Origin of the sequence: Microbacterium testaceum (assembly GCF_020781835.1) — a bacterium.
Classification (GTDB): Bacteria; Actinomycetota; Actinomycetes; order Actinomycetales; family Microbacteriaceae; genus Microbacterium; species Microbacterium testaceum_H.
In genome coordinates, this window is record NZ_JAJGNJ010000003.1 from 57,298 (window position 1) to 113,708 (window position 56,411).

The 56,411-nt window shown below is 71.0% G+C and carries 52 protein-coding genes and 1 riboswitch (1 of these 53 running past the window's edge); of the genes, 20 read left to right on the forward strand and 32 right to left on the reverse strand.

What is annotated here, in order from left to right:
- The first annotated feature begins 91 nt into the window (after window positions 1-91).
- Window positions 92-304 carry an AsnC family protein gene (locus LL239_RS05130; protein WP_228162384.1) on the forward strand — a complete coding sequence of 71 codons (213 nt, stop codon included), beginning with the start codon at window positions 92-94 and terminating at the stop codon, window positions 302-304.
- Between the two features lie 23 nt (window positions 305-327).
- Window positions 328-2,208: an ABC transporter ATP-binding protein gene (locus LL239_RS05135; protein WP_228162385.1), complete on the forward strand. Its 1,881-nt coding sequence runs from the start codon at window positions 328-330 to the stop codon at window positions 2,206-2,208.
- 495 nt (window positions 2,209-2,703) lie between these two features.
- Here LL239_RS05135 and LL239_RS05140 read toward each other — a convergent pair whose 3' ends face one another.
- Complete coding sequence (locus tag LL239_RS05140; RefSeq protein WP_228162386.1) at window positions 2,704-4,596, reverse strand: phosphoenolpyruvate carboxykinase (GTP); 1,893 nt, start codon at window positions 4,594-4,596, stop codon at window positions 2,704-2,706.
- Between the two features lie 117 nt (window positions 4,597-4,713).
- Here LL239_RS05140 and LL239_RS05145 point away from each other — a divergent pair, with 117 nt between their 5' ends.
- Window positions 4,714-6,153 carry an XRE family transcriptional regulator gene (locus tag LL239_RS05145; protein WP_228162387.1) on the forward strand — a complete coding sequence of 480 codons (1,440 nt, stop codon included), beginning with the start codon at window positions 4,714-4,716 and terminating at the stop codon, window positions 6,151-6,153.
- A 500-nt stretch (window positions 6,154-6,653) separates the two neighbouring features.
- On the opposite strand, the gene LL239_RS05150 is transcribed toward LL239_RS05145, so the two are convergent.
- Complete coding sequence (locus LL239_RS05150; protein WP_228162388.1) at window positions 6,654-8,126, reverse strand: NAD-dependent succinate-semialdehyde dehydrogenase; 1,473 nt, start codon at window positions 8,124-8,126, stop codon at window positions 6,654-6,656.
- 217 nt (window positions 8,127-8,343) lie between these two features.
- A complete protein-coding gene (locus LL239_RS05155) occupies window positions 8,344-10,272 on the reverse strand; it encodes an FAD-dependent monooxygenase (RefSeq protein ID WP_228162389.1) in 1,929 nt (642 codons plus the stop codon).
- A gap of 96 nt (window positions 10,273-10,368) precedes the next feature.
- Between LL239_RS05155 and LL239_RS05160 the strand changes: the two genes are divergently transcribed.
- Complete coding sequence (locus LL239_RS05160) at window positions 10,369-11,073, forward strand: IclR family transcriptional regulator (RefSeq protein WP_228162390.1); 705 nt, start codon at window positions 10,369-10,371, stop codon at window positions 11,071-11,073.
- Window positions 11,074-11,306: 233 nt separating this feature from the next.
- Window positions 11,307-12,974, forward strand: coding sequence for a thiamine pyrophosphate-binding protein (locus LL239_RS05165; protein WP_228162391.1), 1,668 nt, complete (start codon window positions 11,307-11,309; stop codon window positions 12,972-12,974).
- Between the two features lie 47 nt (window positions 12,975-13,021).
- Here the strand turns inward: LL239_RS05165 and LL239_RS05170 are convergent, their stop codons facing one another.
- The 6 genes from LL239_RS05170 to LL239_RS05195 all read right to left on the reverse strand — a co-directional run bounded on the left by LL239_RS05170 (window position 13,022) and on the right by LL239_RS05195 (window position 18,082).
- Window positions 13,022-13,351, reverse strand: a complete 330-nt coding sequence (locus LL239_RS05170) for an EthD family reductase (protein WP_228162392.1) — start codon at window positions 13,349-13,351, stop codon at window positions 13,022-13,024.
- A gap of 71 nt (window positions 13,352-13,422) precedes the next feature.
- A complete protein-coding gene (locus LL239_RS05175; protein ID WP_228162393.1) occupies window positions 13,423-14,568 on the reverse strand; it encodes a TRAP transporter substrate-binding protein in 1,146 nt (381 codons plus the stop codon).
- Window positions 14,569-14,689: 121 nt separating this feature from the next.
- Entirely contained in the window at window positions 14,690-16,150 is a 1,461-nt protein-coding gene (locus tag LL239_RS05180) for a TRAP transporter large permease (protein ID WP_228162394.1), read from the reverse strand.
- Between the two features lie 30 nt (window positions 16,151-16,180).
- Window positions 16,181-16,732, reverse strand: a complete 552-nt coding sequence (locus LL239_RS05185; protein ID WP_228162395.1) for a TRAP transporter small permease — start codon at window positions 16,730-16,732, stop codon at window positions 16,181-16,183.
- A gap of 1 nt (window position 16,733) precedes the next feature.
- Window positions 16,734-17,660 (reverse strand): NAD(P)-dependent oxidoreductase, encoded by a 927-nt coding sequence (locus LL239_RS05190; RefSeq protein WP_228162396.1) that lies wholly within the window; start codon window positions 17,658-17,660, stop codon window positions 16,734-16,736.
- The gene (locus LL239_RS05195; RefSeq protein WP_228162397.1) at window positions 17,657-18,082 is read right to left on the reverse strand and encodes a carboxymuconolactone decarboxylase family protein; all 426 of its coding nucleotides are present in this window, start codon (window positions 18,080-18,082) and stop codon (window positions 17,657-17,659) included. Before LL239_RS05195 ends, LL239_RS05190 begins: the two co-directional genes overlap by 4 nt.
- 211 nt (window positions 18,083-18,293) lie before the next feature.
- On the opposite strand from LL239_RS05195, the gene LL239_RS05200 reads away from it, so the two are divergent.
- Window positions 18,294-19,268, forward strand: coding sequence for an AraC-like ligand-binding domain-containing protein (locus LL239_RS05200; RefSeq protein ID WP_228162398.1), 975 nt, complete (start codon window positions 18,294-18,296; stop codon window positions 19,266-19,268).
- Window positions 19,269-19,379: 111 nt separating this feature from the next.
- Window positions 19,380-20,795 carry an aldehyde dehydrogenase family protein gene (locus LL239_RS05205; protein ID WP_228162399.1) on the forward strand — a complete coding sequence of 472 codons (1,416 nt, stop codon included), beginning with the start codon at window positions 19,380-19,382 and terminating at the stop codon, window positions 20,793-20,795.
- 95 nt (window positions 20,796-20,890) lie between these two features.
- On the opposite strand, the gene LL239_RS05210 is transcribed toward LL239_RS05205, so the two are convergent.
- Window positions 20,891-22,282, reverse strand: a complete 1,392-nt coding sequence (locus tag LL239_RS05210) for an MFS transporter (protein WP_228162400.1) — start codon at window positions 22,280-22,282, stop codon at window positions 20,891-20,893.
- Window positions 22,283-22,383: 101 nt separating this feature from the next.
- Between LL239_RS05210 and LL239_RS05215 the strand changes: the two genes are divergently transcribed.
- The 6 genes from LL239_RS05215 to LL239_RS05240 are packed head-to-tail and all read left to right on the forward strand — an operon-like array spanning window position 22,384 to window position 28,814.
- Window positions 22,384-23,868, forward strand: coding sequence for a fumarylacetoacetate hydrolase family protein (locus LL239_RS05215; protein ID WP_228162401.1), 1,485 nt, complete (start codon window positions 22,384-22,386; stop codon window positions 23,866-23,868).
- Window positions 23,865-24,551, forward strand: a complete 687-nt coding sequence (locus LL239_RS05220; protein ID WP_228162402.1) for a GntR family transcriptional regulator — start codon at window positions 23,865-23,867, stop codon at window positions 24,549-24,551. The genes LL239_RS05215 and LL239_RS05220 overlap by 4 nt, the downstream gene beginning before the upstream one ends.
- An 18-nt stretch (window positions 24,552-24,569) precedes the next feature.
- Window positions 24,570-26,084, forward strand: a complete 1,515-nt coding sequence (gene hpaE / locus LL239_RS05225; protein WP_228162403.1) for a 5-carboxymethyl-2-hydroxymuconate semialdehyde dehydrogenase — start codon at window positions 24,570-24,572, stop codon at window positions 26,082-26,084.
- Window position 26,085: 1 nt separating this feature from the next.
- Entirely contained in the window at window positions 26,086-27,228 is a 1,143-nt protein-coding gene (gene hpaD, locus LL239_RS05230; protein WP_228162404.1) for a 3,4-dihydroxyphenylacetate 2,3-dioxygenase, read from the forward strand.
- A gap of 12 nt (window positions 27,229-27,240) precedes the next feature.
- A complete protein-coding gene (locus LL239_RS05235; RefSeq protein WP_228162405.1) occupies window positions 27,241-28,026 on the forward strand; it encodes a 2-keto-4-pentenoate hydratase in 786 nt (261 codons plus the stop codon).
- Entirely contained in the window at window positions 28,011-28,814 is an 804-nt protein-coding gene (locus LL239_RS05240; RefSeq protein WP_228162406.1) for an HpcH/HpaI aldolase family protein, read from the forward strand. The genes LL239_RS05235 and LL239_RS05240 overlap by 16 nt, the downstream gene beginning before the upstream one ends.
- 25 nt (window positions 28,815-28,839) lie before the next feature.
- Here the strand turns inward: LL239_RS05240 and LL239_RS05245 are convergent, their stop codons facing one another.
- Together LL239_RS05245 and LL239_RS05250 are read right to left on the reverse strand one after the other, a co-directional pair.
- Entirely contained in the window at window positions 28,840-29,247 is a 408-nt protein-coding gene (locus LL239_RS05245; RefSeq protein ID WP_228162753.1) for a flavodoxin domain-containing protein, read from the reverse strand.
- Window positions 29,154-30,005 carry a hypothetical protein gene (locus LL239_RS05250; protein ID WP_228162760.1) on the reverse strand — a complete coding sequence of 284 codons (852 nt, stop codon included), beginning with the start codon at window positions 30,003-30,005 and terminating at the stop codon, window positions 29,154-29,156. The genes LL239_RS05245 and LL239_RS05250 overlap by 94 nt, the downstream gene beginning before the upstream one ends.
- A gap of 121 nt (window positions 30,006-30,126) precedes the next feature.
- On the opposite strand from LL239_RS05250, the gene LL239_RS05255 reads away from it, so the two are divergent.
- Window positions 30,127-31,041: a LysR substrate-binding domain-containing protein gene (locus tag LL239_RS05255; RefSeq protein WP_228162407.1), complete on the forward strand. Its 915-nt coding sequence runs from the start codon at window positions 30,127-30,129 to the stop codon at window positions 31,039-31,041.
- A complete protein-coding gene (locus LL239_RS05260) occupies window positions 31,038-31,436 on the forward strand; it encodes an HtaA domain-containing protein (RefSeq protein ID WP_228162408.1) in 399 nt (132 codons plus the stop codon). The genes LL239_RS05255 and LL239_RS05260 overlap by 4 nt, the downstream gene beginning before the upstream one ends.
- A 26-nt stretch (window positions 31,437-31,462) precedes the next feature.
- Here LL239_RS05260 and hpaB read toward each other — a convergent pair whose 3' ends face one another.
- Together hpaB and LL239_RS05270 are read right to left on the reverse strand one after the other, a co-directional pair.
- Complete coding sequence (hpaB, locus tag LL239_RS05265; protein WP_228162409.1) at window positions 31,463-32,917, reverse strand: 4-hydroxyphenylacetate 3-monooxygenase, oxygenase component; 1,455 nt, start codon at window positions 32,915-32,917, stop codon at window positions 31,463-31,465.
- A gap of 52 nt (window positions 32,918-32,969) precedes the next feature.
- Window positions 32,970-33,512, reverse strand: coding sequence for a flavin reductase family protein (locus tag LL239_RS05270; RefSeq protein ID WP_228162410.1), 543 nt, complete (start codon window positions 33,510-33,512; stop codon window positions 32,970-32,972).
- 199 nt (window positions 33,513-33,711) lie between these two features.
- On the opposite strand from LL239_RS05270, the gene LL239_RS05275 reads away from it, so the two are divergent.
- Window positions 33,712-34,674: an AraC-like ligand-binding domain-containing protein gene (locus LL239_RS05275; RefSeq protein ID WP_228162411.1), complete on the forward strand. Its 963-nt coding sequence runs from the start codon at window positions 33,712-33,714 to the stop codon at window positions 34,672-34,674.
- Window positions 34,675-34,742: 68 nt separating this feature from the next.
- Here LL239_RS05275 and LL239_RS05280 read toward each other — a convergent pair whose 3' ends face one another.
- The 5 genes from LL239_RS05280 to glyA form a co-directional block, all read right to left on the reverse strand.
- Complete coding sequence (locus LL239_RS05280) at window positions 34,743-35,060, reverse strand: EthD family reductase (RefSeq protein WP_228162412.1); 318 nt, start codon at window positions 35,058-35,060, stop codon at window positions 34,743-34,745.
- Entirely contained in the window at window positions 35,053-36,306 is a 1,254-nt protein-coding gene (locus LL239_RS05285) for a styrene monooxygenase/indole monooxygenase family protein (protein ID WP_228162413.1), read from the reverse strand. The genes LL239_RS05280 and LL239_RS05285 overlap by 8 nt, the downstream gene beginning before the upstream one ends.
- Before the next feature lie 250 nt (window positions 36,307-36,556).
- Window positions 36,557-37,045, reverse strand: a complete 489-nt coding sequence (locus tag LL239_RS05290; protein WP_228162414.1) for a cytochrome C5 — start codon at window positions 37,043-37,045, stop codon at window positions 36,557-36,559.
- A 98-nt stretch (window positions 37,046-37,143) separates the two neighbouring features.
- Complete coding sequence (locus LL239_RS05295) at window positions 37,144-38,028, reverse strand: bifunctional methylenetetrahydrofolate dehydrogenase/methenyltetrahydrofolate cyclohydrolase (protein WP_228162415.1); 885 nt, start codon at window positions 38,026-38,028, stop codon at window positions 37,144-37,146.
- A gap of 227 nt (window positions 38,029-38,255) precedes the next feature.
- Window positions 38,256-39,530, reverse strand: a complete 1,275-nt coding sequence (gene glyA / locus LL239_RS05300) for a serine hydroxymethyltransferase (RefSeq protein ID WP_228162416.1) — start codon at window positions 39,528-39,530, stop codon at window positions 38,256-38,258.
- A 57-nt stretch (window positions 39,531-39,587) separates the two neighbouring features.
- Window positions 39,588-39,673: riboswitch (ZMP/ZTP riboswitch) on the reverse strand.
- A 92-nt stretch (window positions 39,674-39,765) separates the two neighbouring features.
- On the opposite strand from glyA, the gene LL239_RS05305 reads away from it, so the two are divergent.
- From LL239_RS05305 to LL239_RS05315, 3 genes are all read left to right on the forward strand, one after another.
- On the forward strand, window positions 39,766-40,152 hold the full coding sequence (locus LL239_RS05305) for a YrdB family protein (protein ID WP_228162417.1): 387 nt from the start codon (window positions 39,766-39,768) through the stop codon (window positions 40,150-40,152).
- Complete coding sequence (locus tag LL239_RS05310) at window positions 40,149-41,513, forward strand: FAD-binding oxidoreductase (RefSeq protein WP_228162418.1); 1,365 nt, start codon at window positions 40,149-40,151, stop codon at window positions 41,511-41,513. The genes LL239_RS05305 and LL239_RS05310 overlap by 4 nt, the downstream gene beginning before the upstream one ends.
- A 99-nt stretch (window positions 41,514-41,612) precedes the next feature.
- The gene (locus LL239_RS05315; RefSeq protein ID WP_267188960.1) at window positions 41,613-43,013 is read left to right on the forward strand and encodes a L,D-transpeptidase family protein; all 1,401 of its coding nucleotides are present in this window, start codon (window positions 41,613-41,615) and stop codon (window positions 43,011-43,013) included.
- A 245-nt stretch (window positions 43,014-43,258) separates the two neighbouring features.
- Here the strand turns inward: LL239_RS05315 and LL239_RS05320 are convergent, their stop codons facing one another.
- Window positions 43,259-45,478: an NADP-dependent isocitrate dehydrogenase gene (locus LL239_RS05320; protein ID WP_228162419.1), complete on the reverse strand. Its 2,220-nt coding sequence runs from the start codon at window positions 45,476-45,478 to the stop codon at window positions 43,259-43,261.
- Window positions 45,479-45,689: 211 nt separating this feature from the next.
- Between LL239_RS05320 and LL239_RS05325 the strand changes: the two genes are divergently transcribed.
- A complete protein-coding gene (locus LL239_RS05325) occupies window positions 45,690-46,142 on the forward strand; it encodes a GNAT family N-acetyltransferase (RefSeq protein ID WP_228162420.1) in 453 nt (150 codons plus the stop codon).
- A 132-nt stretch (window positions 46,143-46,274) separates the two neighbouring features.
- On the opposite strand, the gene LL239_RS05330 is transcribed toward LL239_RS05325, so the two are convergent.
- From LL239_RS05330 to LL239_RS05375, 12 genes are all read right to left on the reverse strand, one after another.
- A complete protein-coding gene (locus tag LL239_RS05330; RefSeq protein ID WP_228162421.1) occupies window positions 46,275-47,036 on the reverse strand; it encodes a hypothetical protein in 762 nt (253 codons plus the stop codon).
- Complete coding sequence (locus LL239_RS05335) at window positions 47,033-47,761, reverse strand: ABC transporter permease (RefSeq protein WP_228162422.1); 729 nt, start codon at window positions 47,759-47,761, stop codon at window positions 47,033-47,035. Before LL239_RS05335 ends, LL239_RS05330 begins: the two co-directional genes overlap by 4 nt.
- Window positions 47,758-48,474 carry an ATP-binding cassette domain-containing protein gene (locus tag LL239_RS05340; protein WP_228162423.1) on the reverse strand — a complete coding sequence of 239 codons (717 nt, stop codon included), beginning with the start codon at window positions 48,472-48,474 and terminating at the stop codon, window positions 47,758-47,760. Before LL239_RS05340 ends, LL239_RS05335 begins: the two co-directional genes overlap by 4 nt.
- On the reverse strand, window positions 48,471-50,147 hold the full coding sequence (mpaP, locus tag LL239_RS05345; RefSeq protein ID WP_228162424.1) for a daptide biosynthesis intramembrane metalloprotease: 1,677 nt from the start codon (window positions 50,145-50,147) through the stop codon (window positions 48,471-48,473). Before mpaP ends, LL239_RS05340 begins: the two co-directional genes overlap by 4 nt.
- A complete protein-coding gene (gene mpaM / locus LL239_RS05350; RefSeq protein ID WP_228162425.1) occupies window positions 50,137-50,946 on the reverse strand; it encodes a daptide-type RiPP biosynthesis methyltransferase in 810 nt (269 codons plus the stop codon). Before mpaM ends, mpaP begins: the two co-directional genes overlap by 11 nt.
- A gap of 66 nt (window positions 50,947-51,012) precedes the next feature.
- Window positions 51,013-51,135: an MpaA3 family daptide-type RiPP gene (mpaA3, locus tag LL239_RS17760; RefSeq protein ID WP_267188961.1), complete on the reverse strand. Its 123-nt coding sequence runs from the start codon at window positions 51,133-51,135 to the stop codon at window positions 51,013-51,015.
- 62 nt (window positions 51,136-51,197) lie between these two features.
- The gene (gene mpaA2 / locus LL239_RS17765) at window positions 51,198-51,326 is read right to left on the reverse strand and encodes an MpaA2 family daptide-type RiPP (protein ID WP_267188962.1); all 129 of its coding nucleotides are present in this window, start codon (window positions 51,324-51,326) and stop codon (window positions 51,198-51,200) included.
- A gap of 50 nt (window positions 51,327-51,376) precedes the next feature.
- Window positions 51,377-51,514 carry an MpaA1 family daptide-type RiPP gene (gene mpaA1 / locus LL239_RS05355; RefSeq protein WP_228162426.1) on the reverse strand — a complete coding sequence of 46 codons (138 nt, stop codon included), beginning with the start codon at window positions 51,512-51,514 and terminating at the stop codon, window positions 51,377-51,379.
- The gene (locus tag LL239_RS05360) at window positions 51,511-52,728 is read right to left on the reverse strand and encodes an iron-containing alcohol dehydrogenase (protein WP_228162427.1); all 1,218 of its coding nucleotides are present in this window, start codon (window positions 52,726-52,728) and stop codon (window positions 51,511-51,513) included. Before LL239_RS05360 ends, mpaA1 begins: the two co-directional genes overlap by 4 nt.
- A complete protein-coding gene (gene mpaD, locus LL239_RS05365) occupies window positions 52,725-53,972 on the reverse strand; it encodes a daptide-type RiPP biosynthesis aminotransferase (protein WP_228162428.1) in 1,248 nt (415 codons plus the stop codon). The genes LL239_RS05360 and mpaD overlap by 4 nt, the downstream gene beginning before the upstream one ends.
- A complete protein-coding gene (mpaB, locus tag LL239_RS05370; RefSeq protein WP_228162429.1) occupies window positions 53,969-55,030 on the reverse strand; it encodes a daptide biosynthesis RiPP recognition protein in 1,062 nt (353 codons plus the stop codon). The genes mpaD and mpaB overlap by 4 nt, the downstream gene beginning before the upstream one ends.
- 231 nt (window positions 55,031-55,261) lie before the next feature.
- On the reverse strand, window positions 55,262-56,411 hold the 3' portion of the coding sequence (locus LL239_RS05375) for an ABC transporter ATP-binding protein (RefSeq protein ID WP_228162430.1). The gene runs 668 nt beyond the window's last position; 1,150 of the gene's 1,818 nt are visible here — the last part of the coding sequence; its start codon lies off the right edge, out of view; it ends in the stop codon at window positions 55,262-55,264.

Genomic DNA, 56,411 nt, shown 5'->3' on the forward strand with positions numbered 1-56,411 from the left:
CCACGGGGCCTCGGCCTCGTGGCATCCGTCGTTCCCGCCCCGATCGTCAACTTCAGTTGACATCGCATCAGATGTCAACCAGGATTGACGCATGAGTGAGGCGATCCATACCGCCCTCGGCGGACTCGGCGACGATGAGCCCTTGGTCGAGCTCCGGCGGCTCGCGACGCTCCGTCAGGAGATCGCGCGCGTCGAGGAGGCGCAGGTACGCCGCGCCCGACTGCGCGGACACTCCTGGCTCGCCATCGCGAGCGCGCTGGGCGTGACCAGACAAGCCGCGCACAAGAAGTACGGTCGAATCTGACCCCCGCACAGAACGAGGTGAGCATGTCCGTTCCCGCTCCCGCCCGCGGCCGCCGCGGTCGTCGCGCCGCCGAGGGCCCGCGCGCGTCCTTCCGCCAGCTGCTGCCCTTCCTGCTCGAGCACAAGCGCACGCTCGTCGTCGTGGCCGTTCTGAGCATCCTCGGCGCCGGGGCGACGCTGGTGCAGCCGCTCCTGGTGGGGGAGGTCATCTCGCGCGTGCAGGAGTCCGTGCCGCTCGGGGCACTCGTCTGGCTCCTGGTCGGCTTCGTCGTGCTGTCCTCGCTCATCTCGGGATACCAGCACTATCTGCTCCAGCGCACCGGCACCGCGGTGGTGTACTCCAGCCGACGCCGACTCATCGCGCGCATCCTGCACCTGCCGATCAGCGAGTTCGACGCCCGCCGCACGGGCGACCTCGTCTCGCGCGTGGGCACCGACACGACTCTGCTGTACGCCGTCCTCACCCAGGGGCTCGCGGATGCCGTCGGCAACGCACTCATCCTCGTCGGGGCGGTCGTCGCAATGGCGTTCATCGACCCCCTGCTGCTCGGCCTCATCGTGCTCGTCCTGGGTGCCTCGATCGCCACCGTGGGCATCCTCAGCACGCGCATCCGCGCGGCCTCGGCGGCGCAGCAGACCAAGGTCGGCGAGCTGGCGTCGGGTGTGGAACGCGCCGTCGGGTCGATCCGCACGATCCGTGCCGCCGGGGCGACCGATCGCGAGGCCACGGCCGTGACCCGCGCCGCCACCGAGGCGTACGACGCCGGGGTGCGCATCGCGAAGGTCTCGGCCCTCATCGTGCCCGTGGCCGGCATCGCACTGCAGGTGTCCCTGCTGGTGGTGCTGGGCGTCGGCGGCTTCCGCGTGGCATCCGGCGCCATCGACGTCGCGGCCCTGGTGACGTTCGTCATCTTCCTGTTCCTGCTCGTGCAACCGCTCGCCTCGGCGATCGGCGCGATCACATCGGTGAACCAGGCCCTCGGCGCGCTCGGGCGCATCCAAGAGGTCCTGGACCTGCCGCTCGAAGAGGACGGCGATCGGCACGGCACGACGGAACCCCGCCCGGAGGCCGCCGCGATCGAGTTCCGCGACGTGCGCTTCCGCTACCCCGACCATGTGGTGCGGGCCCGCGAGGCCGCCGCGCGGGAGGCACGTTCCGTGCTCGCGCAGGCACACCTCGACCGCGCCGCGGACGAGACCGTCGCCGAGGCGGAGGAGGGCGAACGGGAGGTGCTGCGCGGGGTCTCCTTCACCGTTGCCCGCGGGTCCCGTGTCGCGCTCGTCGGCCCCTCCGGCGCGGGCAAGAGCACGGTGCTGTCCCTCGTCGAACGGTTCTACGACCCCACCGGGGGCGCGATCCTCGTCGACGGCATCGACGCGCGCGATCTCGCCCGCGATGACCTGCGCTCCCGCTTCGGTTACGTCGAACAGGACGCCCCGACCCTGGCCGGCACGATCGCCGACAACCTGCGTCTGGCATCGCCCGAGGCATCCGACGCCGACTGCGAGCGGGTGCTGCGCGCGGTGAACCTCGGCGACGTGCTGGAGCGCAGCCCGCTCGGGGTCGACGCCCCGGTGGGTGAGGACGGCGTGATGCTCTCCGGCGGCGAGCGGCAGCGGCTGGCCATCGCGCGGGCGCTGCTGGCCGCTCCCCCCGTGCTGCTCCTGGACGAGTCGACATCGTCACTCGACGGCGTGAACGAGCAGCGTATGCGCGAGGCCATCGACGCCGTCGCCACCGGCCGCACGCTGCTGGTCATCGCGCACCGGCTGTCGACCGTCGTGGACAGCGACCTCATCGTGGTGCTCGAGGACGGCCGCGTCGTCGGTCAGGGCACGCACAGCGAGCTCGTGGCATCCGTGCCGCTCTATCGGGAGCTCGCGAAGCACCAGCTGCTCGTGTGAGGCACCCGGCGGCGGACGGGGCACCGGGGCGGGCCGGGCGCCGGGGCGGGGCGCCGGGCCGGGGCGCCGGGCCGGGCGCTGGGCGCCGGGCGGGCGTCGGGCCGGGGCGGGGCGTCGGGCCGGGGCGGGGCGTCGGGCCGGGCTGGGCGGGGCGCCGGGCGGACGCCGTAGCCATGCATAAACGCGATCCGCGCACGGAAACACGCTGCGCACGCGTTTATGCGCGCGAGTGGCGTTTATGCCTGGTGGCACCCCGCACCGCGCCCCCGCACCACCACCGGCGCCGCGCCACCCCACCCGGCTCCCGCACCACCACGCGCCCCCGCGCCGCCGCGCCGCACCGCGCCCCAACACCACCGTCGCCGCCCCGCCGCACCACGCCGCACCACCGCGGCCGCCCGCCCACCCGCGCCCGCGCCGCCGCGGCGACCTGCCGCACGCAGGACGACGCCCCTCCCGCGCGCCAAGAGCAGGGAGGGGCGTCGAGTGTGGGGGTCAGGCCCGCTGCAGGCGGTACCGCAGCGCGGCCAGCTCGGCGCGCAGCGCGGCCGGGAGGTGGCTGCCGAAGGTGTCGAAGAACTCCTCCGTGAGGTCGGCCTCGGCCAGCCACGACTCCTCGTCGATCGCGAACAGCTCGGCGAGGTCGGCCTCGGGCAGGTCCAGGCCGGACAGGTCGAGGTCTTCGATCCGGGGCAGACGTCCGATGGGGCTGTCCACGGCCTCGACCTGGCCGTCGACGCGGCGGATGATCCAGTCGATGACGCGGGCGTTGTCACCGAACCCGGGCCAGAGGAACCGGCCGTCGTCACCCTTGCGGAACCAGTTGACCTGGAAGATGCGCGGCGCGCGGTCGAAGCGGAGCTTCTCGCCGACCTTCAGCCAGTGGCCGAAGTAGTCGCCCATGTTGTAGCCGCAGAACGGCAGCATCGCGAACGGATCGCGACGCAGCTCGCCGACGGTGCCCTCCTGCGCCGCGGTCTTCTCACTCGACACCGTCGAGCCGAGGAAGACACCGTGCGACCAGTCGGTGGCCTCGAGCACGAGCGGGACGTTGGTGGCCCGACGACCGCCGAACAGGATGACATCGAGCGGGACACCTTCGGGCGTCTCCCAGTCCTCCGCGATCTGCGGGCACTGGGCGGCGGCGACCGTGAAGCGGGAGTTGGGGTGAGCGGCCGGCCGGCCCGAGGCGGGCGTCCAGTCGTTGCCCTCCCAGTCGATCAGCCGCGGAGGCGCCTCGTCGGTCAGCCCCTCCCACCACACGTCGCCATCCGGACGCAGCGCGACGTTCGTGAAGATCGTGTTGCCCCACAGCGTCTCGACGGCGGTGACGTTCGTGGACTCACCGGTGCCGGGCGCGACACCGAAGAAGCCGGCCTCGGGGTTGATCGCCCAGAGTCGTCCGTCTTCGCCGGGACGGATCCACGTGATGTCGTCGCCGAGGGTCTCCACGCGCCACCCGGGGATCGTCGGCCGCAGCATGGCCAGGTTCGTCTTGCCGCAGGCCGAGGGGAACGCCGCGGCGACGTGGTACGCCTTTCCCTTCGGGTCGATGACGCGGATGAGCAGCATGTGCTCGGCCAGCCACCCCTCGTCGCGGCCGATCACCGAGGCGATGCGCAGCGCGAAGCACTTCTTCGCCAGGATCGCGTTGCCGCCGTAACCGGACCCGTACGACCACACCTCCAGGGTGTCGGGGAAGTGCACGATGTACTTCTCGTCGTTGCACGGCCACGTGACGTCCGCCTCGCCGGGGGCGAGCGGCGCACCCACCGAGTGCACGGTCTTGACCCACGGGGCACCCGCGGCGATGCGCTCGAGCACCGCGGTGCCGACGCGAGTCATGATGCCGATCGATGCCACGGCGTAGGCGCTGTCGGTGATCTGCACGCCGATGTGGCTGAGCGGACCGCCGACCGCGCCCATCGAGAAGGGCACCACGTACATGGTGCGTCCGCGCATCGACCCCTCGAAGACGCCGTCGAGCGTCTGCCGGATCTCGGCCGGAGCGACCCAGTTGTTGGTGGGACCGGCATCCTTCTCGCGCTCGGAGGCGATGAAGGTGCGCGACTCCAGACGGGCGACGTCGCCCGGGTGCGATCGCGCGAGGTACGAGCCCGGCCGCCACTCGGGGTTGAGCTTGATGAGCTTGCCCTCGTCGACCATCTCGCGCAGCAGCGCGTCGTTCTCGGCCGCCGAGCCGTCGACCCAATGGATGCTGTCGGGCTGCGTGAGCGCGGCGACCTCGTCGACCCACGCGGTGAGCGCGGCGAGGCCCGGACCCTCGACGGACGGGCGGATGCCTCGGCCCGGGCGGGGCGTGTGGGCCGCGGCCGTCGCGGCAGGGCGACCGGAGGGGCGTCCGGCGAAGATGTCGGCGAGTGCCATGTCGATCTCCTCGATTGAGAGCGAATTCGGTGGTCTTCCTCCACTGTGCGGCGCTTCCACCCGATTTTCAGCAGATTTCTGCCGCAAGAATCGCCCATCTTTCGCTATCGTCAAGGAATGGCATCGTCGCTCGAACTCGCCACCCTCGGACATCGCATCCGCCACCATCGCCTGGCCCGCGGCTACACGCTGGACGAGCTCGGCGCGCTCGTCGGTGTGGCCGGCAGCCAGCTGAGCCTCATCGAGAACGGCAAGCGCGAGCCCAAGCTCTCACTGCTGCAGGAGATCGCGCGGGCGACCGAGACCGAGGTCACGGAGCTGCTGTCCACCGAGCCGCCGAACCGGCGCGCTGCATTGGAGATCGAGCTCGAACGCGCCCAGTCGAGCCCCTTCTTCCGGCAGTTGGGCATCCCGCCCATCAAGGTCAGCAAGGGCACGACCGACGAGACCATCGAGGCCGTTCTGGGACTCCACCGCGAGCTGCAGCGTCGCGAGCGCGAGACCATCGCGAGCCCCGAGGAGGCACGCCGCGCGAACACCGAAATGCGTCTGCGCATGCGCGGACTCGACAACCATCTCCCCGACATCGAGAAGCTCGCCGAAAAACAGCTGAAGGCCGCCGGGCACGGAACCGGCGCGCTGACGCACCGCACCGTGAGCATCATGGCCGAGCAGCTGGGGTTCGAGCTCATCTACGTCAACGACCTGCCGCACTCGGCGCGGTCGGTGACCGACCTCGAGAACGGACGCATCTACCTGCCCCCGGCATCCATCCCCGGCGGCCACGGGCTGCGCTCCATGGCGCTGCAGGCGATGGCGCACCGGCTGCTCGGGCACCGCCCGCCCACCGACTACGCCGACTTCCTCCAGCAGCGGTTGGAGATCAACTACTACGCCGCGTGCTGCCTCATGCCCGAGACGAACTCGGTCGCCTTCCTCGCGCAGGCGAAGAAGGACCGCAACCTCGCGGTCGAGGACTTCCGCGACGCGTTCGGCGTCACCCACGAGGCCGCCGCGATGCGCATGACCAACCTGTCCACGACGCATCTGGGCATCCGGCTCCACTTCCTGCGGGTCGACGGCGACGGAGCCATCTCGCGCGTCTACGAGAACGACGACCTACCGTTGCCGTCCGACGTGACCGGGTCGGTCGAGGGGCAGATCGTGTGCAAGAAGTTCTCGGCCCGGGCCGCGTTCGACGAACGGAACCGCACCACCGAGCACTACCAGTACACCGACACCCCTGCCGGCACGTTCTGGTGCTCCACCCAGACCGGCACGACCTCGGACGGCGACTTCTCCATCACTGTCGGCGTGCCCTTCGACGACGCGCGCTGGTTCCGCGGCCGCGAGACCACCACACGCGGCATCTCGCACTGCCCCGACGAATCGTGCTGCCGGCGACCCGACTCCGAGGCGGCCGCGCGGTGGCAGGGCAAGGCGTGGCCGAGCGCGCGCGTGCACCGGCACATGTTCTCGCCCCTGCCCCGCGGCATGTTCCCCGGCGTCGATGACGCCGAGGTCTTCGCGTTCTTGGACCGGCACGCGGGCGACTGAGCCGCGGCCGCGGGTGGGGCGTGGCGGGGGCGAGCCGGGGGCTCGGGCAGCGCCGGGCGCGGCGGCGCCCGCACAACTCCTGCACGATGCGGAGGATCCTGGCATCCCGACCACCCGCGAGTACGCGACGCAGGAGTTGTGCGGAGGGGACCCCGGCCCCGCGGTGTGACTCAGTTACCCCGAACCGGCGCCGCGTCCGCGGCGTGCAGGCACAACTCCGGCGCCTCAGCCAGCCCACGCCGGTCGGGGCCGCCGCTCGACCCGATCGCAGGAGTTGTGCACGACGACAGACGGCGGATGCCACGGCCCCGACGATCCGAGGAGCCCGGAGCCCGGAGCCCGCAGCATGCCGGGCCGGCCGCACAACTCCTGCAGAACGCCGAGCTCCCCCGCCGGCGGCTCGGCAGGGGCCGAAACGCAGGAGTTGTGCGTGACGGCAAACGGCGGATGCCACGACCCCGGCACGCCCGCGAGGGGCGCCGGGGCCGTGGCATCCGGGGTCAGGCGAAGGGGTTCGCCGTCAGGGTGTACTTCGTCTGCAGGTACTCGTGGATGCCCTCGTCGCCGCCCTCGCGGCCGAGTCCGGACTGCTTCCAGCCGCCGAAGGGCGCCGCGGCGTTGGAGACCACGCCCACGTTCAGGCCCATCATCCCGGTCTCGAGGCGCTCGATCATGCGCTGCCCGCGCGCGAGCGACTCGGTGAAGACGTAGGACACGAGGCCGTACTCGGTGTCGTTGGCGATGCGCACGGCGTCGTCCTCGGTGTCGAAGGGGACGATCGCCAGCACCGGTCCGAAGATCTCCTCGCGGAGGATCTCGCTCCCCGGCCGCACGTCCGACACGACGGTCGGCTCGAAGAACGTCCCGGGCCCGTCCACGGGCGAGCCGCCGGTGGTCACGGTCGCGCCGCGCTCGACGGCATCCCCCACGAGGGTCTTGGCCTTGTCGACCGCCCGATCGTCGATGAGGGGTCCGATCTGCACGCCCTCCTCGGTGCCGCGGCCGATCTTCATGCCCTGCACCCGCTCGGTGACCCGGCGCGTGAACTCCTCGACGACCGAGCGCTGCACGATGAAGCGGTTCGCGGCGGTGCACGCCTGGCCGATGTTGCGGAACTTCGCCAGCATCGCGCCCTCGACCGCCTTGTCGAGGTCGGCGTCGTCGAACACCACGAACGGGGCGTTGCCGCCGAGTTCCATCGACGTGCGCAGGACACCGGGCGCGGCCTGCTGCAGCAGCTTCACGCCGACCGGGGTGGAGCCCGTGAACGACAGCTTCCGCAGCCGCGGGTCGGAGATGATGCGCTCGGACACCGGGCCGGTGCTCGTGGTGGTGACGACGTTGACGACACCCGCGGGCACTCCGGCGTCCTGGAGGATCTGCGCGAAGAACAGCGTCGTCAGCGGCGTGAGCGTCGCGGGCTTGATCACGACGGTGCAGCCGGCGGCGAGCGCCGGCGCGATCTTGCGCGTCGCCATCGCCAGTGGGAAGTTCCACGGGGTGATGAGGTAGCAGGGCCCGACCGGGTGCTGGGTGACGATCATGCGGCCGGTGCCCTCGGGGTTCGCGCCGTAGCGGCCCTGGGTGTGGGCGGTGACCTCGCTGAACCAGCGCAGGAACTCGCCGCCGTATCCGACCTCGCCGCGTGCCTCGGCGAGCGGCTTGCCCATCTCGAGCGTCATCAGGAGCGCGACGTCCTCCTTGCGCTCCTGCAGCAGATCGAACGCGCGACGGAGGATCTCGGCACGCTCGCGCGCCGGAGTCGCCGCCCAGGACGGGAACGCCTCGGCTGCGGCATCCATCGCCGCCACGCCGTCGGCCACCGAGGCGTCGGCGATCTCGCGGATGACCTGACCGGTGGCGGGGTCGCTGACCGCGACGGTCTTGCCCCCCTCGGCCGCGCGCCACTCGCCGTTGATCAACAGGCCGGTCGGTACGGATGCCAGCAGTTCGCTCTCGCGCGAATCGGTCATGGGTCCTCCTGGGTCGGTGCGGGTCTCCCGCTCATTCTGGTCAGCCGGCGGGTCGGTGCCGATATACGTGGTGTACAAGCGTGACGCTCGGGTCGCCGCGGGGGAGAATTCGGCCGGCAGTCCGGTCGCGTTCGGGGCGCGCGCCGGCGGCCGCAGGCATAAACGCGAATTCCGCGCAGAAACGCGTCGTCAGCGCGTTTATGCGCGCGAAGAGCGTTTATGCCGAGGTGGCCGCGGGCGGGGGCACCGCGGGCGAGGTGACCGCGGGCGAGGTGACCGCGGCCGAGGTGACCGCGGGCGGGGGCACCGCGATGGGCGCCGCCATCGCGCCGGCCAGGAAGCGGTCCAGCGCGTCCGGGGCCGACAGCGGCAGCACGTGCGCGACGTACTGGTCGGGCCGCACGACGACCACCGCCCCCTCGGCCCCGATACCGCGCTCCGCGAAGATGTCGGCGCTCGTCCAGGCCGACGGCGCAGCGGCGAACACCTTCTCGAGGTCGGTCAGGCCGAGGGGCCCCGACCGCGGGCGGAAAAGCGTCGGCACGTCGGTGACCTCGTCCCAGCGGCCGGGGTACACGACCTTCGCGTCGAACACGGCGTCGAGATCGCCCCCCTCCGGCGTGAAACGTTCGACGATCCCCCGCGCGGCCTCGGCCCAGGTGCGCAGCGCCGAGCCGCCCGCATCCGCGAAGACGTAGAGGCGCCAACGCCCATCGGCGCGCGCATGGTGGCCGAGATGCACCGGATTCCCGTCGCACACCCGGACGACCTCGACGCTCTGGAAGCGTTTCCCGACGGGGAAACCGGATGCCAGTTCCTGCGCCGCGTCGTCCCCGACGATGGCGGAGGGCCCGTACCGGGTCATGAAGCCCGACGGGAACTCGGCCGTGGCGAGGTAGTACGTGGACAGTTCGTCGGGGTCGGTGATCTCCCCGGGCTTGCGCGCCATGAGCGACGACCACTCGCGGTCGAAGTCGATCAGCTGCTGCGCGACGGGCTGTCGCTCGGCGGAGTAGGTGCGCAACAGCCCCGCGGGGGCGAGGCCGGTGAGAACATGGCCGAGCTTCCATCCCAGATTGAAGCCGTCCTGCATCGACACGTTCATCCCCTGCCCGGCCTTGGCGCTGTGCGTGTGACAGGCATCGCCGGTGAGGAAGACCCGCGGATCCTGCTCGTCGTCGTCGAACCGGTCGGTCACGCGGTGGCCCACCTCGTACACGCTGTGCCAGGCGACCTGCTTCACGTCGATCGAGTAGGGGCGGAGGATCTCGTTCGCGCGACGGATGATCTCTTCGATCGGCGTCTGCCGGACGCGATGGTCGTCGTCGGCCGCGACCTCGCCGAGGTCGATGTACATGCGACTGAGGTAGCCGCCCTCCCGCGGGATGTGCAGGATGTTGCCGGCCGCGGCGGTGATGGCGCACTTGATGCGCCAGTCGGGGAAGTCGGTCTCGACGAGCACGTCCATGACGCCCCACGCGTGCTGCGCCGCGGCACCCACGTGCGTACGCCCGATCGCCTGGCGCACGGCGCTGCGCGCGCCGTCGCACCCGGCGACGTATTTGGCGTGGATCGTCCGTTCGCCCGCGGCGTCCCGCACACGCACCTCCACGGGATACTCCCCCGTCTCGCGGACGGTGAGATCGAGGAACTCGACGCCGTAGTCGGGAACGATGCGCGCGGGCCCGTTGACGGCCGCCTCGGCGAAGTAGTCGAGCACGCGCGCCTGGTTGACGATGAGATGAGGAAACTCACTGATCTTCAGGGCGTAGTCCTCGGTACGCGTCGTGCGGACGATGCGGTCCGGCGCGTCGGGATCGGGTGCCCAGAAGTTCATCCAGCCGATGTTGTACGCCTCGGCCGTGATGCGGTCCGCGAAACCGAACGCCTGGAAGGTCTCGACGCTGCGGGGCTGGATGCCATCGGCCTGGCCCAGCACGAGCCGCCCGTCCCGCTTCTCGATGAGACGGGTCATGACCTGCGGGAACTGCGACATCTGCGCGGCCAGCAGCATGCCCGCCGGCCCCGAGCCGACGATGAGCACGTCGACCTCGTCGGGCAGGCCGACCGGCCGGTCGATGCCCGCGCCTGCGGCGGGCTGGATACGCGGGTCGCCGGACACGTACCCGTGGTGGTGGAACTGCATGGCTCTCCTGACATCGATGTCGGGTTGCACCGCCGCGCTGCGGTGTTCTATATTCGAACGCGACGTTCTCCTATCGAACGAGAGGGTATCCGCTCCATGCCCGCACGGCAAGACGCCGCCCCCGCCTCGCAGACGCTGAGCCGCGGCATCCGTCTGCTCGAAGAGCTCTCCGCCGCCCGCACTCCCCTGTCGATCGACGACCTCGCCGGACGCGTCGGCCTGCACCGCTCCGTGGCCTACCGCCTGCTGCGCACGCTCGAGGACCATGGCCTGATCTCGCGGGATGCCACCGGAGCGGTGCGCCTCGGAACGGGCCTGGCCGCTCTGGCCGCCGGAGTCGCCGCCGATCTGCAGTCGGAGGCGCTGCCCGAGCTCACCGCGGCGGCGAACGACCTCGGCATGACGTGCTTCCTCGTGGTGCTCGATCACGACGAGTGCGTGACCCTCGCGAGCGTGGAGCCGCGGCACACGGTCACCGCCGTGGCACAGCGTCCGGGGGCGCGCCATGCCGTGACCCGCGGGGCTCCCGGCCGGGCGATCCTCGCGCAACTCCCCCCACGGCGCTGGCCGAACGATGTGGACGCGCGCCTGGCAGCCGAGGTCGCCGGGACCGCCGAGCGGGGGTGGGCGACGAGTCACGACGAGGTCGTCCCGTCGCTGCACGCCGTCGCGGTGCCCCTGACAGTGCAGGGCCGCGAGCCCGCCGCGGTCGCCGCTGTCCACGTCGCGACCCATCTCGACGACGCCGCGATCGCCGCGCGCCTGGCCACGGCCGCCGACGCCATCCGCGCCGCACTCTGACGCCGATCCGCGGGCGCCCGTGCCGGTCACCGCCCGATGTCCCCCCCCCCCCGACCGGGGCGACGGGGGCGAACCCCGCGGCAGCCGATCGGGCCACCCCGTGTGGCATACTCGTGCCGTCCGGTGCGCGCCGCCGCCGCCGGTGCTCGAAAAAAGGGCACGCAGCCGCTCGACGACCCGAGCAGGCGAGACACATACGGCCTCAGCATCCGTACCGTCTCGAAAGGCCCACCGTGCCCTCTGTGTCCGCCCACGTCGCCCGTACCCTCGCCGCCCACGTCGACCATGTCTTCGGGGTGATGGGCAACGGCAACGCGTACTTCCTCGACGAGCTGGATCGCACCGCCGCGACCTTCACCGCTGTACGGCACGAAGCGGGCGGCGTGGTGGCCGCCGACGCCTACCACCGAGCGAGCGGCCGCATCGCCGCGGCGACCGCCACCTACGGGGCGGGGTTCACCAACACCCTCACCGCTCTGGCCGAGGCGGCACAGGCCCGTATCCCGCTCGTGCTCGTCGTCGGCGACGAGCCCACCTCCGGCCCGCGCCCCTGGGGCGTCGACCAGATCGCGCTCGGCTCGGCGGTGGGCGTCCGCACGTACACGGTGGGCGAGCGGGATGCCGCGGCTACGACGGCGATCGCGCTCGAGCATGCCCTGACGTACCGACGCCCGGCCATCCTCGCCATTCCCTACGACGTGGCCGCCCGCGAGGCGGGAGAGGTTCCACCTCCCACGCCGTTGACGCTCGCCGCGCACGAGGGACCGGCCGTCCCGTTCACGGCGGCAGCGCTAGACCGGGTGACCGACGCCCTCACCGGCGCCGAGCGCCCGTTCCTGCTCGCGGGGCGCGGCGCCTGGCTCGCCGACGCCGGCGCGGCCCTGGGAGCCCTGGCCGAGGCGACCGGAGCGGTCACAGCCTCCACGGCCCTCGGACGAGGAATCTTCCCCGATCAGCGCTACGACCTCGGCGTCACCGGAGGCTTCGGCGCCGAGGGGGCGATGCGCCTCGTGCGCGAGGCCGATGTGGCGGTCGTCTTCGGCGCCGGCCTCAACCAGTTCACGATGCGCTTCGGCGAGTTGTTCGACCCGCGCACGAGGGTGTTCCAGATCGACACCGCCGCCGCGGCCACCCACCCGCAGGTGGGTGGCTTCGTGCGGGCCGACGCCGCCGACGCCGCCGCCGCGATCCTGTCGCGCCTTCGCGCCCGCGGAGCGCATCCCTCGGGCTGGCGGGAGAGCGTGGATGTCGCGGCGCTGCGCGTTCGCGACACGGGCGACGGCGTCGCCGCCGACGGTCGCCTCGACCCGCGCACCGTGGCCGTGCGCATCGGCGAACTCCTCCCGGAGGACAGGGTCGTGGTGTCCGACGGCGGGCATTTCCTGGGCTGGTCGAACATGTACTGGCCGGTGACCTCACCCGACCGCGTGATGATGGTCGGGACCGCGTACCAGTCCATCGGGCTCGGATTCCCGAGCGTGCCGGGAGCCGCGGCTGCCCGGCCGGAGTCCACGATCGTGCTGACCACCGGCGACGGCGGTGGCCTCATGGCCATCGCGGACCTCGAATCAGCCGTGCGCGTCGCCGGCGGGCGCGGGCTCGCCGTGGTCTGGAACGACGCCGCGTACGGCGCGGAGGTCAACCTCTACGGCCTGAAGGGGCTGGCCCGCGAGCCCATGCTCATCCCCGAGGTCGACTTCGCCGCCGTCGCCCGGGGCTTCGGCGCCGAGGGCGTGGTCGTGCGCGACATGGCCGACCTCGACGCGCTCGCCCGCTGGACCGAGCGCGATGCGCACGAACGGCCGTTCCTCCTCCTCGATCTGCGCATCAGCGGCGATGTCATCGCCCCCTACCAGCAGGAGATCATCCGGGTGAACTCCTCCCCCACCGTCCGGCCCTGACGCAAGCCCCGCGACGCGAAGCTCCCGCGCCGTCCGACACGGTGCCGTCAGTCCAGCGGCGGCCGGCCGTCGGCGGGAGTCACCGCGATGAGGGGAACCCCCATCACGACGGCGCCTCCGGTGGCGTAGTTGGGGACATCGGCCTCCACCGCACGCCCTTCGGGTGAGGCCATCGCGGCCGCGGCGGACTCCGGCGAGGCGAAGGTCGCCTCGAACATCGCATAGTAGGGACCGCCGTGCGCATCGAGGTCGAGCGCGTAGCCCATCCCGATGACCCCGGGCAGCCGCGCGGCCAGCCGCAGGTGTGTCTCACGGTAGTACCGGGCGAAGTGCGCCCGGTCGGCGGGAGGCGGGTACAGCACGACGATCTTGTGCATCGCGGCATCCTTTCGACGGGGGCTGTCGGACCCGGGCGGGATGCCCGGACCCGACAGCACACGTGTCACGGTCAGCGGTCGGCGAACGCCGCCACGCAGTCACTGGTGGCGTCGTCGTACTCGGCGTCGGCGTAGGTCTCGAGGCCGGCCATGTACTGCTCGAGCACACCCTCGGCATCCTGGAGACCCTGCCCGGTGGCAAGCTCGATCCACTTCTCGGCACCGGTGTCGCCGACGGCGTCCTCCCAGGCCTGCGTGGCCGACTCGTCCCACGCCGTGAGATCCTCCACCGTGGGCGCGTCCAGCATCTGCTGGCACTGCCCGGCGGCGGTCTCGTTGAACGCCGCGATACCCGCACCGCTGTTGAGCTCCTCCACGACGCTGTCGAACTGCTCGCGCAGGTCGTCCGGAAGGGCGTCGTACGCGTCTTTGGACACCCACATGCCGAACGTCGAGTACTGGCCCACACCCGGGTCGCTCCAGTACGGCAGCAGCTCCATGATCTTGTAGTTCACCGGGAAGTCGATCGCACCGCCGATCGAGGAGACGACGCCGCGTTCAACGGCCTCGTAGGTCTCGGGCGCGGTGATCGCGACGATGTTGGCGCCGGCTCCGCTGAGCACCTGCTGGATGATCGGCCCGGAAGCGCGCATCTGCAACCCGGAGAACTGCGTCGCATCGGTGAGAGGCTCCCTGCTGCCGAGGAGGAAGCGCCCCACCGGCCACGTGGCGACGTGGTGCAGATTGTTGCCGTCCATGACCGCCATCGCCGGCTCGTAGCCGGTGTGCAGATCGTAGATGGACTGCATGATCGCCTGAGAGTTCTGACTGAGGAACGGGATGCTGACCATGCTGGTCGAGGGGAAGTACTGGGGGGTGTAATCGGGCACCGTGACCCCGATCTGCGCGCGCCCGTCGCGCACGCAGTCCGCGACCTCGGCGGCCTTGCAGAGAGCCTCGGTCGCGGTGCGCTCGAAGCTGATGCGCCCCTCCGTGACCTCTTCGACGCGATCGAGGAACCAGTCCTGCACCGCCGCGTTCGGCGTTCCGGCCTGCGCGCCGGTGGCGAGGGTGAAGGTCACGCTCTCGCCTTCGGCGGCGCCGCCGCCGGAGTTCTGGATACCGGCGCAACCGGACATCGCGAGCGCCGCGGCGAGACCTCCGACGAGCGCGAGGGCCCGCCGGGAGCGGCGGCTGGGGTGCTGTGAGAACATCATCGTCCTTTCTTTCGGTCCGCTCCGCCGGGAAACGGGTCGCGGGTGGGTTCAGTCTGCGCGGCGGAGGACGGCATCCCCATGGCTGCAGCCGCAGACGGCCGGGTCATCCGCGCACGTCCGGTCACCCGGCCGTCTGCGCGACGAGGGAGGGCAGCCAGAGCACGATCGCGGGGACGAAGAACAGCACCGCCGAGACGAGGATGTCCATCGACATCAGGGGCAGGACGCCGCGGAACACCGTCTCGGTCGGCACCCCCGTGGCGCCCGACACGACGAAACACGTCATGCCGACCGGCGGGGTGACCATCCCGATCGCGGTGAGCTTGACGATCATGAGGCCCAGCCAGATCCCGTTGAACCCCAGCTCCATCGCCACCGGATAGATGATCGGGATCGTGATGATCAGGACCGAGATCTCATCCAGGGCCGTGCCCAGCGGCAGGAGCAGGAGCAGCAGGAGACCGATCGTCAGCAGCGGCGGGATGGCCAGGCCCGCGATCCAGGTCGTGATCGTGTCGGGAACGTGGGCGGCGATGAGGAAGGTCGAGAAGATGCTCGAGCCCACCAGGATCATGAACACCATCGACGTGGTCTGCGCGGTGTCCAGCAGAGCGCCCTTGACGTTGCTCCACAGGGCGGATGCGCCCGAGCGGCGGAACTCCCACAGCAGGATGAGCAAGGCGACGAAGGCGGCGATGGCGGCCGACTCGGTCGACGTGAACACGCCCGAGAACATCCCGCCGAGGATGATCAGGAAGATCAGCCCCAGTCGCGCGAGCCCGCGCCAGGGAAGCGTGCGCGCGGTGAGCCCGTACGACTGACGCACCGCCCCCGTGTCGGGTGCGGCGTGCAGCGCGGCATCGACCGAGGCCGAGTGCACGGGCGCCTGCTCGGCGACGCCGCCGCGCGCAGCGGTCGCCGCGGCCGTGCGGGCCTCGACGACGACGTCGGCGAGATCGACGTCGTTCCGCACGATCTGGCGGTGGCCGAGGATGAGGATGTACGTGATGTATCCGGCCGCGGTCAGCAGGCCCGGGACGATGCCCGCCGCGAGCATCTGCGCGACCGACTCGCCGGTCATGATCGCGTAGAGCACGAGGAAGGTGCTGGGCGGGATGATGACGCCCAGGGTGCCCGCGATGGCGACGATGCCGGTGGCCAGGGCCGCCGGATAGCCGTAGGCGCGCATCTCGTTGACCGAGAGCTTGGACATGGTCGCAGCTGTGCCGATGCTCGACCCCGAGACGGCGGAGAATCCGGCGCATGCCATGACCGTGGCCACGCCGAGTCCGCCGGGGAACCGGCTGACGAAGTGATTGGCGATGGCGAACACGTGCTCGGCGATCCGTGCGCGCATGGCCAGCATGCCCATCAGGATGAACATCGGGATGATCGTCAGCGAGAAGCTCGCGGTCGCCGAGAACGGCACCGAGCCGAGCACGTTCGTCGCATACGAGGTGCCCTGCAGCACCCCGAGGCCGAGGGTGCCCGACAGACCGAGCGAAAGCGCCACGGGCATCCGCGCCATCAGCAGCAGGATGAGCAGCGCCACGACCGCGAGCACGATGATCGTCACCAGCATGGATTCACTCCCTTGTCGTTCCGGCCGCGCTCACGCGTCGACCGCGGCCTCGGCGTCCTCGCCGTAGGCCTCACGTCCTCGGATGGTGCGCACGACGTTCGCGATGGCGACGACGAGCCACAGCCCGAGTCCGATCGCGATCACCCAGCGCAGGGGCCACACCGGCCACTGGACCAGTCCGAATCGCGTCTCGTTCCGAGTGGTCGCCTGGAACGCGCGCGTGATCGACGCGTACGTCATCCAGGCCAGAAGCCCCGCGTTGAGCACCCAGACCACCACGGACACGGCCCGCGCGAGGGCGGGCCTCAGCCGGTCGGTGACGATCGACACCGCGACATGCCCGCCTTGCATGGATGTCCACGCCAGGCCCAGGAACACCGACGTGACGAGAGCCGATTCGGCGACCTCGAGCATTCCCGGCACGCTGGCGCGCGCGACGAAACGCACGATGACGTCGATGACGGTCGCGAGCATCAGCACGACGAGCGCGCCGGCGGCGATGACACCGAGCACGGCGCTCTGACGACGCAGGTACCCGTCGAAGCGCGAGGTCTTCGTCGTCGCGGAGGCGGCCACGGTCATCTCAGCGCTCGTTCCAGAACTCGAACGCGCGGGTGTGGTCGACGTTGCCGAGGGCATCGAGGGCGTCACCGAGCGCGCCGGCGACGGCATCGCACACCGGAGCCTCATGACCGGTCGCCTGCTGCACCTTCTGCGCGATGCGCACGTCCTTGGTCATCAGCGGCAGCGCGAAGCCCGAGGCGAATCGCCCGCCGACGATGTGATCGGGCAACACATGGGTCGTCACGAAGCTCTGGCCGGTGGACGCGTTCAGGATCTCGACCATCACCGCGGGATCGAGCCCGAACCGGGCTCCCGCCGTCAGGGCTTCGGTCGAGGCGGTGTACGCCGCGGCGGCGACGAAGTTGTTCAGCGCCTTCATCGCGTGCCCGGTACCGAGGCCGCCGGTGCGGAAGATCCGGGCGCTCATCGTGTCGATGACCGGGACAGCGCGCTCCGCGGCCTGCTCGTCGTCCGCACCCATCATGATCGCGAGCGTGCCGGCGATCGCACGCTCGCGCGCCCCCGAGACGGGGGCGTCGACCAGGTGCAGACCGGCAGCGGCCAGGAGCCGCCCCGTCTCGACCGTCTCGGTCGGGTCGGACGAGCTCATGTCCACGTACACGGTCCCCGGCGCGGACGGGATGCGCGGAGCACCGGCGTCGTCCACCAGCACCGAACGCACGATCGCACTCGTGGGCAGCATGAGCACGACGACGTCGCAGTCGGCGAGCTGAGCGATGTCGGCCGCCGATTCCGCCCCGATGCGTGCGGCCAGTGCGGCGGCGCGCTCGACGTCGACGTCGTGCACGAGCACTCGTTCGAAGGCTCCGGACGACGCGATGTTGGTGACCATCGGGTCGCCCATGGTCCCCAGCCCGATGAACCCGACGGTATGGACGCCGGTGGTCACCGTCTCGCCGACGACGGGACTCGTCCCTCCGCTCATGCCGGTACCCCGGCCTTCTCCGCCTCGTCGTCGATGCTGGAGGGCAGGCCCTTCTCGGCCAGCACCTCCTCGAGGGCGCGGAGTCCCTCGACCGCGGCGGGGATACCGCAGTACAGCATCGAGTGCACGATCACCTCGCGCAGCTCGAGCACGGAGACACCGTTGGCGAGCGCTCCGCGCGTGTGGATGCGCAGTTCGTGGGACTTGCCCTGGGCGATGAGCATCGCCAGGGTCACCTTGCTGCGGTCGGTGAGGGGCAGGCCGTTGCGCTGCCAGATGTCGCCGAAGCAGTACCGGGTGACGAAGTCCTGGATCTTGTCGTTGAGGTCGGTGGTGTGCTCGACCTGTCCCTCCGCCCCCTCGGGCCCGAACATGTCGCGCCGCTGGCGCAGACCGATGTCGTACAGATCGTCGCGGATCACCTGATGCTCCCTCGCATGGATTCGTGCGGGACCGGCGTCCCGTCGGACCAGTGTGGCGGGTCGGATGCCAGGGCCACATGGCCCACGGCGCAGGCGCCATGGTGTTCGGCGCACACCGCCCCGGTCCCACGCCCGCGCGGGCACGAGCGCGCATAGTCTGGATCCACGTTTCGACATCACTGCGAGGAGGCAGGCGATGGAGCATCAGGCGATGGAGCACACCGTTGCGACGGCACGCGACATGCAGAACCATCACGGCGTCAGCTTCGACGAGTGGGTCCGACTGGTCGGCAACCGCTTCGTCCCGCTCGTCCTGTCGACGATCGATCCCGACGGGTTCTCGGGGAACCTGCGCACCCGGGTCGTCGACGGCACGTGCGTCACCGACATCGCGGCATCCTCGCACCGGGTGCACCGATCGCCCGCGTCGATCCGCGACGACGATCCGCACCATCTGAAGCTCAGCATGCAGCTGACGGGCACCGGGCTGGTCATGCAGGACGGCCGCAGCGCCCACCTCGCCCCGGGAGACGTCGCCATCTACGACACGGCGCGCCCGTACACGCTCGAGTACGCCGGTCAGATGCGTTCGCTCGTGATGATGTTCCCCCACAGCATGCTCGGGCTGTCCGCCAACCTCGTGCCCACGGTCACCGCCGTGCGTCTGCGCGGCGACACCGGCATCGGGCGGGTCATCTGTCCGTTCATGCAGCACCTGGCCGAAGATCTCGACCAGCTCGAGGGAGTCAACGGCGCGCGCATCATCCGCAGCGCCTTCGACCTCATCACCGCGTTGCTCTCGGCCGAGCTGCAGACATCGACCGCACGCGAACCCTGGCGCGTCACCCTCGACGCCGTCGCGCACTACATCGACCGACACCTGGACGACCCGGGCCTGAACACCGATTCGATCGCCAGGGCGCACTTCATCTCGGCCCGCCAGCTGCAGTACCTCTTCCAGGAGGAGGGCGAGACCGTCTCGGGCTACATCCGTTCACGCCGCCTCGAACGCTGCCGCCTCGATCTGGAGGACGCCGCGCAAGCCTCGCGCTCGATCGTGCAGATCGCCCAGGCCTGGGGCTTCATCGACCCCAGCCACTTCAGCAAGCTCTTCAAATCGACCTACGGCCACGGCCCGCGCGATCATCGCCTGCGCCACCTCGACGCGGCGATCCTCGCCGGGTGATCCTTCCGACGCGGACTGTTCGCTCCACGACACGTGGCGTGCGCCACAGCCCGAGAGCCGTCGGGCTGACGCGGGTTGACTGGGCGCACGGATCTGCTCAGGGAGGATCAGATGACACAGACGCAGACGGCGACCTTGCTCGCCGAGATCACGGTCGACGAAGCGGTCGGCCGCGCGATCCCCGACGCCGCCACCGGCGAGACCATCGGCTACGCGCCGGTGCATACGGCCGACGACCTGGCGCGGGCGGTGAGCGCGGCACGCGCGGCTCAACCGGCGTGGGCGGCGCTCACCCACGCCGAGCGCTCGGCGATCCTGCACCGGGCCGCCGACGAGATCGACGCGCACGCCGAGGAGCTCGCGCAGATCATCGCCCGCGAACAGGGGAAGCCGTTGAACGGACCGGGCGCTCGCTTCGAGGCCGGGGGCTGTGCGGTGTGGATACGGCAGGCGGCCGACACGGTGCTCGAGCCCGAGGTGCTCTTCGAAGCAGAGGGCACGCGCTCCGAGCTGCACTACGCCCCGCTCGGCGTCGTCGGGGCGATCGGACCATGGAACTGGCCGGCGCTCATCGCGATCTGGCAGATCGCACCGTCGTTGCGCATGGGCAACACGGTCGTCGCCAAGCCCAGCGAGTACACGCCGCTCAGTGTGCTCGCGGTGGCGGCGCTCATGAACCGCCATCTGCCCGAGGGCGTGCTGACGGTCGTCGCCGGCGGCCGTGACGTCGGGGAGGCCATCGCGTCGCACCCCGACCTCGACAAGATCATGTTCACCGGTTCCACCGCCACCGGCCGGCGCATCATCGAGGGCTCGGCGCACAACCTGGCGCGTCTCACGCTGGAACTCGGCGGCAACGATGCGGGCATCGTGCTTCCGGGCACGGATGTCGCCGCCATCGCCCAGGGGCTGTTCTGGGGCATCTTCATCAACACCGGTCAGACGTGCGCCGCTCTCAAGCGCCTCTACGTGCACGACTCGCTGTACGAGGAGGTCGTGGCGGCGCTCGCCGAGATCGCCGAGGCGACGCCGATGGGTCCGGGCACCGACGAGGGCAGCGCGCTGGGCCCGCTGTCCACCGCGCAGCAGTTCGACATCGTCTCGCGCCTGATCGATGAGGCCAGGACACGCGGCGCACGCATCGTGACCGGCGGCGAGGCCGCTCCGGAACTCGGTCCGCACTTCTACCGCGCCACGGTCGTCGCCGACATCGACGATGACGCGGCGCTGGTCGGCGAGGAGCAGTTCGGCCCCGCCATCCCGGTGCTGCGCTACACCGACCTCGACGACGCCATCGCCCGCGCGAACGCGACCGACCAGGGGCTCGGCGCTTCGGTATGGGGCTCGGACGTCGACGAAGCCGTCGCGGTGGCCGAGCGCCTGCACGCCGGCACCGTGTGGATCAATCAGCACGGCACGCTCAACCCGCTCGTCCCGTTCGGCGGCGTGAAGGGGTCGGGGTACGGCATGGAGTTCGGGAAGGAAGGCCTGAAGGCCGTCGCCGCCCCCAAGGTCATCACCCGGTGAACAGGGCCGCGGCACGACGCATCGGCACGCCGGGTGGGAGGTGTTCCACCCGGCGCGCCGATGACGATCTCCGCGGCCCCGCGGCGGCGGGAGGCTCAGGACCTGGACACCCCGTAGATCGGCGACACCGCCTGCTCGGCTTCGTTGTCGGGTCCGAGCGGGATGCCACGCCGGTCGCGCAGCAACAGCGTCGCGATGAGCCCGAGCACAGCCATGCCCACGAGGTAGAACGCGACGGACCACGTGGTGCCGGTGGCCTGCACGAGCGCCGTGGCGATCGTCGGCGCGAACGCCCCGCCCAGGATCGCGCCGATCGCGTACGAGATCGACACCCCCGAGAAGCGCACCGAAGCCGGGAACAGCTCGGCGTAGAGCGCCGCCTGAGGTCCGTAGGTGAAGCCGAGACCCACGGTGAGGATCAGAAGACCGAGGAACAGCAGACCGATCGAGCCCGTGTTCACGAGCGGGAACAGCGTGACGGCACCGATCGCCAGCGCGATCCAGCCGATGATGTAGGTCGTGCGTCGGCCGATGATGTCGCTCAGCCAGCCCGAGATCCAGGTGAAGGCGAGCCATCCCACCGAGGCTCCCGTGACCGCCCACAGCACGGGACCGCGGTCGAGTCCGAGGGGGCCCGCGGGGTTGGTCGCGTAGTTCTGGATGTAGCCGCCCGTCGACATGTATCCGGCCGCGTTGTTGCCGGCGAACACGAACGCCGCGATGATCACGAGCGCCCAGTGCTTGCGGAACAGCTGCACGATGGGGGTCTTCGTCTCCTCGCGACGCTCGGCCAGTTCCACGAAGACCGGGCTCTCTTCGACGCGCTTGCGGATGTAGTACCCGACGAAGATCAGGACGACGCTGAACAGGAACGGCACGCGCCACCCCCACTCGAGGAAGGCGTCCCCGGGCGCGATGAGCGCCATGACGGCCATCATCCCGGATGCCAGCAGGAGGCCGATCGGCACGCCGATCTGCGGCGAGGCGCCGAAGAGCCCGCGCTTGTTCTTCGGGGCGTGCTCGACGGCCATGAGCACCGCACCACCCCACTCGCCACCGGCGGAGATGCCCTGCAGGATGCGGAGGAAGATCAGCAGGACCGGAGCGGCCACACCGATGGCCGCATAGGTGGGGAGAAGACCGACGAGCGTGGTCGACACGCCCATGAGGATCAGCGTGATCATGAGCACTACCCGGCGTCCGTACTTGTCGCCGAAGTGTCCCGCGAGGAAGGCGCCGAGCGGCCGGAACAGGAAGCTCAGTCCCACCGTCAGGAACGACAGGATCAACGCGATCCCCGGACCGGCGGGCTCGAAGAAGATCGCGGCGAAGACGAGTCCCGCCGCCTGGGCGTAGATGAAGAAGTCGTACCACTCGACGGTCGTGCCGACGACGGTGGCGAAGACGACCCGCCTCCGATCGGCCGCGGTGGAGATGGTACCGGTGGGCGTGAAGCCGCCCGCTGTGGGTGAGGTGGGAGAACTCATCATTGGGTGTCCTTTTTCGACGTCACTGTCAGGTGGCCGGTTGAACCGCCGTCGCCGATCATATACGATTTCAGATACGACGCAACGAACGAAGGAGTTCCATGAGCACGACGGACGTCGCAGATCCGCGATTCGCCGCCTTGCCCGCCCGACCGGGGAAGATCATCGCGGTGCACCTGAGCTATCCCTCACGTGCCGACCAGCGTGGCCGGCGACCCGCCCACCCCTCGTACTTCTTCAAGCCCTCCAGCTCGCTCGCGGCGTCCGGATCGACGATCGAGCGGCCCGCGGGCACCGAGCTGCTCGCCTTCGAGGGCGAGGTCGCCCTCGTCATCGGCGCAACCGCCCGGCGCATCTCGGCCGACGCCGCCTGGGGCCATGTGGCTGCGGTCACGGCGGCCAACGACTTCGGCGTCTACGACCTGCGCGCGAACGACAAAGGCTCGAACGTGCGATCCAAGGGGCGGGACGGGTACACCCCGCTGGGCCCCCGGCTCATCCCCGCGGCCACCGTCGCTCCGACGGGATTGCGTGTACGCACGTGGGTGGACGGCACGCTCGCCCAGGACGACACGACGCAGGACCTCCTGTTCCCCCTGACGCAGATCATCGCCGACCTCTCTCAACACCTGACGCTCGAGCCCGGCGACGTCATCCTCACGGGCACGCCCGCGGGATCCAGCGTCGTGCTGCCGGGCGCCGTGGTGGAGGTCGAGGTCGATGCGCCCGGCGTGCCCGGCACGCCGAGCTCGGGACGCCTCGTCACGACCGTGGTGCAGGGCGACGTCGCGTTCGACGACACGCTCGGGTCCCTTCCCGCCGTCGACGACCACCAGCGTGCTGAGGCGTGGGGCTCGCGCGAGAGCGCGGGCCTCGCCGCCGCCCCCGCGCCTTTCCGGCTGACCGACGACCTGCGCGCGAAGCTCGCGAGGGTCCCCGTCGCGGCCCTGTCGGGGCAGTTGCGCAAACGCGGATTGAACGACGTCTCGATCGACGGCGTGACCGCGATGCGCCCGGGCACCACGCTCGTCGGCCTGGCCCGGACGCTGCGTTTCGTGCCCCATCGCGAAGATCTCTTCGCCTCGCACGGTGGGGGGTACAACGCGCAGAAGCGCGCGTTCGACAGCGTCGGCGAGGGAGAGGTCATCGTGATCGAGGCGCGTGGCGAGTCGGGGTCGGGCACGCTCGGCGACATCCTGGCGTTGCGTGCGAAGGCGCGCGGCGCCGCCGGCATCGTGACCGACGGGGGTGTGCGCGACTACGACGCCGTCGCGGCCGTCGACCTGCCCGTCTTCTCGCGCGGGCCCCACCCGGCGGTGCTCGGCCGTCGCCACGTGCCATGGGAAACCGATGTGACGATCGGATGCGGCGGAACCACCGTCCAGCCGGGCGACGTCCTCGTGGGCGACGGCGACGGTGTCATCGTCATCCCGCCCGCTCTCGTCGAGGAGGTCGTCGACGCAGCCCTGGCTCAGGAGGAGGAGGACGCGTGGATCGCGGAGCAGGTGGCGGCGGGGCACCCCGTGGACGGCCTCTTCCCGATGAACGCCCAATGGCGCGCCCGGTACGAGCAGGAGCGCTCGTGAGCACCTCGGACGTCGCGCTCAGCAAATCGCAGCAGGCGTACCACTGGATCAAGGAGCGCATCGCCCGTCAGGAGTTCACCCCGGGCTACCGACTCGTGCTCGGCTCCCTCGCCGGCGAGCTCGACATGAGCGTGGTGCCCGTGCGCGAGGCGATCCGCCAGCTCGAGGCCGAGGGGCTCGTGACCTTCGAGCGCAACGTCGGAGCGCGGGTGTCGATGGTCGACGACTCGCAGTACCGGCACAGCATGCAGGCCCTCAGCATCCTCGAGGGTGCCGCCACCGCACTGTCGGCCCGCGCGCTGACCGCCGACGACGTGAAGCGCGCCCGCACGATCAACGAGCGCATGATCGAGACGCTCGACCACTTCGACCCGCGCGCCTTCACCGCCTTGAACCAGGAGTTCCACGCGACCCTGTTCGAGCGCTGCGCGAACCCGCGCATGCTCGAGCTCGTGCAGGCCGAGTGGGCCCGGCTCGGCCATCTCCGTGACTCGACCTTCAGCTTCGTGCCCGGTCGCGCCGCCGAGAGCGTGCGCGAGCACGAGAACATCCTCCGACTGATCGAATCCTCGGCGCCTCTCGGCGAGATCGAGAAGGTCTCGCGCCGCCACCGCGCCGCGACCCTCGACGCCTACCTCATCCACGAACACCCCGACGAGGTCCTCGGCCTCCCGGCGGTCTGACACAGGAGAAGCATTCCCATGAGCGACACGCAGACCGCGACGCGGCGCACCCCGGCCGACCTGCCCGAGCGCATCCGGCACTACATCGACGGCGCCTTCGTCGACTCCGCCGACGGCGACACCTTCGATGTCCTCGACCCGGTCACGAACGAGACCTACCTGACCGCCGCCGCCGGCAAGAAGGCCGACATCGACCGTGCGGTCGCGGCCGCGCGGAAGGCCTTCACCGAGGGACCCTGGCCGCGCATGCTCCCCCGCGAGCGCTCCCGCGTCCTGCACCGTATCGCCGACATCGTCGAGTCGCGCGATGCCCGGCTGGCGGAGTTGGAGTCGTTCGACTCGGGGCTGCCGATCACCCAGGCGCTGGGGCAGGCCCGCCGCGCCGCGGAGAACTTCCGCTTCTTCGCCGACCTGATCGTCGCCCAGACCGATGACGCGTTCAAGGTGCCGGGCCGACAGCTCAACTACGTCAACCGCAAGCCGATCGGCGTCGCGGGCCTGATCACGCCGTGGAACACGCCCTTCATGCTCGAGTCGTGGAAGCTCGCCCCCGCCCTGGCGACAGGCAACACGGTCGTGCTCAAGCCCGCCGAGTTCACCCCGCTGTCGGCGTCGCTGTGGGCGGGCATCTTCGAGGAGGCGGGGCTCCCCGAGGGAGTGTTCAACCTCGTCAACGGCCTCGGCGAGGACGCGGGCGACGCCCTGGTGAAGCACCCCGATGTGCCGCTCATCTCCTTCACCGGCGAGAGCTCGACGGGGCAGCTCATCTTCGCCAACGCCGCTCCCTTCCTCAAGGGCCTGTCGATGGAACTGGGTGGAAAGAGTCCGGCCATCGTCTTCGCGGACGCCGATCTGGATGCCGCGATCGACGCGACGATCTTCGGAGTCTTCTCCCTCAACGGCGAGCGCTGCACGGCGGGAAGCCGCATCCTCGTCGAGCGCTCCGTGTACGACGACTTCGTCGAGCGCTACGCCGCCCAGGCCGGGCGCGTGAAGGTCGGGTACCCCGACGATCCCGAGACCGAGGTCGGAGCACTCGTGCATCCCGAGCACTACGCGAAGGTCATGTCGTACGTCGAACTCGGCAAGACCGAGGGACGCCTGGTCGCCGGCGGTGGCCGCCCCGAGGGCTTCGACGAGGGCAACTTCGTCCAGCCGACGGTCTTCGCCGATGTCGCCCCCGACGCGCGCATCTTCCAGGAGGAGATTTTCGGCCCCGTCGTCGCCATCACGCCCTTCGACACGGAAGAAGAGGCCCTGGCCCTGGCGAACCACACCAAGTACGGCCTCGCGGCCTACGTGTGGACGAACGACCTGAAGCGCGCCCACACGTTCGCGCAGAACGTCGACGCCGGCATGGTGTGGCTGAACTCCAACAACGTTCGGGACCTGCGCACCCCGTTCGGCGGCGTGAAGGCCTCGGGCCTCGGGCACGAGGGCGGCTACCGCTCGATCGACTTCTACACCGACCAACAGGCCGTGCACATCACCCTCGGCCCGTCCCACAACCCGACCTTCGGCAAAGGAGCCTGAGATGACCGACCGCAGCCAGATGACCCGCACCTCCTCGGGCTTCTTCGTCTCCGCCGAGGCGCCGATCCGCACCGACAACCCCATCCCGACCCCCTCCTCCCCCGCGCCTGACATCCTGCGCTGCGCCTACATGGAGCTCATGGTCACCGACCTTGCGGCATCCCGGGAGTTTTACGTCGACGTGCTGGGTCTGTACGTCACCGAGGAGGACGGCGACGCCATCTACCTGCGTTCGACCGAGGAGTTCATCCACCACAACCTGGTGCTGCGTCAGGGGCCGGTCGCCGCCGTCGCCGCGTTCTCGTACCGCGTGCGCAGCGCCGAGGACCTCGACAAGGCGGTCGCCTTCTACTCCGAGCTCGGATGCCGTGTCGAGCGGCGCCCCGGCGGCTTCACCAAGGGCATCGGCGACTCGGTGCGCGTGGAGGACCCGCTCGGGTTCCCGTACGAGTTCTTCTTCGACACCCAGCACGTCGAGCGCCTGTCGTGGCGCTACGACTTGCACACCCCCGGGGAGCTCGTACGCCTGGACCACTTCAACCAGGTCACGCCCGACGTTCCGCGCGCGGTGAACTTCATGCAGTCGCTCGGCTTCCGCGTCACCGAGGACATCCAGGATGACGAGGGCACGGTGTACGCCGCATGGATGCGCCGAAAGCCCACCGTGCACGACACCGCCATGACCGGCGGCGACGGTCCGCGCATGCACCACGTCGCCTTCGCCACGCACGAGAAGCACAACATCCTCGCCATCTGCGACAAGCTGGGCGCCCTCCGACGATCGGATGCCATCGAGCGGGGCCCCGGTCGCCACGGCGTCTCGAACGCGTTCTACCTGTACCTGCGCGACCCCGACGGCCACCGCGTCGAGATCTACACGCAGGACTACTACACCGGCGACCCGGACAACCCCGTCGTCACGTGGGACGTCCACGACAATCAGCGACGTGATTGGTGGGGTAACGCGGTCGTACCGTCCTGGTACACCGAGGCCTCGCTCGTGCTCGACCTCGACGGCAACCCGCAGCCCGTGCGGACCCGCACCGATGCGAGCGAGATGGCCGTGACGATCGGCGCCGACGGCTTCAGCTACACCCGCGCCCCGGAGGACTCCGCCGAGTTCAAGCTCGGCAACCAGTTGTAAGGAGAGGAACACGTGCTCACCGAGGACCAGATCGACGCGATCGCGGCCGAGCTCGCCGAGGCCGACCGCACGCACTCGGTCATCCCCCGCATCACCGCGCGGTTCCCGGATGCCACGGTCGACGATTCATACGCCATTCAGGGCCGCTGGCGCGACCGGCAGATCGCGGCGGGCCGCACCCTCGTCGGCCGCAAGATCGGGCTCACCTCGAAGGCGATGCAACAGGCCACGGGCATCACCGAGCCGGACTACGGCGTGATGTTCGACGACACGGTGTACCGCTCGGGCGACGACATCCCCGTCGAGCACTTCTCCAACGTCCGCATCGAGGTCGAGCTCGCGTTCGTAATGAAGCAGTCCCTCGAGGGGCCGGACTGCACGCTCGAGGATGCCCTGGCCGCGATCGACTACGCCGTACCCGCGCTCGAGGTGCTGAACTCCCACATCGAGCTGGAGGGTCGCACGATCGTCGACACGATCTCCGACAACGCCGCCTACGGCGCCATAGTCCTCGGCGAGGTCCGCAAGCGCCCCGACGAGATCGACCTGCGCTGGGTGCCCGGCGTGCTCTCGCGCAACGGCGAGATCGAGGAGACCGGTGTCGCCGCCGGCGTTCTCGGCCACCCCGCGACCGGGGTCGCCTGGCTCGCGAACAAGTTCGCCCAGCACGATGCCCGGCTCGAGGCGGGCGAGATCATCCTGGCCGGTTCGTTCACTCGGCCGATGTGGGTGTCGCGCGGCGATAGCGTGCTGTGCGAGTACGGACCGATGGGGGAGATCGCATGCCGTTTCATCTGAGCCCCACCTTCCGCGAGCGCCTCGCCGGGTCGTCCCGTCCTCTCGCCGGGATCTGGGTGTGCACGGCCAGCCCGCTCGTGGCGGAGATCGTCGCCGGTTCCGGCACCGACTGGATCCTCGTCGACATGGAGCACTCGCCCAACGGCCTCACCTCCGTTCTCGGGCAGCTGCAGGCCATCGCCTCCTCCCCCGCGACACCGGTGGTGCGCGTGCCCATCGGCGATCCCGTGACCCTCAAGCAGGTGCTCGACCTCGGCGCGCAGAACATCCTCGTGCCGATGGTGTCCTCGGCCGATCAGGCGCGTGACCTCGTCTCGGCGGTGCGCTATCCGCCGCGGGGCGTGCGGGGCGTGGGCTCGGCGCTCGCGCGGTCGGCGCGGTGGAACCGCGTCGAGGACTATCTCGCCCGCGCCGACGAGCACGTCTCGCTCTTCGTGCAGGTCGAGACGATCGAGGGGATCGACGCCGCGGGCGACATCGCGGCCGTCAACGGCATCGACGGTGTCTTCGTCGGGCCGAGCGACCTGGCGGCATCCATGGGTCTTCTCGGTCAGCAGACGCACCCCGACGTCGTCGGCGCCGGCCTGCGGGCGTTCGCGGCGGTGCGCGCGGCCGGGAAGCCGGTCGGCGTGAACGCCTTCGACCCCGACGCGGCACAGGCCTACCTGGATGCCGGGGCGTCCTTCCTCCTCGTCGGGGCCGATGTCGCGCTCCTCGCCCGCGGCTCCGAGGCCCTCGCGGCCCGCTGGTCGTCGGCCGACGACGACCGGCCACGCGCCAGTTACTGAGCCTCCCCGGCGGCCGCGTCCCGCCTCAGCGTGCGACGAGCTCGCGGACGGAGAGTTCGGCGAGCACACCGTCGGCCCACTCGCGCGCGACCTCGGTGGCATCCGACGACCCGCCGGCGTCGTGGCGTCCGTACTCCCCGATGCGCGTCGCCCCGCACGCGGCGAGCGCCTCGTCGATCATCTCGCTGCCCCGTGAGTACGTCCGCGTGTAGCTGCGGTCGCCGAGGCCGAGCACCGCGTAGCGGATGCCGACGAGCGTCGGCCGCTCCGACAGCAATTGCTCGCGGAGCCCCCTGACATTGGTGGGCAGCTCGCCGTCGCCGTACGTCGAGCAGACGATCAGGTGCACGCGCGCGGGGTCGAGGTCGCCCGGCTCCAGCTCGCCGAGATCGACGACCCGCGTCTCGGCGCGATCGCCGAGGTGGCGCGCCAGGTCTTCGGCGACGAGCTCGGCGTTGCCCGACTCGGTGCCGAACAGGATCGTGACGGGGCCGGCGCCCTCTCCCTGGAGAGGGCCGTCGCGGGACACGTCGGCCGCCGGGAGCACGATCGACGAGTCGGCCGCGGCCGCGCAGAGATCTTCGAGGGTACGCAGCTTCGCCCGCACCCGACCGGGTGCAGCGCTGAGGGTCTCGCGTGCGTCGATGCGCCGCCACCCGTCGAAGTCGACGCGAGCGTGGCGTAGTTTCCGGTGGCGTCGATGAGCGTCTGCGACCAGCGCTGCAGGTCCTCCTGGTGCACGTTGTGGAAGCCCAGGATCTCGCGGAGGTTCTCCGCGGCGTACGGGGCGGCGAAGTCCCAGATGATGTCGGCGCCCGGGCCCTTGGCCAGCATCTCGTCGAGGTACCGGTCGGCGTTGCGCTCGAACACGCTCGTCCACGTGCGCTTGACCACGCCCGGGCGCAGCACCGGCTGCCAGGCCTTGCGCTCCGGATAGTGCTCGGGATCGTCGCGGCGCAGCATCGAGTGCCCCATCGCGCGGATCTGCAGTGACCCCTCCTCATTCGCCGAGAACGTCTCCTGGTCGAACTCGGTGGTGTGCACCGCGTCGTAGCTCGTGATGAGGTAGCGACCGACGCTCGGCACCCAGTGCACCCCGCCTTCGGCGCGCAGCCGATCGTAGATGGGGAAGGGGTCGCGGTAGAGGTCGGGGATCGTCACCCAGTCGGCGACGGGGGCGGGTCGGCTCACGGTGCACTTCCTCGTGTCGGTGTTCGACGGCGAACAGTTCGAGTATGGTTCGACGAATACGCCGGGAAAAGCGGTTTCTTCCGGTCAATATCTTCGATTTATCCGATGAGGAGTCCGTGCGATGTTTTCTCTCCCCGACTTCACCCTGCGTCAGCTGGGCTACCTCACCGCCGTGGCCGACGCGGGCACGATCGCCGCCGCGGCCGCCGAGTTGAGCGTCTCCGCCTCGACCCTTTCCGATGCCCTCGCCGACCTCGACCGCATCGTCGGGACGCCGCTCACGGTGCGGCGACGCGCGCACGGGGTGTCGCTGACCGGCGCGGGTGCCCACGTGGTCGAACGCGCGCGGCCCCTGCTGGCGGCCTCCCGCGAGATCATGATCGGTCTGCGCGGGGAGCCGGGAGAACTCGTGGGCCCGATCACGATCGGCTGCTACCCGACCCTCGCCCCCACGGTCCTGCCCCCGCTCCTGCACGACTTCGGCGAGGCCCACCCCCGGGTCGATCTGCACATCCGCGAGGCGACGCATGACCAGCTCGAGGGGCGGATCGAATCAGGCGAGGTCGATGTGGCGTTCGTCTACGACACGCTCGTTCCGGGCCACCCTCGCCGCGAGCGCCTGTTCGCCCTGCCCGCGCACGTCTTGCTGGCGGCCGACGATCCGCTCGCACAGGCCGAGACGGTGCGTCTGGAAGACCTCGCCTCGCGCGATCTCATCCTGCTCGATGCGCCACCGTCCTCCGCCCACACCCTGTCGCTGTTCGAGGCCCGCGGACTCACGCCGCGTATCCGTCATCGCACCGCCAGCTACGAGGCGGTGCGCACGCTCGTCGGCAGAGGGCTCGGCTACGGCATCCTCGTCCAGCGTCCCGCGAACCCGGCGAGTTACGAGGGCTACCCTGTCGCCATGAAGGAGATCTCGCCCCCTGTCGAGCCCGTCGGGATCGACGTGATCTGGTCCGCGACGATCGACCCGCCCGATCGCGTGCGCGCACTCGTGGCCTTCGCCCGCTCGATCAGCTGGACATCGGCGTGAGCGTGCTGGTGTGGGCGGTGAAGCGCTCGCTCGTGGGATACGTGCGCGGCATGGCAGACGGCGCGGTGGTGACGACCGGGGGCGCGCACGAGGTCGACGAGGGCTTCGCCTTCCCCGGCGACGGTCGGACCTTCTTCGGCCGCGTGACCTTCACCGGGCACGGCGGGATGATGCGCGTCGCCCTGGCCGATCCGGCTCTGGTCGCGCACGGGGACACGTGGATGCTGGAGATCGCCGATCCCGACGACGACGCACGGCGACTGCCGTTCGCCGCGGTCGCCGCGTTCGACGGCACCACCGGTACCGGGGTCTCGCTCACGGCCGACGGCGCCGACCTGTTCTTCGGCCCTTACGAAGCGGGCACGCCCTTGGAGGATCTCCTCGTCCAGGAGTGAGGGGCGGCCGGGCTCGACGGGAGTCGTCACTCGGAGCGGTCGAGGATGCCGCGGACGCGCGCCCGTGCGGCGGTGAAGTCGTACGAGCCCACGAGCGCAGAGGCCATCCGCACGGGATCTCCGAAGAAGAAGTACTCGTACAGCGACTGCCGGCCCGCGAATCCCGACACGGCCGCATCCGCGGCGAGACGGAACAGCGCGGTGCGTTCGCGCGCTCCGAGCGTCGCCGACTGCAGGTACTGGTCGAGGTCGCCGTGGGCGTCGGACAGAAAGTCGGCAGCACTGGGGGTGGCCATCAGTCCCGACGCGCCCAGGCTGCGGATGATGTCGGTCAGACGGGGCGAGACGTGGGTGGGGTACCAGTTGCGTGCCGCGTTCAGCGTGGCCCAGCGCGGAAGGCAGACACCGAACTCGTTGACCTCGGCGTCGACCTCGGAGGCACGGAGCATGGCGCGCTCGATCTCGACATAGGTGATGAGCTCGGCCAGCTGCTGTTGGATGTGCGGGAAGCCCTGGATGCCGATCGCCTCCGCCATCGAGCAGGCCAGGCCGAGGAAGAACTCGGTCTTCAGCAACGTGCGCGTGACGACCTGATGGGTCATGAGCGCGCCCGCCCCGGTCTCGGTGTACAGCGCGTTGCACAGATCGGGGCGGCCGAGGATGAACACACGCTCGGCGGGGACGAAGACGTCGTCGAAGACCGCGACGGCGTCCATCTCGTCGAACCGGGATGCCAGGGGCTCGTCGAATGCCGCGCCGCCCCGGTGGAGCGGTGTGCGGCAGTGCAGTCGCAGGCCGGGGGCGTCGGTGGGGATGGCGAAGGCGAAACTGTAGGCGGCATCCTCGGGGGCGTTGCGCAGCACCGTCGAGGGCAGCACGAGCAGTTCGTCGGCGACCGGTGCCGAGGTCGCGAGCATCCGCGCCCCGCGGACGACGATGCCGTCCGCGCGCTCCTCGACCACTCGCGCCGCGAGCTGCCCGTCGCCCTGGCCGGTGACGGGCACCGCGCGGTTGACCTGCGGCGGCAGGAGCGTGTGCGAGAGCACGAGGTCGTCGGCGCGCACGCGCTGGGCGTACGCGGTGACGCGTTGGGCATAGGCGTCTCCGGCCCGCGCGAAGAAGGCGGACGAGCCCGCGAACGCGGCGAGCGCAGAGGACAGGTAGTCGCCCGTGCGTCCCAGGAACCCCGCGCTCTCTCCCGCCCACACCTCCATTCCCCGGCGCCGGCGGGCGAGGTCCTCGGCGGTGCGAGGCACGAGGTGGGCGACCGACTCGGCTTCCCCGGCGTCTGCGGGGTACGTGACCTCCTCGCGGTGGGCGGGGTCGTGCGACAGATCCGCGAGGCGGGCGTACGCGTGCACGACCGGGGCGAACACGGGGTGCTCGGCGATGCGCGCCGTGATCACCTCACCGTCGACGTGGACCTCGGGATGCCGGGCGTTCAGACGGGCGACGTAGTCGGATCCGGTGCGTGCGGGCATGGGGAACCTTTCGAACGGTGAAGCGGGGTCGGGATGGAGCGGGAGCGGCGCGTCAGAACAGCAGCTCGTGGCCCCGGGGCGCCTCGTGCACGGTCGTGAACTGGCCGTTGACGAAACCCAGCGCGTCTCCGGCGCGGTAGCCGAAGTCGGACACCTGCCCGACGAAGAGCGTGTGGTCGCCGCCGTCGTACTCCGCCCACGGCTCGCACTCGAACCAGCTCAGCACTCCGGCCAGCCGCGGGGCGCGCCGCCCTTCCTCCCACACCGGATCCACCTGCGGACGGCCCGCGAACGTCATCGCCAGCCCCTGCTGCTCGGCACCGAGGATGTTGATGGTGAAGGGGGTGTCATGGAGCATCTCGTGGGTGCGCACCGTGCGCTGGATCGACACGAGCACGAGCGGCGGGTCCATCGAGACCGACGTGAAGGAGTTCACGGTGATGCCGTGGCGGGTCCGACCGTCGCCGGCATCCGTGTGGAACGTGACCACGGCCACGCCCGTCGCGAACCGTCCGAGTCCGCCGCGGAAGAAGTGCGCGGTCGGGCGGAAGAGCGTCGACTCGGGCGGGAACGCCCCGATTGTGCTCATCATCATGGCGTGGTCCTCTCTGACCGGATGCGTTCCATCGTGCGCCGCGCGCGGCGCCGTCGTCTGGTGAATGCGCGTGCGGGGCTTGGCCCTCAGTGCCGCGATCCCGCCCGGTGCGGGGCTCGTGAGCGGCGGGTGGACGTACGCTGTGGATGTCCGAGCCGATGCCGGCTCGCTCGATCACATCGATGTGAGGTGAGTGGCGATGCAATCCCCGACGCCGTCCGCGGTCGCGCCCGGTCTGATCCGCGAGCATGCCCTGGGCAGGGAGCAGTGGCAGGCGATCGCCTCACGATCCTTCGTGCCCCTCACCGTGGACTCGCCCCGCGGGACGCCCTTCACCGCCCACCTCGAGGGGCGCGTCAGCGACGGCATCCTGTTCTCCACCGTCCGCGCGAGCGGACACTCGGTGACCCGCTCGCAGGACCTCGTCGATGCGTCGGCGGAGTCGTACGTGAAACTGACACTGCAGCTCAGTGGGACCGGTGTGCTCACGCAGGACGAGCGCACGGCCCTGCTCTCCCCCGGCGACATCGGGCTCTACGACACGAGCCGCCCCTACACCCTGGCGTTCGCCGACGATCTGGCCGCCGTCGTCGTGATGTTCCCGCACCGCATGATCAACGTCGACGCGACGATCCTTCGCGGACTCACGGCCGTCCGGATCCCGGGTGATCAGGGATTCGCCCGCGCGGTGGGGCACTTCCTCGCGGGTCTGGCCAGCGCCCTGCCGACGCTCGACGAGGCCACCGGCGTGCAGGTGACGCACAACACGATGGACCTGATCGCGACGATGGTCGGACAGGAGCTGCGCGACGCCCCGTGGTCGGACCCGCACGCGGAGTTGATGTTCCGCATCGACACGTTCATCAACGCGCACCTGCACGAGCCCGATCTCGGGCCCGAGCGCATCGCGGCGGCCGCGTACATCTCGACGCGGCACCTGCACACGCTGTTCCAGCGACGGGGAACGACCGTGTCGCACTGGGTGCGCGACCGTCGACTCGACCACGTGCGCCGCGATCTCCGCGACCCGCGGCACGCCCGCCACGGGGTGGCCGCCGTTGCAGCGGCATGGGGCTTCACCGACCCGTCGCACTTCAGCAAGCTGTTCCGGGCTCAGGTGGGCGTCTCGCCGAGCGAGTACCGAGGCGCCGTGCTCGCCTGAGAACGGCGTATCCGCCCGACGCACACGCCGGGGCGGGAGCGAAGGCCCCCGCCCCGGCGCGTGCGTCGTCAGACCCGGACGAGCTGCTCGGCCGCGAAGGTCATCACGACGGCGCCGTTCGTGGCGTAGTTGGGCACATCGGCCTGCACGGCCTCGCCCTCCGGGGAGGCGAGAGCGGCACCGAGGTCCTCCGCGGAATCGAACACGGCCTCGAACACCGCGAAGAACGCAGCGGGAGCGGGCCCCGGGTCGTCGACCGACAGCGTGAAGGAGATCTCCCGGACGCCGGGGAGCTTCTCGCACAACGGCAGATGCACCGTGCGGTAGTGCTCCTCGAAGGCACCCCGGTCGACCGGCTCCGGGTAGAGCACGAGCAGCTTATGCATGGGCCGGCTCCTCGCTCGCGTCGCGCGCGGCGGCGCGGGCGATGGCCGCCGCGGCCGTCTCGGGGGACCCGACGACGTCGTCCCACTGTGCGACCGGATCGTTGAAGTTCTGGGTGAACTCGTTCGCCAGGGAGGGCGACTGGCTCATCGCCCCCAGGAGGTCGATCAGGTGCGGCGCCGGCGGCACCTGCACCATGAGGTTCGTCCAATCGCTGACCTTCTCGACGCGTTCGCGGCGCCGCGCGGCCGCTCGGCGGCCGAGGTCCGCCCCGAATCCGCGATCCTCGAGGATCTCCTGCCCGACGGTGTACCCCGAGTAGGAGGCGGAGTTGCCGCCCTGGCCGATGACGGGGTCGAGCACGGAGTGCACGTCGCCCGCCGCGATCACCACGGTGCCGTTGTCCAGGACGCGGTAGTCGTTGCGCAGCACCGGTCGCACCGCTCCCTGCAGCAGGTCCTGCGGCCGCGCGAGCGCGAAGGAGGATTCGTCGATCCGCGCCGCCACAGTTGGGTGGTACTGCCGCACCTTCTCCAGGACGAGACGGCGGAACGCCTCGGGGTCGTCGTCGTACCGCGCGTCGGCGAGCACCTCGGTGTCTCCGCCGATGACGTTCTCGAACAGCAGAGCGTGCGTGTGCCCGGTGAAGCTGTAGAGGGGGATGTCGAGCAGTTCGCCGTGCCCGGGCGCGATACTGAGTGTCACACTCTTGGTGTCCTCGTTGTCGACACCGTGCCACAGCCCCACCATCAAGCGTCGCTGTGGGCCGGCATAGGGGGTCTTGGCTTCGTTGATGCCGAAGAAGTCCCCGAGCGACTTCTTGCCCGAGGCGACCACGAGGGCGTCGTGCTTCTCGCTCAGGGCATCCAGGTCCTCGGCTTCGACGGAACGGATCTCGATCCGCCCGCCGCGGTCCTCGAAATCGCCCATGAGCGTCGGCTGATAGATCCGATAGTCCACCGCCCGCGAGGGGCTCTGGAAATCGCCGCGGAAGAACAGCTCGGCGCCGCCCACCCAGTGGTGGTGGCAGAAGTAGCCGAACTCCTCCACCGGCCAGTGGTCGACGCCCAGCTCGCGCTCGCGCTCGATCGTGACCGCGTGGTGGGCGACGCTGTTGGGCAGTCGCCCCTCGGCCACCTGGTCGGCGGTGCGGTCGGTGTAGATGGTGACGGGGATGTCGTGCTGCCGCAGCAGAAGGCCCAGATGCAGGCCCGCCGTTCCGGCGCCGACGACGCCGATGTTCGTCATGCGTCCTCCTGTGGATGCTCTCGCACGGAGCGCCTCTCTGCGCGCCGCGTGCCCCCGACGGTAGATCCCCGGGCACGGATGCAGAATCCTCGCGCGCCACCGACACGCCCACGAACCAGACACCGGCGTCGAGGGACCAGCCGCGCACGTCGCGCCGGGGAGCGGGAGGGCGGAGGCGACCGACGATGACGAACGGCCGGGGCACCCGAGGGTGCGTCCCGGCCGTTCGTGTCAGGCGGTGGGGGTGGGATCAGTCGTCGTCGCCGTCTTCGTCCTCTTCGTCGTCGTCGCCCACGATCTCGATGTCCTCGACCTCGAGCTCGGGGGTGAGCTGGACGTGCACGAGTGCGTCCGGGAACGACGTGGCTCCGGCGAAGACCACGATCACCGCATCGGCGAACACCCCGACTCCCACGGCCTCGAGGTCCGTGCGCAGGTCGATCTCGGCATCCAGCTCGTCGTCCTCGAGGGCATCCTCGATATCGGAGACGACCTCGTCGACGATCGAACGCCAGCGATCCTCGCTGACGGAGAGGATCTCGGAGAGGGATGCCATGATCGCGTCGACGTCGGGGTCGTCGACGTCGTCGATCTCGGGATCGAGGTCGACCTCCACCTCGACACCGGCGGCATCCAGCTGGGCGAGACCGACGACGGTGTCCTCGTCGATCGTCGGCTCATCGAGCAGACCGCTCTCGGTGACGCGGCGGAGGAGGTCGTTCAGCACGGAAGCAGTCATGAGACGACGATGCCACGTCGCGCCGCCCGGCGCACCCACTGGCGTGTCGCGAACACGTGTGTTCAGGGCGCGTGCGCGCCGGGTTCACCTCGTCGGCGTCACCGATCGACCGAGCGCTCCGCGGCCTCGACGACGTTGGTCATGAGCAGGGCCACGGTCATCGGTCCGACGCCCCCGGGGTTCGGCGAGAGGAAGCCCGCCACCTCGGCGACGTCGGGGTGGACGTCGCCGAAGACGCGGTTCTTGCCGGTCTCGGGATCGATCTCCCGCGTCACCCCGACGTCGAGCACGGCCGCCCCGGGCTTGACGTCCTCGGCGCGCACGATGTGCTTCACGCCGGCTGCGGCGACGATCACGTCGGCCGCGCGCAGGTGCGTGGACAGGTCGGCGGTACCGGTGTGCGTGAGGGTCACGGTCGCGTTGATCTCGCGACGCGTCAGCAGCAGCCCGATCGAGCGGCCGATCGTGACACCGCGTCCGACGACGACGACGTCCTTGCCCTTCAGGTCGTAGTCGTTGCGCAGCAGCAGCTCGATGACGCCGCGCGGCGTGCACGGGAGGGGCGTCGTGATGGGCGCGTTGACGTTGAGCACGAGGCGCCCGAGGTTCGTGGGGTGCAGGCCGTCGGCATCCTTCGCCGGATCGATGCGCTCGAGGATCGCGTCGGTGTCGAGATGCTTCGGCAACGGCAGCTGCACGATGTAGCCGTGGCAGGACGGGTCGGCGTTCAGGCCGTCGATGACCGCCTCGACCTCCTCCTGCGTGGATTCGGCGGGAAGCTCCACCTGGATCGAGTTCATCCCGATCGCCTCGGACTCGCGGTGCTTCATCCCGACGTAGAGCTGGGACGCCGGGTCGGCCCCGACGAGCACGGTCGCGATGCCGGGCACGATGCCCCGTGCGCGCAGGGCGGCGACCCGCTCGGCGAGTTCCTGCTTGATCGCCGCCGCAGCGGCCTTGCCGTCGAGTCTGGTCGCGGTCATGGCATCCCTCTTCCTGGGGTCGATCGTGCGGGTTCTCCGCATGCCTAAACGCTATTGCCGCGCAGAAACGCTCTCTCCGCGTGTTTATGCGCGCGGATCGCGTTTATGCGTGTGGGGCGGTGCCGCTCGCACGGCGGTGGATGCCGAAGCACACCGCCGTGCCGAGGGAGACGCCGCGGATGCCGGCACCCGGCGCTGCCGAACCGCGGCGCCGGGCCCGGCGGGGCTCACTGCTGCAGGCCGGGGTACAGCGGGAACGCCGCCGTGAGCGCCGCCACGCGCGCGCGCAGGGCCTCGAGGTCGGCGCCGGGCTGCAGCGCCAGGGCGATGATGTCGGCGACCTCGGTGAACTCGGCGTCACCGAAGCCGCGGGTGGCCAGGGCCGGCGTGCCGATGCGCAGACCCGACGTCACCATCGGCGGGCGGGGGTCGTTCGGGACGGCGTTGCGGTTGACCGTGATGTGGATCTCGTGCAGGAGGTCCTCGGCCTGCTTGCCGTCGATCTCGGCGTCGCGCAGGTCGACGAGCACGAGGTGCACGTCGGTGCCGCCCGAGCGCACGGCGATCCCGGCAGCCTTGACGTCGTCCTGGGTCAGACGGTCGGCGAGGATCGCCGCGCCACGGAGGGTCCGCTCCTGACGTTCCGTGAACTCCGGGGTCATCGCGAGCTTGAACGCCGTCGCCTTCGCGGCGATGACGTGCATGAGCGGACCGCCCTGCTGACCCGGGAAGACCGCCGTGTTGATCTTCTTCGCCAGGTCGGCGTCGTTGGTGAGGATGAGGCCGGAGCGGGGGCCTCCGATCGTCTTGTGCACGGTGGTCGAGACGACGTGCGCGTGCGGGATGGGGCTCGGGTGGACGCCCGCGGCCACGAGACCGGCGAAGTGCGCCATGTCGACCCACAGGTACGCACCGACCTCGTCGGCGATGGCGCGGAAGGCGGCGAAGTCGAGCTGGCGCGGGTACGCCGACCAACCCGCGATGATGACCTTCGGCTTGTGCTCGAGGGCGAGGCGTCGCACCTCGTCCATGTCGATGAGCGAGGTCTCGGGGTCGACGCCGTAGGCGACGATGTCGTACAGGCGGCCCGAGAAGTTGATCTTCATGCCGTGCGTCAGGTGGCCGCCCTGGTCGAGCGCGAGGCCGAGCAGGGTGTCGCCGGGACGGGCGATCGCGTGCAGCACGGCGGCGTTGGCGCTCGCGCCGGAGTGCGGCTGGACGTTGGCGAACCCGGCGCCGAACAGCGCCTTCGCGCGCTCGATCGCGAGCTCCTCGGCGACGTCGACCTCCCCGCAGCCGCCGTAGTACCGGCGTCCGGGGTAGCCCTCCGCGTACTTGTTGGTCAGCACCGACCCCTGCGACTGCAGCACCGAGACGGGCACGAAGTTCTCCGAGGCGATCATCTCGAGGTAGCCGCGCTGACGGTCGAGCTCGCGCTCGAGCACCTGGGCGATCTCGGGGTCGACCTCCGAGAGGGGGGCGTTGAAGTACGGATCGGTCATGCGATCTCCTTGACGATGGTTCCGGATGCCGCGGACTCGGCGAGTCCGCGGAGATACCGCATCGACCCAGGCGTGCGGTCGAATACCGTCAGGCGGTCGCTCCCCGGTGGTGGCCCACCTCAACGCCAGTCGCGACGTCCTCACCCTACCGGGTCGGCGGGCCACGCGCCCGGGCGAGTCGTTCGCGGATGAGCGCCCCGGATGCCGTCACCGGACGCTCGCGTAAAATGGCGGGGTGACCGACACTCCCCACGTCCGCGCGCAGGCGCCCCTCGCTCCCGGCATGCGTCCGCGCCCCACGGCGGTCGAGATCGGCAGCGTGCTGTGCGGCGTCGCCGCGTTCGTGACGCTCGCGATCTGGGGTTTCACCGGATGGCCGTTCCCCTGGAACCTCGTGGCCGGAATCGGCGCGCCGGCCCTGGCGATCCTGGTGTGGGCGCTGTTCGTCTCACCCCGGGCGGTGCTCGCCGTCCACCCGTTCATCCGCGCGATCGTCGAGCTGTTCGTCTACGCCGCCGCGACGATCGCGTGGTGGAGCATGGGCCAGGCGTGGATCGGGCTGGTCTTCGCGATCGTGGCTGTGACCTTCGGCGCGCTGAACGGCCGTCGGCGCCTGGCGTGACCGCGGACGTCGCGGCGCTGCTGCGGGCCGAGCTGGGCGACCGCGTCGACACCTCCCCCGTCGCTCTGGAGTCCGTTCGCGCCGACAAGTCCGGGCACGCCGCGGCCGGCACGCCCCTCGCCGTCGTGCACGCGGCCTCGGTCCCTGACGTTCAGGCGGTCATGCGCATCGCGACGGCGACCCGCACGCCGGTCGTCCCCCGCGGCGCCGGCACCGGGCTCGCCGGCGGCGCGAACACCGGTGGGGGCGAGATCTCTCTGTCGCTGCGTGGGATGGACCGGCTGCTCGAGGTGCGCCCCGACGACCTCCTCGCGGTGGTGGAGCCCGGCATCCTGAACGCTGAGTTGAACGCGCTTCTCGAACCGCACGGTGTGTGGTGGGCACCCGACCCGGCCAGCCGCGCGATCTCGACGGTCGGCGGCAACATCGCGACCGGCGCCGGAGGCCTGCTCTGCGCGAAGTACGGCGTCGTGCGCGACGCGGTGCTCGGCGTCGACCTCGTCCTGGCCGACGGCCGGCTGCTGCACCTGGGTCATCGCAGCGTCAAGGGCGTCACGGGCCTCGACCTCACCTCGCTCGTCATCGGCTCCGAAGGGATCCTCGGCGTCGTCGTGGGCGCCACGCTGAAGCTCCGGCGGCTCGTCGCCGGCGAACGCGTGACCCTGACGGCGTTGTTCGACGGCGTGCGCGACGCAGCGGCCGCCTCGGCCGCGGTGACCGCGTCCGGCATCCAGCCCGCCGTCATGGAGTTGATGGATGCCACGAGCCTCGCGGCCGTGCATCGCCTGCTGTCGCTGGCAGCGCCGCCGGCGGGCGCGGCGCAGCTGACCATCCAGACCGACGGACCCGTCGCCGCCGGCGAGGCCCGGGCGATCGCCGACGTCCTCCGCACCGCCGGGGGCCGGGTCCAGGTCGCCGCGGACGACACCGAGGGAGAGATGCTCCTGGCCGTCCGCCGCGCGCTGCACCCGGCGATGGAGACGCTCGGGACCACGCTCATCGAGGACGTGTCAGTGCCCCGCAGCGCGCTGCCGGCGATGTTCGACGCGATCGCACGCATCGAGCGCGAGTACGGCCTCGCGATCCCCACGGTCGCGCACGCCGGTGACGGCAACCTCCACCCGAACTTCGTGTTCGCCGGCCCCGAGGTCCCCGACGTCGTCTGGGCGGCGGCGGAGGACCTGTTCCACGCCGCCCTGTCCCTGGGGGGCACCCTCACCGGTGAGCACGGGATCGGTGTGCTGAAGCGGCGCTGGCTGGCCGATGAACTCGGCGATGATCAGTGGCGTCTGCAACGCGAGATCGCGCGCGTGTTCGACCCGCTCGGCATCTTGAGTCCGGGCAAGGTCTTCGCAATCTGACCAAGGGCGCCTCGGTGTAACCAGAACGTGACAATCGTCACGGCCCATCGGGTGAGTGCCCGCCTACCATGGGAAGACTGACTTCCAGGGGGTTCACTCATGACCGACGGCGCGAACGGCACCGACGGAGTCACCTACGCCTGGGCTCCGGCTGAGCCCGCGAAACGGAAGAACCGCTCGGGGCTGTGGATCGGCATCCCCGCGGGCGCGACCGCTGTCGCCCTCATCGCGGCGTCGCTGGTGCTCATCGCACCCGGCGCTTCCGTGGCCGGCGTGCAGATCGGCGGACTCACCGCCGGCGGCGCCGCGCAGGCCATCTCGGCCCGGCTCGCGACCACGGAGGTGACCGTCGAGAGTCCCGCCGGCGAGGTCACCGTCACCGGCGCAGACCTGGGCGCCACCGTGGACGCGACCGCGATCGCCGAGAAGGCTTTCGCCGACAACCCCATGTGGAAGCCGTCCTCCTGGTTCCCCGCCGGCACGGGCGTCGAGATCGAGGTCGACCCCGCCGAGGCTGCCGAGGTGCTCCGCGACCGCGCGCCCGGCACCTACCGCGCCCCCGTCGACGCCGCCGTCGCCTTCGACACCGGCTCGCAGTCCTACGTCGCGACACCGGCCGAGGCGGGCGAGGGCATCGACGTGTCCGCCGTCACCGCCGCCCTGCAGTCCGCGTTCGACGCGGGCACCGTCCAGACCACCGCACAGGCGGGGCTGGTCGCGGTCGAAGCGCCCGTGAGCACGGAAGAGGCCGATGCGGCCGTCGCGACACTCAACGGCATCCTCGACTCCGCCGGCTTCTACATCGGCGAGGAGCGCACCGTCCCCGTCGATCGGGCGACCGCCGCGTCCTGGCTCACCGTGACCTCCGACGGGTCGGGCGCCTTCGCGATCACCGCCGACCAGGCCGCTATCCAGAAGGTCGTCGACGGACTCGCCGGGGCGGTCGACCGTCCCGCCGTCAACGCCGACGTCATCGTCGACACCGGCGGCGAGGTCATCCACACGATCACCGAGGGGCAGACCGGCCGCACGCTCGGCGACACCGCCGACATCGCCGCCGCCTTCGCCGCGCAGCTCGCCGAGGGCAACGGCAAGTTCGCTCTGGCGGTCGCCGAGGCGCCGTTCGAGACCACGAAGACCGAGCGCCGCATCGACGTCAACCTCAGCACGCAGACGACGACGCTGTGGCAGAACGGCCAGGTGTATCGGACGTACACGATCTCGTCCGGAGCCGGCGACCACGCCACGCACACGGGCAACTTCCGCATCGGTTGGAAGACGGCGATGCAGGACATGGGCTGCGTCCCCGGTTATGACTACTGCACCAAGGACGTTCCCTGGGTCGCGTACTTCAACGGTGACGAGGGCTTCCACGGCACCTACTGGCACAACAACTTCGGCACACCGATGAGCCACGGCTGCATCAACATGACGATCCCGCAGGCCAAGGAGCTCTACGACTGGGCCTACCGCGGAACCGAGGTCTCGGTCCACTACTGATCGACCGAGGAAGGGGCCGGATGCCATGGCATCCGGCCCCTTCCTCGTACCCGGCGCGTGAGGAGGATCCGCACGTCGCCGCCCCGTGACGCCGCACAGGACGCGCGTCGGCGGGCACAACTCCTGCATCCCGTACCGCTGAGGCCGCGAGCGCCCCACCCGCCGGGGTTCCGCCGGAGTTATGCGGCGCGAGAACACGAGAGGGGCGGATGCCAGTAACATCCGCCCCTCTCCTGTTCCGCGTGTCAGCGCAGCGCGTCGATGATCCCGTTCAGCGTCGCGGACGGACGCATGACCTTCTCGACCAGCGTCGAGTCGGGGCGGTAGTAACCGCCGATGTCGGCCGGGTGGCCCTGCACGGCGAGGAGTTCCTCGACGATGGTCGACTCGTTCGCGGCGAGGGCCTCGGCCACCGGCGCGAAGACCGCGGCGAGCTCGGCATCCGTCGTCTGCTGCGCCAGCTCCTGCGCCCAGTACAGGGCGAGGTAGAAGTGGCTGCCGCGGTTGTCGATCGTGCCGAGCGCGCGGCCGGGCGACTTGTCGTTCTCGAGGAACGTGCCGGTCGCGGCGTCCAGCGTGTCGGCCAGCACCTGCGCGCGGGCGTTGCCGGTGAAGCCGGCGTAGTGCTCGAGCGAGGCCGCGAGCGCGAAGAACTCGCCGAGCGAGTCCCAGCGCAGGTAGTCCTCTTCGAGGAGCTGCTGCACGTGCTTGGGTGCGGAACCGCCCGCACCGGTCTCGAAGAGTCCGCCGCCGGCGAGGAGCGGGACGATCGAGAGCATCTTGGCGCTCGTGCCGACCTCGAGGATCGGGAACAGGTCGGTGAGGTAGTCACGCAGGACGTTGCCCGTCACCGAGATGGTGTCGAGACCGTGGCGCAGGCGGGCCAGCGTGTAGCGGGTCGCCTCCGCGGGCGGGAGGATGAGGATCTCGAGGCCGTGCGTGTCGATGGTCGCGAGCGCCTGGTAGACCTTCGCGATGATCTGGGCGTCGTGCGCGCGGTTGACGTCGAGCCAGAAGACGGCCGGGACGTTCGTGGCGCGCGCGCGACGCACGGCCAGGCCCACCCAGTCGACGATCGCGACGTACTTCGTCTGCGTCGCGCGCCAGATGTCGCCCGGCTGCACGTCGTGCTCGATGACGACGTTGCCGTCGCCGTCGACGATCTCCACGCGGCCGGCCGCGGCGATCTCGAATGTCTTGTCGTGGCTGCCGTACTCCTCGGCCGCCTGAGCCATGAGGCCGACGTTGGGGACGGTGCCGATGGTCGCGGGGTTCAGCGGGCCGTTGGCGATCACATCGTCGATCACGGCCTGGTAGACCCCCGCGTACGAGGAGTCCGGGATCACGGCGAGCGTGTCGGCCTCTCCCCCGTCGGCGCCCCACAGCTTCCCGCCGTTGCGGATGAGCGCGGGCATCGAGGCATCCACGATGACGTCCGAGGGGACGTGCAGGTTCGTGATGCCCTTGTCGGAGTTGACGTACGACAGGCGGGCGGCGTCGTCGACGGCCTTCTCGAACGCCGCCGCGATCTCGTCGCCGCCGTCGACCGACGACAGACCCGACAGGATGCCGCCCAGGCCGTTGTTGGGGTTGAGCCCGGCGGCGGCGAGCTTCTCGCCGTACTGCGCGAACACGTCGGCGAAGTACGCCTTCACGACGTGACCGAAGATGATCGGGTCGCTGACCTTCATCATCGTCGCCTTCAGGTGCACCGAGAACAGCACGTCGTCGGCCTTGGCCTGCGCCACGGTCTCGGCGAGGAACGCGTCCAGGGCGCCGGCCGAGAGGAACGTGGCATCCACGATCTCGCGCGGGAGGACCTTCAGGTTGTCTTTGAGGACGGTGACCGTGCCGTCTTCGGCGGTGTGACGGATGGTGAGCACGTCGTCGTGGGCGGCGACCCACGACTTCTCGTTGCTCTTGAAGTCATCGTGGCCCATGGTCGCGACGCGGGTCTTCGAGCCCTCGGCGAAGGGCTTGTTGCGGTGCGGGTGCTTCTTCGCGTAGTTCTTCACCGCGAGCGGCGCACGACGGTCGCTGTTGCCCTCGCGCAGCACCGGGTTGACCGCCGAGCCCTTGATGCGGTCGTACCGCGCCCGCACGTCCTTGTCTTCGACGCTCGAGGGGTCGTCGGGATAGTCGGGGATGTCGTATCCCTGCGACTGCAGCTCGGCGATCGCCGCCTTGAGCTGCGGGATGGATGCCGAGATGTTCGGCAGCTTGATGATGTTCGCCTCGGGGAGGGTGGCGAGGCCGCCGAGTTCGGCGAGCGCGTCACCCACGTGCTGCTCGGGGGTGAGGCGCTGCGGGAAGGCGGCGAGGATACGACCGGCGAGCGAGATGTCGCGGGTCTCGACGTCGACGCCCGCCTGCGTCGTGACGGCCTGCACGATGGGCAGGAACGACGCGGTCGCGAGCGCCGGCGCCTCGTCGGTGTACGTGTAGATGATGGTGGAATCGGGCACGTCGAATCTCTCCGTAGAGGCGGCCAGGGATGCGCTTCAGCCTATCGCACCGGCGCAAAGTCTCTTGATGTCGAGATAATTGCGGACGGTCGGCGCCGCCGACCGAGGGTGCCGGCGCGGCAAGCGGCCGTGCGGGACGCGCCGCGGGATGCCCGCCCCGGGATCTGCTCCGGGATGTTGCGCGGATCGGCCGGGCGGATAGCCTGGGCGCATGGCCGACCTTCGTCTCGTCGAACTCTCCGCCTCCACGATCGTGGCGGTGAACACGCTGTCGCTGAAGCCCGGGCAGGAACAGTTCCTCGCTCCGGTGAGCTACGGGATCGCCGCCACGGTGATGAACCCCCAGACGTCGTGGCAGCGGGTCGTGCTCGACGGCGACGAGGTCGTCGGCTTCGTGAGCGCGAACTTCGACCCGGAGGCGCACGAGGAGCACTTCCGGTCGGTGCTGTGGCGCATCAACGTCGACGCCGACGAGCAGGGCCGCGGTGTCGGCCGTTTCGCCCTGCGCGCACTCCTCGACGAGGCGCGGTCGCGCGGCATGGACCACGTCGATGTCATCTACGAGCCCGGTGTCGGCGGGCCCGAGGCGTTCTTCCTGCGCGCCGGGTTCGAGCCCGTCGGCGAGACCGAGTACGGCGAGGTCATCGCCCGCGTCCGCGTCTGAGCGCACGGCGCCTCCGCGCCACGCCTCACCGCTTCGCGACCGCGCCGTTCACGCCCGGTCAGCGCCGAACACGCCCTCCACGCACCGGATGCCGGTCAGCGCCGGGCATGCCCTCCCCGTACCGGATGCCGGTCAGCGGAGGTCGCGACGGAGGTAGGTCCACGCACCGGCGCCCGTCGCGGCTGCGACCCACACCGCGGCGAGAGCCGTCGCGGGTGCGGGCGCGGGACCCAGGGCGGACTCGATGCCCACGGGCGCCAGGTCGTGGCCCGCCGCCCGAAGGAGGACCGGCAGCGGCAGCCACGCGGCGACCGAGGGCCAGAGCGGGGCCGCGAGGAACGCCGCGCTCAGCGACAGCGGGGCGGCGAACAACGACGGCAGATGCGCTTGCACGATCAGTCCGACGCTCATACCCCAGAGCGCGGCGACGGCGCCGACGACGAGGGAGGCGACGACCCCGCCGGCGTCCAGACCGATGACGCCGAAGGTCGGAGAGAGCGCGAGGCGTCCGCCGAGCACCGCCGCAGCCGCCACGATCGCACCCCCGAGCGCCGTGAACGGCAGACGCCCGGCGAGGGTCCAGGGTCGCGGCAGCAACGTCGCACGCTGGGCCACGACACCCGCCCGCCGGTCGGTCGTGTAGCGGAACGAACCGTAGATCGCCGCCAGGACGGCCGAATACACCCCGATCGCGGTCGAGATCGGCGCCGCGGCTGACGCCTTGACGTCATCGGGGGCGCCGGCGAGGTCGGCGGGCACGTTGGCGGCGATCGAGGCCGACAGCACGAGCGCCGCCGCGCACACACCCACCAGTACCAGGTCGCCGGCCGCGCTGCGCGCCTGCGCCGCCAGCGCCCGCCGCAACGGGACCGCGAACGACGTCGCCGCCGTCATACGAAACGCCGTCTTCCGATGACCCCGGCGAGAACCGTGAGGACGAGCGTCCATCCCACGGCGACCGCCAGGCCGACGCCCGGAGAGAGCAGGTCCGGGTGGTTCTGCGGCGAGGCGAGTGCGGCCAACGACAACCCGGGGAGGAATCGGGCGACGTCGGGCGCGGTGCCCAGGAAGGCCAGCTCGAACGCGATGGGGCCCGCCAGCACGATCGCGGCCGCGACGTAGTAGTTGCCGACGATCCACCCGATCGACGCGCCCATCACCGCCCCCAGCGCAGCCCCGGGGACGACACCGGCCACGGTGCGCACGACCGCCGCCGTCGGCGCGAAGGCCAGGCCGTTCACCCCCAGCACGACCGCCACGACCGCGAACCACGCCGTCGCGACCCCGAGCGCGAGAACCAGTCCCACGGCGACCGCCGCGATCGCCTTTCCGATGAAGGCGCGGGGGAACCCGAGCAGCACGATCGTGCGTTCCATCGACCCGTAGTAGAACTCGCGCGTCACGCCGAACGCTCCCGCGAAGGCGGCCACGACGAAGGACCACGCCAGCGGTGCGAAGGTGAGCGACGCCGCCGTCCCGGCATCCAGCGACGTCATCCGTCCGAGGGTGTCGTCGCCGGTGAGCACGATGACGGGGATGAACGCCGCGAGGAGCAGCACAGCGAGGGTGTTCCTGCCGCTGCGCGCGCGCAGCATCTCGGCCCAGGCGGCGCGGATCATACGCCGCGCCCCTCGACGAGGTCGAAGTAGCGCCCCTCGAGGGAGTCGCCGTCCCCGTGGACGAGGTCGCCCAGTGCACCGGAGTAGAGGACCCTTTGCTGCAGGATCACGACCTCGTCGACCGTGTGCTCCAGTTCGGGAAGCTGATGACTCGAGACCAGGACAGTTCCACCGGCGTCGGCGAACGCGCGGAGATACCGGCGGAGCCAGCGGATGCCATCGGGATCGAGGCCGTTCGAGGGCTCGTCGAGCACGAGCGTCCGTGGCGCGCCGATGAGCGCGGTCGCGAGCCCCAGCCGCTGCACCATGCCCGTCGAGAAGGACTTCACGCGGCGACGGGCGTCGCCGGCGAGCCCGACCTCGTCCAGCACCTCGTCGACCCGGCGGCGGGGAGCGCCGACGGCGAGCCGTACGATCTCGAGGTGCCGACGGGCCGTGATGCCCACCTCGAAGCCGAAGCCGTCCATGTGCACGCCGATGTGAGCCGACGGCTGGGTCAGCCGCGCGAACGGGACTCCGTCGACGAGGGCCTCTCCGCGGGTCGGTGCCGCGAGGCCGACGATCGTGCGCAGCGTCGTGGATTTTCCGGCCCCGTTCGGCCCGAGCAGTCCGACGATGCTGCCGCGCCGGACAGCGAACGAGACGTCGTCGACCGCGGTGCGGGAACCGTAGGTCTTGGTGAGGTGGCGCACCTCGAGGGCGTGATCGTTCATCGGGCCTCTTTCGTCTGGGGCATCGGGGGAATCAGGAACGGGAAGAGCACAGCGGCCGGTTGTGCGATGTGCGACGTCCAAACGGCGTCGAGCAGGGACCGGGTGCCCACACGCACCGCCGCCCGGCCGGATGAGGGGAGAGCCGTCCCGTCGGGGACCTCGGCGGTGCCCACGGCCACGGCGTCCACCTCGATGCCCGCCACCTCGACCGGCGCAAACGCCGACAACGGGACGCCGCGCCGGCGGGGGGACTCGGCACGGACCACCCCGGTGGCGAGGTGGGCGTCGGCGAGGATGCCGTTGGTGGTGAGCTCGACCGGGACGCCGTCGGCGAGGGACACGTCCCCCGAAGACCCGTCCGGCACAGCGAGGACGACGCGGTCGCCCGTCGTGGTGAAGCCGAGCGTGCGCACGTCGTCGACGGGGAGGACGGCGGCGACGGCCAGGACGGCGGCGACGGCGACACCGCTGATCACCAGGAACCTCGCCCGGCTGCGGCCACGCGCCCAGCCACGGGCGACCCAGCGCGCCACCACCGCTCCCACGGCGACGAGGACCGCGGCCTCGAGCGCGAGCACGACGAAGGCGCCCACCGGCCCCGTCCCGTCGAGCGCGCGCACCGCCCGTTCGACGGCGAACCAGACCAGGGCGGCGGGAACGACAGCGCTCAGGACGCCGAAGGGCACGCTCCACCACCGGTCGAAGGCGCGCGGCGACCTCTGCCCGCCGAAGACCAGCCTCCGCACACCGTCCGCGGCATCCGCCATCGTGCGTGCGCGCAGGTTCGGCTCGTCCAGTGCGCTCATCAGGGCGATGTACCCGTCGAAGCGGACGAAGGGCACGAGGTTCACGCCGACGACCGTGCCGCAGGCGCACGCCAGGACGAGGAGGGTCCGCCGCAGATCGACGTCGGCCGCGACGAGCGCGGCCAGCGCCGCCGTACCGGCGAGCACGGCGTGCACGGCCGGGCCGGCGAGCGCGACGGCGGCGCGGGCGGCACGCGAGGGCAGACGCCACGCATCGGTCACATCGACGAAGAACGCCGGCCCGAGGTACAACAGCATGACGCCGGCCCGGCGCGGGCGCGCGCCTCCGTGCACGAGCGTGACACCGTGGGCGGCCTCGTGCGCGAACGTGGCGACAACGAGCACCGCGGTGACGATGAGGACGTCACGCCACGGCAGCGGCGACGACAGGGCCGCAAGCGCGGCGTCGGCCTGTACGGCCAGCGCGACGGCGCCGGCCACGACGAACGCTGCCGCGGACCACAGGAGCCCGCGCCGCAGGAACGGCCGGAGCACGCGATGGAGACTGTCGAAGATCTGAGGCGCCCGGAGCGTCGCGAACTGGACCGTCAGCGGCGGCCGGTACGTCACGCGCCCCGTGATGCGGCGCTCGGAGCCCCGCAGCAGCCCGGCTCGACGAAACCTCTCGACCAGATCGGCGAAGGCGTCCGGCGTCTGGTCGGGGGCGAATCGGCGGCGCAGCTCGTCGAGACCCGTGACGCCGTCCATCGCCCGGAGGGTCGCCGCAACCGCCCCCGATGCCCGGGAGACGGGGACCCCTTCGACGCTGACGAGCCAGTACGCACCATCGGCCGACGGCTCGATGCGCACGGACTCGGACAACCGCGGAGGTTCGGCCTCACCGGGGGCGAGCAACTCACGTGTCATGGTCTGCTCCGTCGTCGACCCGGACGCTCAGCAGCACCATGCCTTCGCCCGGGGCGACGCCGTTGGTCCGCACCGGGAGGACCTCGGGCGCGAGGAACCCGGCATCCCGCAGCTCCGACGCCACCGCCGCCGCGTCGAGGAGCTGCAAGCTTGTGGTCAGCACGGGCACCGCCCCCGGCGCGGGAGGGAGCGGGAGCGGCATCCAGTTGACGATCCGGCGCGAACCGTCCGCCTCGACCTGCTGGGACTGCAGGTACACCGTCGAGCCGACCGAGATCTCGCGGTCGGTCGCGGCCCGGAGCGCCCGCTGCGCGGCGGCTCCCGCGACCGACAGCAGGAACGTCCCGGCGGGGGCGAGGTGTCGGCGCACCACGGCGTACAGTCGGCGGCGGTCTGCCGGGCCGAGAAGGGTGATCGAGGTGGCCGCGAGCACGATGAGGTCGAATCGCCGCCCGAGGTCGGCCTCGCACATGTCGGCCACGACGAGCTCGCACGACGCGGTGGCCGGAAGAGCCGCTCGCAGCCGTGCGAGCATGTCGGGTGAGAAGTCGAGCGCCGTGACGCTCTTGCCCGCGCGCAGGAGCGGGAGCGTGATCCGGCCGCTTCCGGCCGCGAGATCGAGCACGGCCGCACCGTGACGCCGCGCCACGTGGAGCACCTCGCGGATCTCCGATCGATCGGGGCCGACGAGGTCGTCGTAGAACCGTGCGCCGTCGCCGGCGTAGATATCGCCGGGTTCGGCGACGCACCCGGCCTCGGCCAGGCGACGGCGAACAGAGTCGGTCAGCGGAGCGGTCATGTGTCCTCGTTCGGGGTCGGGGGGACCGTCGAGGGGGTACGCGTGGCGTCTCCCCCTCGACGGCGCTCAGGTGGCGATGGCGACGGTCGCCGCGGCGATGGCGATGATGTACGTCGCGTGCTCCCACCACTCCATCGGCGCGTCGAGCGCGTCGAGTTCTTCGAAGCGCAGAGCGAGTTCGTTCTGCATGTGTCACCTCCTCGGGTGCGGGAAGAGCGGGATGCCGACGGTCGGGGCATCCGCAGCGGCGCTCACGTGGCGGACAGGGCGAGGAACCCGAGGGCCACTCCGTAGCTGAAGCCGCGGAACCAGTCCCATCCGTCGTCGGGCGCGTCCATCGAGTCGAGCTCGACGAACTCCAGCGCGGAAGTCATATGCATGTCACCTCCTCGAGGGGTCGGTGGTCGGAGGGCTCGGCGGGCTCGGCGACTCAGGTGGCGATCGCGATGCCGATGCCGACCACGGCCAGGCCGCTCAGGACGCCCTGGTAGAAGCTCTCCCAGCTCGGGGTCTCGAGCGCGTCGAGCTCCTCGAACTGCAGCGGCGCCGCAAGGACGGGAGTCGTCATGATTCATCACCTCCCCTCGCCTCGAGCGTGTTCGCCAGCGGGCGGGGCCGGGACTCGCGGAGGGCACCGGGCGGGTTCGGGTCCCACCACGCCCCTTCCAGCACGTCGCGGACGTCCAGGGCGGTGAGGCCCTTCAGCGCCGGCCCCCGCCCGCCCCACCACCGCTCCGCCCGGACGGCCATCGACGTCAGGGCGTCCGCGTCGGGTCGCGGTGCGAGCGGCAGCCCCCAGCGCGCGACGAGGGCCTCGATGCCGGCCGCCGGAGCGAGAGGGAGCCGCGCGTCACGGACCACCTCGCGCCAGAACGCCTCCAACGGCCCGGACGACCCCCAGCGGGTGTCGCCGTCCTCGATGCGCTGCCACACGCGGGAGACGACGGAGGCCGTCGCCCGCATCTTCGTCGTTCGGGCGACGAAGGACACCTCGTTGGCGAGGTACCAGTGGCGGGGGCTGAAAGGCGCGCGGCCGCGCAGTGCGGCGCTGCGCTGCGTGGCCGCGCTCCAGCGAGCGACGCGCAACCGTGACGCGGGCGGCAGCCCGCTGTCACCGAGCGCGAGGAGGGCGCGCGCGATCGCGACCGCGTGGGCGTTCGCGCGCGGATGGGCGCGCGCGGCGGTGCAGGCTCCCGCAAGGCGCAGGATCGCCTCGAGGCACCCGGCTCGCACGTCGCGCGCGGACAGCGACGCATAGTGGACCGCGTCGAGCACGGCATGACGCGGACGCACCGCCTCACCGACGATGAGCCGATGCCCGTGGACGGTGCGGACGACCGCGACCGCGTTCGACTCCGCCGACGTCCCCACGGTCGTGGGCACCGCGACGACGTCGATCGCCGCACGCTCGGGCGCGGGGAGCGGGACGACCGCGACGCGCTCGGCCCGTTCGAGCGCCCACGCCAGTGTCGCGGGGGCCGCGACGCCGATCGCGGCGACCGCGGCGGCGTCGAGCACCGTTCCCCCACCGACGGCCACCACCGCTTGCACCCGCTTCCGCCGCCAGCGCGAGGCGAGGGCCGCGACGGTCGCGGCATCCGCGGTTCGGGGATCCAACGACACGAGGTCCACGGGCCGGCCCAGACCATCGGCCAGCGACGCCAGCCGGGCGTCGACCACGACCGCCGTCCGGCGTCCCGCCGTGGCTTCGGCGCACGCGGCCCGGGTGATGGACGAACCGGCGACCAGCGTGGACCGTCGACGCGGCGCGACCACCGTCATGAGGGATCCTCCGCCGGCCGTGCCAGACCGGCGCGGATCGCGGTGTCGAGCTCCGCGAGGTCGGCGGCGTCGTACCCGTACGCGGGGATGAGCTGGATGCCATCCACCCCCGGGTGCACGATCGCCCCGGCGTCGGCGATGGCGGCGACGGCATCCGGAACACGGGCGGCGGCGAGTCGCGCACCCGCGGCGTCGGTCAGGGCCACGGCCAGGAACGCTCCGCGCCCGCGCACCTCGACGGCGAGCCCGTCGCGGACGAGAGCGTCGGCGAGCGCCCGCACCCCGGCGCTCACGCGCGCTGCGGCGGCCAGAACGTCGGTGCGGCGGATCTCCTCCGTCACCGCCCGGATGGCCGCCGCTACCGCGGGGGTGCCCGCCTGCGTCTCGCCGTGCACGAACGTCGCCCCACGATCGGAGAACACCGACACGACGCGAGGCCCCACGAGGATGGCCGCGGCACCCAGGGCACCGTTGGTCAGGGCCTTGGACAGCACGAGCAGGTCGGGGCGACGGGACCATCCCCCCGAGGCGAACAGCGGTCCGGTGCGTGCGAAGCCCGTCGCGACCTCGTCGGCGACGAGGAGGAACCCGTGCTCGTCGCGCAGATCGAGCACCGTGTCGATGACCTCCGGCGCGACGGGGTGACCGCCGCTGCCCAGCACCGGTTCGACGACCACCGCGGCGATGCGCGCACCCTCGCGGCGCGCCAGGGCCTCGAACTCGCCGGGGTCGGTCGCGTCGACGTGCCGCACGGCGCGACGGTCCAGCGCGTACACGCCCTGGGCGAGGGCATCGCCGCTGAGCGCGTGGCTGCCGTACATCGTGCCGTGATAGCTGCCGCGCAGACCCACGACCAGGGCGCGGGCCGGCTCGCCGCGTTCGATCTGGTACTGGCGCGCGAGCTTCATGACGGCGTCGTTGGCCGCGCCGCCCGAGGTGGAGAAGATCACGCGGCGGTAGGCGTCGGGTCCGGCCAGGTCCAGCAGGGCCGCCGCCGCTTCCTGAGCCGGACGATGCACGGCGCGGAAGAGGGTGAGGTACGACGCGTCGCGCAACGCCTTCGCGACCGCCTCGGCCACGCCGGGATGACCGTAGCCCAGCGGCACGTTCCACAGCCCGCTCGTCGCGCACAGACGCTCGGCCCCGTCGGCGAACCGGACGCGGTGGCCCCGCGCCTCGACCGCGACCCGGTCGGGAGCGAACGGCGTGTCCACGGGCGACAGCGCCGGCCAGACGGGATTCACGCCCCTCCCCCGACGCGCACGTCGACGGCGGCCGTCCCGGGCGCTCGCGCGTCGAGCGGGTGCGTCGGCACCCCGGGCCGCACGCCGAGGCGCTCTCGCGCCTCGGCACAGAGCCGGCGGGCATGCGCGGCGGAGAGGACGAGTGCCCGCGCGACGCGCTCCTCGGCCCGTGACGGATCGGGCGAGGTCTGCAGGGCCGCCACGACCGTGACGGTCGCCTCGGGAAGGAGCTGGCGGCGGCGGGTACGCAGGTCGGCGAGCACCACGCCCCCGGACGTCGCCACGAGGAAGGGGTCGTCGGGATGCGCCATCGCGTCGCCCGGGGCTTCCGGGAGGGCGGACCATCCGAAGCCGTCGATGCGTCCGGAGCCGGACTCGAGGCCGAGGATGCCGGCCAGTTCCGCCGCCCCCACGTACCGCCCGAGCCACGGCCGTGCCGCGAGATCGTGGACCACGCCGTCCGGCTCGGCGATCCCCGCGAACGCCGTCCAGTTCGGACGGGGCGTCACCAGCAGGTCGGCGGCGTCGTCGACCGTCCCGAGCACCGTGCCCTGGGCTCCGGCGGTGACGCGCCCATCGGCGTGCACGTGCAGGGAACGCGGCGCCGCCCGGTCGAACGGTGCCCGGAACACGTCCGCGTCCGCGAGGCGCAGGCGGGCGTCGGTCAGCGGCGCGGCGAAGACACCCGACCCGCGCGCGAGGTCGGCGTCGTCGAGGAACGCCCGCCATCCGTCGGCGTCGAGGAAACGCATCGCAGTGGGGCCGACCAGCTCGACGTAGGCGGCCGAGGCGTAGTGCTGCAGCTCGACCGCGTGCCCCGCGACGTGGAGGACGTCACCGACGTCGTCGAACACGCCGTCGTACCGGACGACTCGCGCAGCGGACTCGACCGGCGCACCCGTGGGCGCGAGCACGACATCGTCGGTATCGAGCGCCGCCGCCAGGCCGTCCGGCGCCCCCGCGGCGCAGAACACCGCCCGCCGGAACGACACGTGTCGTCCCGTGATCCACTCGACCACGATGCGCGCATCCCGCGCGTCGACTGCCCCTCGGGTCACCGGACACATCCCCCTCGCCGCTCCTCCGCGCACTTCCGGAGCGCGGAGACCCTCCGCAGGGCGGGGGGCCGAGAGTGAATGTATACATGTCCTCGCGCGCGGGCGAGGGTCGGGGAGGCCGAATCACCCGGTCTGGTCGCAGCGATCACCAGCGCTCGTCGCCGGAGTCACGTCCAGACGGAGAGGAGGAGGGATGCCACGGCCTCGGGGCCGGCATCCCTCCTCCCTCGCTCAGACGAGCGACTCCCGCCACGAGGCGTGCAACTGCGCGAACTTCCCCGTGCCGGCGATGAGCGCTTCGGGGGTGTCGTCCTCGATGATGCGGCCGTGCTCCATCACGAGCACGCGGTCGGCGATCGCCACCGTGGAGAGCCGGTGCGCGATGATGATCGCCGTCCGGTCGGCCAGCAGCGTCTGCAGGGCGTCCTGGATGAGCCGCTCGCTGGGGATGTCCAGCGACGCGGTGGCCTCGTCGAGGATCAGCACCGCGGGGTCGGCGAGGAACGCGCGCGCGAACGAGATCAACTGCCGCTGACCCGCCGACACGCGGCCGCCCCGCTTGTTGACATCGGTGTCGTAGCCGTCGGGGAGCTTCTCGATGAACCCCTCGGCACCCACGGCCCGCGCCGCAGCCCGGATCTCGTCCATCGTCGCGTCGGGTTTGCCGAGGGCGATGTTGTCGGCCACCGTTCCGCTGAACAGGTACGCCTCCTGCGTCACCATGACGATCGCCCGGCGCAGGTCCTTGGGGTGCAGACGACGCAGATCGACGTCGTCGAGGGTGACGGAGCCCTTCGTCGGGTCGTAGAACCGCGACACGAGTTTCGCGAGCGTGGACTTGCCGGCGCCGGTGGTGCCGACGAGCGCGATGGTCTGTCCCGCGGGGATGTCGAGCGAGAAGTGCGGCAGGATGACGCGGTCCTCGGAGTAGCCGAAGGTCACCTCGTCGAACCGCACGTGACCGCGCGCGGTCCACAGGTCGACGGGGTCGGTGGGATCGGGCACCGTCGGCTCCTCCTCCAGCACGCCCGACACCTTCTCGAGCGCCGCCGTGGCGGACTGGAACGAATTGAGGAAGAACGCGACCTCCTGCAGCGGCGCGAAGAAGTTCCGCACGTAGAGGACGGCCGCCGCCAGCACGCCGATCTCGAGCGCGCCGCCGATCACCCGCCCGCCGCCCCACAGCAGGACGAGGGCGACCGAGACGGACGCCACCGCCATGAGGCCCGGCTCGAAGGTGCCGAACAGGCGGATCGAGCGCATGTTCACGTCGCGATACTGGCCCGCGAGGTCGCCGAACTCCTCGTCGTTGCGCGGCTCTTTGCGGAACGCCTTCACGGCGCGGATGCCGGTCATGGTCTCGACGAACTTCACGATGACC

Bases quoted from the DNA above. Each gene is read 5' to 3' on its own strand.
- LL239_RS05130 (WP_228162384.1), top strand. From the start codon at position 92: ATGAGTGAGGCGATCCATACCGCCCTCGGCGGACTCGGCGACGATGAG.
- LL239_RS05135 (WP_228162385.1), top strand. From the start codon at position 328: ATGTCCGTTCCCGCTCCCGCCCGCGGCCGCCGCGGTCGTCGCGCCGCC.
- LL239_RS05140 (WP_228162386.1), bottom strand. From the start codon at position 4,596: ATGGCACTCGCCGACATCTTCGCCGGACGCCCCTCCGGTCGCCCTGCC.
- LL239_RS05145 (WP_228162387.1), top strand. From the start codon at position 4,714: ATGGCATCGTCGCTCGAACTCGCCACCCTCGGACATCGCATCCGCCAC.
- LL239_RS05150 (WP_228162388.1), bottom strand. From the start codon at position 8,126: ATGACCGATTCGCGCGAGAGCGAACTGCTGGCATCCGTACCGACCGGC.
- LL239_RS05155 (WP_228162389.1), bottom strand. From the start codon at position 10,272: ATGCAGTTCCACCACCACGGGTACGTGTCCGGCGACCCGCGTATCCAG.
- LL239_RS05160 (WP_228162390.1), top strand. From the start codon at position 10,369: ATGCCCGCACGGCAAGACGCCGCCCCCGCCTCGCAGACGCTGAGCCGC.
- LL239_RS05170 (WP_228162392.1), bottom strand. From the start codon at position 13,351: ATGCACAAGATCGTCGTGCTGTACCCGCCTCCCGCCGACCGGGCGCAC.
- LL239_RS05175 (WP_228162393.1), bottom strand. From the start codon at position 14,568: ATGATGTTCTCACAGCACCCCAGCCGCCGCTCCCGGCGGGCCCTCGCG.
- LL239_RS05180 (WP_228162394.1), bottom strand. From the start codon at position 16,150: ATGCTGGTGACGATCATCGTGCTCGCGGTCGTGGCGCTGCTCATCCTG.
- LL239_RS05185 (WP_228162395.1), bottom strand. From the start codon at position 16,732: ATGACCGTGGCCGCCTCCGCGACGACGAAGACCTCGCGCTTCGACGGG.
- LL239_RS05190 (WP_228162396.1), bottom strand. From the start codon at position 17,660: ATGAGCGGAGGGACGAGTCCCGTCGTCGGCGAGACGGTGACCACCGGC.
- LL239_RS05200 (WP_228162398.1), top strand. From the start codon at position 18,294: ATGGAGCACACCGTTGCGACGGCACGCGACATGCAGAACCATCACGGC.
- LL239_RS05205 (WP_228162399.1), top strand. From the start codon at position 19,380: ATGACACAGACGCAGACGGCGACCTTGCTCGCCGAGATCACGGTCGAC.
- LL239_RS05210 (WP_228162400.1), bottom strand. From the start codon at position 22,282: ATGAGTTCTCCCACCTCACCCACAGCGGGCGGCTTCACGCCCACCGGT.
- LL239_RS05215 (WP_228162401.1), top strand. From the start codon at position 22,384: ATGAGCACGACGGACGTCGCAGATCCGCGATTCGCCGCCTTGCCCGCC.
- hpaE (WP_228162403.1), top strand. From the start codon at position 24,570: ATGAGCGACACGCAGACCGCGACGCGGCGCACCCCGGCCGACCTGCCC.
- hpaD (WP_228162404.1), top strand. From the start codon at position 26,086: ATGACCGACCGCAGCCAGATGACCCGCACCTCCTCGGGCTTCTTCGTC.
- LL239_RS05240 (WP_228162406.1), top strand. From the start codon at position 28,011: ATGCCGTTTCATCTGAGCCCCACCTTCCGCGAGCGCCTCGCCGGGTCG.
- LL239_RS05255 (WP_228162407.1), top strand. From the start codon at position 30,127: ATGTTTTCTCTCCCCGACTTCACCCTGCGTCAGCTGGGCTACCTCACC.
- hpaB (WP_228162409.1), bottom strand. From the start codon at position 32,917: ATGCCCGCACGCACCGGATCCGACTACGTCGCCCGTCTGAACGCCCGG.
- LL239_RS05270 (WP_228162410.1), bottom strand. From the start codon at position 33,512: ATGATGATGAGCACAATCGGGGCGTTCCCGCCCGAGTCGACGCTCTTC.
- LL239_RS05275 (WP_228162411.1), top strand. From the start codon at position 33,712: ATGCAATCCCCGACGCCGTCCGCGGTCGCGCCCGGTCTGATCCGCGAG.
- LL239_RS05280 (WP_228162412.1), bottom strand. From the start codon at position 35,060: ATGCATAAGCTGCTCGTGCTCTACCCGGAGCCGGTCGACCGGGGTGCC.
- LL239_RS05285 (WP_228162413.1), bottom strand. From the start codon at position 36,306: ATGACGAACATCGGCGTCGTCGGCGCCGGAACGGCGGGCCTGCATCTG.
- LL239_RS05290 (WP_228162414.1), bottom strand. From the start codon at position 37,045: ATGACTGCTTCCGTGCTGAACGACCTCCTCCGCCGCGTCACCGAGAGC.
- LL239_RS05295 (WP_228162415.1), bottom strand. From the start codon at position 38,028: ATGACCGCGACCAGACTCGACGGCAAGGCCGCTGCGGCGGCGATCAAG.
- glyA (WP_228162416.1), bottom strand. From the start codon at position 39,530: ATGACCGATCCGTACTTCAACGCCCCCCTCTCGGAGGTCGACCCCGAG.
- LL239_RS05315 (WP_267188960.1), top strand. From the start codon at position 41,613: ATGACCGACGGCGCGAACGGCACCGACGGAGTCACCTACGCCTGGGCT.
- LL239_RS05325 (WP_228162420.1), top strand. From the start codon at position 45,690: ATGGCCGACCTTCGTCTCGTCGAACTCTCCGCCTCCACGATCGTGGCG.
- LL239_RS05330 (WP_228162421.1), bottom strand. From the start codon at position 47,036: ATGACGGCGGCGACGTCGTTCGCGGTCCCGTTGCGGCGGGCGCTGGCG.
- LL239_RS05335 (WP_228162422.1), bottom strand. From the start codon at position 47,761: ATGATCCGCGCCGCCTGGGCCGAGATGCTGCGCGCGCGCAGCGGCAGG.
- LL239_RS05340 (WP_228162423.1), bottom strand. From the start codon at position 48,474: ATGAACGATCACGCCCTCGAGGTGCGCCACCTCACCAAGACCTACGGT.
- mpaP (WP_228162424.1), bottom strand. From the start codon at position 50,147: ATGACACGTGAGTTGCTCGCCCCCGGTGAGGCCGAACCTCCGCGGTTG.
- mpaM (WP_228162425.1), bottom strand. From the start codon at position 50,946: ATGACCGCTCCGCTGACCGACTCTGTTCGCCGTCGCCTGGCCGAGGCC.
- mpaA3 (WP_267188961.1), bottom strand. From the start codon at position 51,135: ATGCAGAACGAACTCGCTCTGCGCTTCGAAGAACTCGACGCGCTCGAC.
- mpaA2 (WP_267188962.1), bottom strand. From the start codon at position 51,326: ATGCATATGACTTCCGCGCTGGAGTTCGTCGAGCTCGACTCGATGGAC.
- mpaA1 (WP_228162426.1), bottom strand. From the start codon at position 51,514: ATGACGACTCCCGTCCTTGCGGCGCCGCTGCAGTTCGAGGAGCTCGAC.
- LL239_RS05360 (WP_228162427.1), bottom strand. From the start codon at position 52,728: ATGACGGTGGTCGCGCCGCGTCGACGGTCCACGCTGGTCGCCGGTTCG.